Raw genomic sequence first — 57,671 nt, forward strand, 5'->3', positions numbered from 1 at the left:
AACTGAGATTCAACAGGAAATCAGAGACTATTATTATTATTCTCAAAATTGGGTAAAACCTTAAAGGAACTGCTCCGATCATCAATCCACTCAATTGGAATTTGCTATTTTAGAATTTTGTGTGTATTAATTTAATATCGTGATGCACCATTTTTTTCTCATCTTTCTAAAATATGTGAGGCATTCTATGCTTTTTAACCCTCTTGATAATAGTTATCTTTATAATATCTATGATTTCAATATGCGTTTACTTCAGCCTTACTCCGATTATTTTGACAATATGGCGAAACGTCTTCGCAGAGTTTCTGACAATATTAATTTGCCGGTTAAAATTCCATATATGTCCAATGAAGGACAAGAGGTGTTAAAAAGAATATTGGATTCATCTTCAGGTTATTTTCGTAGGCTATCCGGTTACTCCTATATATTTCACATTATTACGAATGTTTACGATAAACCCCAATTTGATATTAATGAAGTGAAAATCCATGATGAATACTACGATGTCCAAGAAGAAATTATAAATAAAAAAAGTTTTTGCAATCTGATTCGTTTTAAAAAAGTAAATGCGGAACACCTGAATTTACCCAAATTACTCGTCGTCGCACCGATGTCCGGACACTATGCTACGTTGCTACGAGATACCGTTAAAAATTTACTTCCAATGTACGATGTCTATATTACTGACTGGAAAAATGCTCGTGATGTGCCCTTAATTGAAGGATCGTTTGATTTGGATGATTTCATCGATTACATCATTTCTTATTTTAATTTACTTGCACCCAATTTAAACGTCATGGCGGTATGTCAGCCGACAGTACCGGTTTTAGCTGCCGTTGCTCTAATGTCCACCAATAATTCACCTAACCTTCCTCGCACAGCAATATTGCTAGGGGGGCCTATTGATACGAGTCAATCACCTACTTCGGTCAATGAATTAGCGTCTTCCAGAGGAGACGATTGGTTTCAGCAAAATGTCATCTCGATTGTGCCCTCCCGTTTTCCAGGTGCAATGCGTCTGGTTTATCCTGGATTTATGCAACTTGCAGGTTTTATGAGTATGAATTTTCAACGTCATGTGGAATCACTGCAAAAAGCAGTCGATCGATATGCAGATAATCAAAAAGAAGCAGCCTTTAAGATAATCAAGTTCTACCTTGAATATTTTTCAACGATGGATTTGACTGCCGAATTTTACATGCAAACAATCAATACAGTTTTTCAAGAAAAACTATTAACAACCGGGCGCTACAAATCGCGCGGACATAATGTGCGCTTACAGGACATAAAGAATACTTCTATTCTGGCAATAGAAGGGGAACGAGATGATATCACGGGCGTAGGACAAACAAAATCGGTGCTCAGTTTGTGCAAAAATCTACCTGATTCGATGAAAAAATATTTCCTGGCTGAAGGAGTAGGTCATTATGGATTATTCAACGGCAAAAAATTCCGCAACATCATTATCCCGGAAATTCATGCCTTTACAGAAGAACATACTGATTCTTAATAAACAGGCAAAATTTTCTTCGATAATTCAATATAATTGACTCCACCGACATTAAAAATAAGCTATATTAAAGTGAGACAATCAAAAGGAACTGATATGGCTACTACAAATAATGTTGTTCATCATCATGAAAAAGAAACGTTACAACATCATCGCGGATGGCTCTTTGGTTTCGGGGTACTCCTGTTAATCTTGGGTTTTATTGGTTTAGGCATGGAAATCGCGTTAACCATAGTGAGTATGTATTTTTTTGCTGTGCTCCTCATGGTTTCCGGGCTATCACACATTGCTGATGCATTCAAATATAGGAAATGGGATGGTGCCATATGGAAAGTCTGTATTGGCATATTGTACCTCATTGGAGCAGGTATCATCCTGTATGATCCCTTGTTAGCCTCTACAATCATTACTGCGTTATTGGCTTGGACGCTTATCGTTATCGGCGTTACTCGTATTACCATGTCCATTTCATTACGACATACGACAGGCTGGGGTTGGATTTTCCTTGCAGGAGTGTGCTCCTTAATCCTTGGTATCCTAATTTTATTACATTGGCCAATGAGTGGATTATGGGTAATCGGACTGTTTATTGCAATTGATATGATAGTGAGTGGTTGGACTTATATTCTCATTGCAATTGCTCTGCGCACCTCCAAAAGGTTGCCCAGCTAAGAATCGGCGTTTTTGTTACTCATTAGACAGTGAGCATAATCTTTAATCTGATGGGCATTTTGCCCCATCAGATTTGCTTAGTCTCTACGAGAAACTCGTCAATTGACCTATCTTAATCATTCACGTGAACGTGCCTGTCCCTAACCCTACTACGGATTTTCTAAACCTTTCTAATAAGCGAAGGATTGGAACTATCTCTTTTTATAGAGCTATTTATGTAAAAAAAATCTAGAATTATAGAAAATAGGAGTGAGATATGGACAAGATTCCCAAAGAAGGTTTTATTCTTTCTATCCGTAGCCGATTAGTTATTGGCTTTGCAACGCTTTGTTTGCCTTTATTGGTATCAATTATGCTCTTGCTCCCCAAAATAAATTGCATCATGCAATTGAGCCAATTAATTAATCGCGAAAGTTTACCTCAAATTCTTGATACCCAAATTTATCAGGCCCAAGATATTCTCGAACATTGGGCAATGACTGGAGATCCCAAGGATAAAGACTCTTTTGCGCATATATGGAGAGAAATTAATGAAACTCGAAGTCAATGGAATCAGATTATGCACTCCAGCGAGCTGGATAATACTGAGTTACAGAAAAAATGGGACAAACTTCAAAACTTGTATGAGCCTCTTTATGAAATCCAAGCAAAAATAATAAATGCCCCTAGAGATCCTAATAATCCCAATAATGTAGAAAATAGTAGAAATACTACAAAGGAAATTCAAAATGCAATGATTGATATTATTGATGGTCCCTACTCTTTTGAAGAAGGAAAAAGAATAGGAGGTTTTTTTAATGAAATATCATCAGAAATTGCCAAAAGTACAAATAGAATAAATGAAAGCTTAAGTTCTTTAAAAAAATCGGCTTATGGGTTACTTGCTTTCGCCATTGCCTTAACTCTTATTGTGCCTTATGTGACCCAAAAATCGATATTAGCCGCCGTGGATTTTGCTATTGATATTGCGAAACGAATTGCTGCGGGTGAGCGTAACATTCCAATTCAACTTCGCTCAACAGGTAGACTTGGGAACTTGTTTATAGCGCTCAAGGCCATGCAAGAGGCAATTGCAGCAAATGATGAGGCGCTACGTGCGAAAGAATGGGAAACTCGAGCATTATATGAACAGCTAGTCAATTCATCAAAAAAATTCAGCGAATTCAGCAGCAAAGTTGCAGCAGGAGATCTTCAAGAGCGACTTGAACTTGATAAAGAAGACATATTGCACGATTTAGGCCGTGATTTAAATTCCATGACCGATGGTTTGGCATCCATTACTAAAAATATTACCGAAGTGAGTACGAACATAGTCACTATGGTGAACACGGTGATCACTTCTGCAGAAGAACAAGCAGAAGGTATTACCTCCCAAGCATCCGCTATTAATGAAATCAGTGCTTCACTGGAAGAAATGGATAAAAGCTCAAAACAAACCATGGAAAAAGCTCAAACGCTGCGGGAAGTAGCTAAGAATACTTATGAACAAGGGAAATTAGGTACACAATCCGTAGAACAAAGCATTTTGGGTATTAGAGCTTCAGAAGAAAAAATGAAGCTCATTGCCCAAACCATACTTGATTTAAACAATCAAACCCAACAAATCGGTGACATCACCTCAGTGGTCAATACTTTAGCGCAACAATCAAAGATGTTGGCATTGAATGCTGCAATTGAAGCATCAAAAGCTGGAGAATCTGGAAAAGGCTTTGCAGCAGTAGCGAAAGAAGTAAGAAATCTCGCCGAACAATCTGAACAATCAACCGTACAAGTACAAAAAATTCTTGAGGACATTCGTCGCGCTACTGAAAAAGCGGTTATTGTTACTGAAGAAGGGACTAAAACATTGGATTCAGGAGCAAAATTGATTGAGAATGCAGGTAAAATCATTCAAACACTGAGCCAAATGATTAATGATGCCTCTATAGCAAGTCAACACATTGAGGTAGCTATTCGTCAAGAGGCAGTCGGAATCGAGCAAATCGTTGAAAGCATGAATGAAATTAACCGCACCACCTCCACTTTTTCCAGCGGCATCAAAGAAATGATGACATTTATTCATCATTTGGACGAGATTGCCAAGCAGCTCAAAGATGATGTGGATGTGTATAAAGTTTAAAAGGTTGGATCAAAAGGACCCAACCAGCTTGTTATAATTATCTATGCCAGGTCGATCCATATCTTGTGGTACCACAATGACCGTTAAAACAACCTTTATTCACACTCGTATGGTGACAATTGCCTCCACGACAGACGGTATAACTTCGGTGATATCCCCAGGCAAAAGAGTTAGATATAAAGCCGCTCATAACGATAATCAACATAATTTTTTTTGATAACATAACCACTCCTTCTAATTAATTATCCAAAATGATTAATAAATGTGCAATATGCATGGTAAGTATAGTTTAATTTAATGAGTTTTTGCTGATCTTTGACCATCAAGGTAAAGCTACAGGTAAGTTACGAGGTAAACGCTTTAACGGCCAAGAAAAATTAAGACGTGTACTTGAGTGCATCAATAACCCCAAAAAACTTTATGCTTATGGCGACAGTAATGGGGCTCAGGAAATCTTAAGTTATGCTACTCATCCTTACTATCGCACTTTAACTCGCTTTTTTTCCTGGCAAGCAGTTCTCTGACACCAACATGGGATTAAAAATTAATTCCAGAATGTCTCCTTGAGAACTGCTTCTTACCGTTAAATTACATCGCTCCGGATTCAAATAATTCTACAGAGCGACCTGTTTGGTTTCTTGAATTATTGTTTCAAATACATAATCTGCAGGACTAAATTTCAGGTAATCGACTAAAGAATAATGAAGCCTTCCATTTTGCTCTGGAGTCTTGGACAATATAGGTGATGAGATAAAAAACCACTCATTAAATCAATATACTCTTTGCTTTTTTATGAGCTAAAGTACATTTTATGGATCTAATCGATGTAAAGGAGTACCAATGAATCATATTCTTATTGTTTATGAGCAACAGATTGAAGCGTACAAAAAACATTTTATCAGCGTACTCGAAGGTTTTTTAAAGCAAAGAAATTATGAGCTCTCTGTATGTACTTCATTAAAAGATGCTTATGCTGTGAGCAGCTTAAATCCACGAATTGTTACGATTCTTTATGATTGGGATGATTTCGGCTTTGATGATTTACATCATTTTTCGAATCATAATAAATTGTTACCTATCTTTGCAATGGCGGATAAGCATGCCTCCATTGACATTAACCTGAGTGACTTTGATCTTACTCTGGACTTTTTGCAATATGATGCAAACTTAGCACATGATGATTTTAAACGCATATTACTTGCCATAGAAAAATATCAACAAGAAATTTTACCTCCATTCACCAAAGCGCTGATGCATTACGTGCACGAATTGAATTATGCGTTTTGTACCCCAGGGCATTTAGGAGGCACGGCGTTTCAAAAAAATCCTACCAGTGCCGCATTTTATGATTTTTTTGGCAAAAATATTTTTCGCGCTGATCTTTCAATTTCAATTGAAGAACTTGGAAGTTTACTGGACCATTCAGGACCTCAACGTGATGCAGAGGAGTTTATAGCGAATATCTTTAAAAGTGATCGCTCATTAATTGTAACCAATGGCACATCAACATCCAATAAAATAGTGGGAATGTATTCGGCAACTTCAGGGGATACTGTAGTGATTGATCGTAACTGTCATAAATCAATCGCCCATTTTCTGATGATGGTCGATGTTATCCCTATTTATCTAAAACCGACGCGAAATACTTATGGTATTCTTGGTGGGATCCCTAAATCAGAATACTCGGAACAAGCGATCCACGATAAAATTCTTGGGCATCCAGAAGCTACAGCGTGGCCTACTTACGCGGTCATTACTAACTCGACATATGACGGCATACTTTATAAAGTTGAAAACATTCAAAACGAACTCAAGGTAAAACACTTGCATTTTGATAGTGCATGGGTCCCCTATACGAATTTTCATCCCATTTACGCTGAAAAATTTGGACTTAGTTTAACGCCACAAAAGGATCAAGTGATCTTTGAAACGCAGTCAACCCACAAATTATTGGCAGCGTTCAGTCAATCATCGATGATCCACATTAAAGGTTCTTTCGATGCAGCCATCCTTGATGCCAATTACATGATGCATATGAGCACCTCTCCTTTTTACCCTCTTGTCGCCAGTTGTGAAGTCTCCGCGGCAATGATGGCCGGTAATCATGGATATGATTTAATCAACGAAGCGATTGAATTAGCATTGGACTTTCGCATGGAAGTAAAACGCTTAAAAAAACAAAGTACAGATTGGTATTTTGACGTGTGGCAACCGACATTAGAAAAAAAATCATCCTGTTTTCCCTTAAAACCCAATGAAAAATGGCATGGATTTCATAACGTAGATGAGGACCATCTGTTTTTAGATCCAGTGAAGGTAACCGTGCTTTTACCAGGAATCAAAAATGATGAGCTAGATGATTGGGGAATTCCAGCTGTCATTGTGGAAAAATTTCTTGCATCGCATGGAATTATTGTTGAAAAAACAGGCCCCTATTCCATGTTATTTTTATTCAGTTTGGGAATTACTCGCGCAAAATCAATGGCATTATTGGCTGCTTTAAATAAATTTAAACAACTTTATGATGAAAATGTACCGGTCAAAATCCTACTTCCTCAGTTGTATCAAGAACATCCTGAATTTTATGAAAAGATGTCCATTCAATCCTTGGCTAAGACCATCCACGGTTTAATGCAAAAACATAATTTGCCCCAAGTGATGTATCATGCTTTTGATACATTACCTAAAATCGTCATGACACCTCATCAGGCTTACCAAAAACTCATTCGGCAAGAAACACAATTGATCCCCCTATCCCAATTGAAAGATAAAATTTCTGCCGCAATGATCCTGCCCTACCCACCAGGGATTCCTTTAATTATGCCAGGAGAACAAATTACTGATGAGAGCGAACTGATTCTTGATTTTCTCCTCATGCTGGATGATATAGGAGCAGCACTACCAGGTTTTGCAACTGAAATTCATGGTGTTGTAACTGGAGATGATGGAAAGAGTTATGTACAGATAATTAAAAAAGCTTAGAGCCGTAATGAGGCTCCTGCACATGGACGTAAAATGGTTTAGGCAAGGGCAATAAGGCTTTTTTTTGAGCAGTTTATGATATAATTTATTATGTAACTAATGACCTTTGATGATGCGATATAAAATTACAGAGCAATTTGCACGCGGCGAAGAAAAATTCATTGCTGAGTTTGATGAATTAAAAAATATAAATTTATTTCTTACAAAAAAGGTCGCGAATTCAGATCAAGAAAAGCAAAAAATTATTTATAGAATCTACGATGATTCTGATTTATTGCAGGTGTTAAATAATGAAAATGTCTCTGTAGCCTATGCAAAATATGCAGAAGGCAATGGAGATCTTAATATCATCCAGCTTCCATTCATGGTGCTGATTAAGCCAGAAAACGTACAGGAAAAAAGTGAAATTGCTCGCTTTAGCGAGAAAATTGATGCCGATTCATTTATAGAGGATAAGTGCGAATTAGATGAAACAGTTCAAGATAACGATCTCTTTTTTCTATTTAAAAATCAGAATCTTATTGATACCTCAAACAGGGTTATCAATTCACATCGAAAAAAAGAAGCAATTCGCTTTACTGAAAATGAACAAGGAGCAAAATTTCATCCATCTCCATTACCAAACCGCCCAAAACCTCCAGGTGGTCCTAGTGACTGCTGGATTGAAGAAGATGAAAATAATTGAGTAAAACAGTAGCCACCAACAACATGAACTGAGACAACCGTTCTCAAGCCCTTGGTGCGGTTATTGAGCAAATTGTATCTTCATTAAATTCAGTGACAAAATTCCTCAGCATTTTTTCAACTTCAGAATGAATGGCTTCTTTGGCTTTTGGCTCCATATTTTTAATATATTGTTCTGGATGATGCAAAAGAGAATCTAGCGTAATCATTTCTGCCGAAGATACAGATTTATTGAGTTCTCCCTCGAGAATGAGATTAATCGCAGAAACGATATCGCTGGCATCATTTTGTTTTCTTAGACGATTTAGTATCGCTTGAACATGGATCTTGAATGTATTAACTTCTGTAAAAAATTTATAATTTTTAGTTTCACGCATAATAATGTTTTTCGATTCTTGCAACACATAACAAAAAGTTGCAATATTGTATAATAACTTATAACTTTATTCCATTTTCATGCAAAGCAAATCTGCATTTTTCCCTTCCAATCACTATTTTTCAATAGATAACTTTGATTACGTCTTTCGAAAAATGGTCTTAAGTGCCTATGCGAAGCGTTTTAATAGTGTGGCAGATGCTCGACTTTATTTAGCAATATGCGGAATAGACCTAGAATCCACTGTCAAAATACTCTTAACAATGGAAAAATCTGGATTGCTCACTACACCTATAGCCGAAGCTATTTTTGCTCCAGTGGGATGTGGTGATATTGCAAATGCATTTTGTAAGCTGATGACTGGCGATATCATGATAACTGGAAAAAAGGGAATTCAATCTCTTACCCCGCTCATAGAGGCACTCGAAAAAGATTTGCCCAAAATTATCCGCATTGATATTCCTGGGCATTCTTATGTCATGTTGGCTTGCGAAAAAAAAACGGAAGGGGTTTTGGGGTATATTTATCAATCCAACGTAGCGTATGACATGGAAGATAATGCTTTTTCCCTTGCTGCATGGCTAATGGATGCGAAGTCGTGTAAAACAAATCTTTCTGAACATGTACAAAAATTAGCGCGACTGATTAATCCTGCTGTTTCTAATTTAGAGAAAGAAAGCATCTATTTTGAGTTATATTCTGCCAAACCCATCGTCGATGTCAAAGTCCCCGCGAACATGAAAGAAATGGTCTCATACATTAATGAGAATATGAGTTTTCAATACACAATCAAATCAATAAACGCTAAAGACATGCTCCATGTTTCAAAACGAATACAGAAAATAATAAGTCAGCACCCTGAAGAACAATTCCAATCCTTGGAGAGCTATATTTCCAGGATGAGAATAGAAACAGAGTGTGATAAAGAATTTTATCCTCTAACAGAGCCCTCCTAAGACGCGTCAAATGCATCCCTACTAAGGATGTGGAGATAAAATGGGTGCGAGCATAACGCAGCACTAAAAAGGCTGCAGTATGTTGGGCATGGCTACGCATCATTTTGTGAACGATTATCTTTCATTAATGGCCAATTATGTTACAATATGGACAACAGTAGATTGGAATTAGCTCGTGTCTTCCTTAGTATCTCCAAAGAATTATCAATGGATAGCCAGTCTCTATTTTTTTCAAAGCATACCTTATGTGGTAGTCACGTTGATCGCAACCATCATGTTTCAACAATATGGGATGACCAATACCCAAGCTGCGTTTTTAACCAGTTTATTTATGATCCCTTGGACAATTAAACCGCTATTTACACCTTTTTTGGAAGATCGTGCTACCAAAAAAAAATTAACCCTTTATGCACAAGCCACCTTGAGCTTCCTTTTTATGTTCATGGCATTAGGCGTCGATACGCCCTATTTTCTTATATTGAGTTCATTAGGTTTTGCAAGTCTTGCCTTTATTTCTTCACTTCATGATATTGTTTCTGATGGTATTTACTTACTTTTAAATAATGAGGAACAAAAAAGATACGTTGCTTGGCGCAGTTTCTTTTATCAAATGGGAAGACTGCTTATTAAAGGAGGCCTATTGGCCCTCATTGGCGGCCTCGCGTTGCACTATCAATTTAATGTATGGCGAATATTTTTTCTCAGCTTATTTGTCATAGGGCTTCTGCTTACCTGTTACCATAAAGTTAAAATCCCAGAAAACGACTCACGAACCGAATCGATTCACTCCAACTATCACCAAATATTTAAAACGCTTTTCTTTAATAAAAAAATCTATCCTATATTACTCTTTATTTTTATATATAATTTTTCCGAAGCCCAAATGCAAAAAATCATTCCTTTATTTTTATTGGATCACGAGGGATTAGCGCTCAACTTATATCAAGTTGGAGAACTCTATGGGATTTTTGGAAGTACCTTATTGATGTTAGGTATTTTTATGTCGGGTTGGCTTCTTACTCATTATAAACTGGAGCTCTGTATCAAAAAGGTAACGGTACTCTTGCTTCTTGGTCATTCACTCTATCTTTTGTTTCCTCTTTTTAATGCAAACCATAACCTACTTTATCTGGTTATTTTATTGAATCAATTCACTGTAGGTTTGGCCAATGGAACCTATATGGGATATCTGTTGGAAGCAGCCAACAAAAGCGCCTACCCAATGTCCATGTACACTGTTTGTACCTCCATCATGGCCTCAAGCTATGTGTTTTTTGGTGCACTCAGTGGTTGGATGGAGCAACAACTGGGTTATTCTGTTTTTTTTCTTTATATTTTCGCAGCAAACATAATGCTTGTCATAATAACTTTTAGAATGATGAATAAGTATGACTGACTTACTGATAACCTTAGAGAATGAATTAGTACAGGCACGCTCGCTTGCTGATTGTGATCTTGCCTTGAGTTATTATTTAAATAAAAAAGGGATTACCACGTTCTCATTTACTTATTATGCCTATCATCCCAATTCAGCCAATCATTTAAAATATGATATGTGTTCCGCCAATTTCAAAGCCTGGCATCAACATTACCTTGCAGAACAATACCAAAATATTGATAGCACACTGAATTTTGTTTATAACAATCATTTACCGATTTATTGGAATTTAAAACAGCAATTGGCACAAGCGGCCAGTGAATCAGAACGTAAAATGCGCGAAGACTCTATCGCCTTTGGCGCAGAAGCAGGCTTATCAATCCCTATCCATGGTCCACATAATAATTTTGCCATTTTGTTATTGGTGCAAATGCAAAATCAGCACTGTAATTTACAGGATAACCGTGCACAATATGATTTTTTTGTTACTGCGCATCTCTACTATCACTACATCCAAACTCATCTTCTCGATCAAATTAGTGAGAAAGAAGCTTTTCATTTAACCCAGCGTGAAATTCAATGCTTGTTGCTGATCGCGGAACAACATTCCGTCAAAGAGATATCTCAACGGCTTGAAATCAGTGAACGAACGGTTAATTTCCATATCCAAAAAATCAATAAAAAATTAGGTACTAAGAATAAATATCAATCCTTGGCTAAGGCCTTAGAATATCAATTATTAACCTTATGATCCCCCTGTCACAATTGACAGTGGTTAATGACCAATTGACAGGATTAAAATTTAACTTCCTGTTCATTGGAGATACATAATGAATTTTTTTAAGAAAATTATTCAATTAACTACGATTGCTGCTTCCCTAATTCCTGTAGGAGCAAATGCAAGCTTAACTTTATACACGACCAATTGGTCTATGTATGGCCAAAATCCTTACGAGTATGATGGAGCTTACAAAATAGGTCGGCCATATGGACAATTAGCTTATGTGTACAATCCGGACATGGTCGCTCAATTCAATAAAGCGGATGTAGTCGCCTGGAGTTTTTTACAAGTATGGAACAGCAAAGATCCCAATCAAGCCCAATATCAAATCCCCTCCAGCTGGGATGGCTTAATGCATTTTGCAGATCTCTGGGGCGAGCTGCCTTTAGAAGGTTCCTGGATCTCACCTTTGCCACCAGAAACAAAAGATTTCCTCGATTTTTGTACCGCAAATCAAGGTTCATGTACTTCCATACAAATGAATGGCAACACCGGTCAAAAAGAATTATTTAATTACACGGATCAAAAAGGTGTGGGGCAACTCAACAGTTTTGGCGCCTTTATTCATTCCAATAAATATACAGCAAAACGCATCATTGCAATTGGTGGTGCCAACACAGTTGAAAATAAGGGAATCAGCACCGCTACATTTGCCGCCATCTTCGCCAATCAAGATAAATTTTTAAATCAATTTAAATCCTGGATGAATCATTTTAAAAATTTAAAGGGAATTGACTATGATTTTGAACCCCCTATTGATTTGCAAACAGGCGGCCAATTACCTCCCGATGCAAATACTCTGGCTGACTACAAACATCTTTTTGATTTAGTCAAAGCCAGCCGACAAACCTTAGGAAAAGATGCTTATATCTCGGTAACCATCACGGTGAACAAAGAGTATTTGGAGCAAATCAATCAATCAGTTGATGGAGGTTGGTTTAAACAAATTGCAAATTATGCCGACAGTGTTAATTTAATGACTTATGATTTACATGGTCCTTGGTCACAAAGCAGTGATCCCTATACAGCAGTGCATGCCTATTTAAAGCAACCAGAAACCAGTCATAAAGATGAGTTTGCCATTAACTATGCAACAGATTCAATTACTGAACAAGTTCTTGCATACGGTATGCCCAAAGAAAAATTACAAGTGGGTCTAGCGGCCTATGGCCGAGGATTTTCTGGGGTAGCACCTGGTGACAACCTTGACCTACCTGGTTTTGAACAACCCTGGACGGGGGCAAGCCATTTTGCTTCTGAATATTCCATACAAGATGGTCTGCTCCCTTATAAATCGGTAGATAAATTGGTAAATCAACTCAATTATAAGAGCTATCGAGTCAATGCCTTTGATGAGAACAATACCCCTTTGATTACGGGTTCTTATCTCTACAACGCAACCGCCAAACAATTTATTGGCTATCAATCTCCTGAGGTAGTTAAGGAGGTATGCCGGTTTATCAAGAACAAACAACTAAAAGGCGCCATTATGTGGAGTGCTGATACCGACTTACCGGTTTCGAATCCCAACAGTTTGGTTGCAGCTTATAAGAGCTTATGCAACTAATCTAGCGAGCTGTCCCCCTTCACCCCAACCCTGTCCCTTTAGGCAAAGGGTTAGGGTGAGAGGAAGCTTGCAATTTTTATTCCTTAACCTGAAATCCACGGATCCCAATCTCATACAAATCTTGTATCTCCATAACTCTTTGACTATTATTTAAAAAAGACCTCAACTCAAGACAATGAATCTATTCTCTTTCCCAATAGCATCGAAATGGAAAATGATATTGTTATTCCTATCAGTGATTGCTATTTTTTTATATCTCGTTATGCAAATAATGAATGTTCCATTCGCTGAAGTTCCTTTATTGATCATCATAGTCATTGGAGGCATCCCCTTATTTTTACAAATCGTAATTAAACTGTTTCAAGGTAATTTAGGGGCAGACTCCTTAGCAGCTATTGCATTAGTCACCGGTACCCTTCTCCACGAATACCTGGCTGTTGCGCTCATTATTCTCATGCTGGCAGGTGGACAAACGTTGGAGCAATACGCCATGCGTAAAGCATCCTCTGTTTTAATGGCCCTCGCCGCACGGATGCCCACCAAAGCCCATCGAAAAACAAAAGATCACATTGAAGACATCACATTAGATGATATTCGTATTGGTGATGACATTGTTGTCTATCCCTATGAAATTTGTCCGGTCGATGGCAACGTTGTGGAGGGACATGGGATGATGGATGAGTCCTATCTGACTGGTGAACCTTACATGATTTCCAAAGCGCCGGGAACTCCTGTAATTTCCGGCGCAATCAATGGTGAATCCCCATTAACGATTCAGGCAGTCAGACTCCCTTCCGATTCACGTTATGCAGCGATTGTCGAGGTACTTAAAGAAGCAGAACAACGAAAACCTTCATTACGACGATTAGGAGACCAAATCGGCGCCATTTTTGCTCCGTTAGCCTTGGTCTTTGCATGCGCAGCCTGGTACCTCACTGGGGATTCGATGCGCTTTCTCGCCGTAATCGTCATCGCAACACCTTGCCCTTTACTTATAGCCATTCCCATTACCTTGATTAGTGCAATTTCTATGGCAGCAAAACAAAGTATTATTATTCGTGATCCAACAGTTCTTGAGCGATTACCGACCTGTCGCACTGCAATTTTCGATAAAACAGGAACATTAACCTATGGCAAACCCGCATTATCAGAAATCCATGTTGCCAAAAACACATCCCTGAATTCAGATCACATTTTGCAATTTACAGCAAGCTTGGAACGTTATTCAAAGCATCCGCTTGCTCCTGCAATCCTGAAGGCTGCTGAAGAGCGTCATTTAAGATTGCTTGAAGCAGCTCAAGTTTCTGAAAAACCAGGACAAGGGCTAATTGGTACGATTGAGCGTCATCAGATTCATGTAACCAGTCGTAATAAATTTCTGCTTCATAAGCCAGAATCTGCCAGCGAACTTCCACCTGAATCTCCAGGGTTAGAATGTATTATTCTCTATGATGAACAATTTGTAGGTTCATTAGTTTTTCATGATGCGCCACGTAAAGAAGGAAAATCCTTTATCAGCCATTTATCTCCCTCCCACCAATTTAAAAAAATAATGCTTGTGTCAGGCGATCGTGAGTCTGAAGTAAGATATTTGGCTACCCAGTTAAATCTCAAAGAAATTCATGCATCACAAAGTCCCGAACAAAAGCTTGCCATTGTTCGCGAAGAAAGAAAAAAAGCACCCACAGTATTTATGGGGGATGGTATTAATGATGCTCCAGCACTCACCGCAGCAACTGTTGGAATTGCCTTTGGGCAATACAGCAATATAACTTCTGAAGCAGCCGGCGTGGTAATCATGGAAAATACTTTGAAAAAAGTAGATGAATTAATTCATCTGAGCTTGGATACCCGCAAGATTGCATTACAAAGCGCTGTTGGAGGAATGCTGCTCAGTGTCATTGGGATGAGCTTTGCATCACTCGGTTATATCACTCCGGTAACTGGTGCTATTCTTCAAGAAGTAATTGATGCACTTGCTATTGTTAATGCGCTCAGGCTTGCATGGGGCGGCAAAATTAAAATTGATTTACCCCCTATTTCTGCCAGCTAAATTGTGTCGATGGTCGAGAAACAATTTCCCTCCAATTGTCATTTATTTGTACTTGTTTAACTATACTGTATATAGGAACACGAAAATTGGAGGTATGGGATATGAACTCGCTCAAGCAGAATGATCCTTATGAGGCCAGAGTTACAATTGAAAAAAAAATTATCTCTAAAACCACAGGACAAAGTATCGACGCGTTAAAAGCACATCTAAGCGAACAATGTGATTTAGAACATTCCGGCGCGGAAGGAGAAATTATTGAACTGGCCACCGGCAAGATTATCTATAGATGTCATAAACAAACGATAATCGATCAATAAACTTTCCCTAATATCTCTGATCATGACACAGTATCTATGCTCCATATTAATCTTTCAACAAGATATCTAAATCGTTATAATAGGAATTCACCTAAAACCAAGGATTGGACATGCAAAATTCCTATGGGTTTGGCAAAACAGTCGACTACGCATTCGATCAAGCACTTGAGCATGTAACCAAGTAAAAACCCGGCTCCAACGTGTTTTACATCAAATTTAAGGAAATAACAAAAATGATTTGGAGATCTTGTCAAGTCAAGCTAATGATAATCAGTAAGTACTGGTAGCGCGATGATTCGAAGAGCCGTACAAAAAAAATTGATTGTATTGGGGCTATGTCAATTTCTAGCTTCTTCTTTAGCAAGCGCTGAGAACGTAAAACCAATTAGTTATATTGAAGCAGTGAGACTTTCACTCAGTAGCAATCCTCGTATTGGTGCAAGCCAAGCCCAAATTGAATCAGCTAGAGCAGCCATTATCGAAACCAGAGGAGCTGGCTTACCGAAGCTGGGTTTGGAAATGAATGCTGCTCGCAGTGACAATCCTTTAAACGTTTTTAGTTATAAATTAAGTCAGGGCAATGTTTCATTTGCTGATTTTGGTCTGGGGCAATTCACCGGGCCCGGTTCAATTAATGTAAGACCACAAGCATTGGATTCACCAGGGTATTACAGTAATTACAATGCAGGATTTAAATTAATCGTCCCCATTTATTCAGGGGGTGAAACCATCGCGAGATTAAGAAATACTAATGCCCTACTTCGTGCAGCGCAACATGGGGATCAAGCGGCACGCATGCAATTAGCTTATGATATTCTCCAAGCTTATGAAGGTGTTCTTGCTACCAACAAACTTGTCGTTCTTGCGAATGAAGAGGTCGATGCGGCTACCTCTTATCTCAAAACAACCAAAACCCTTTTTAAACAATCGCTGGTCATAGAAAGTGACTTGTTACTCGCGGATACTTATCTGAGGACAGTAAAAACATCTTTAATAGAAGCGCAAGCACAATTGCAAAACCATCTTGATGAGTTCCGCAGCTTAATTGGCCATCAAGATCGTTTGTATGTTCCAAAAAATTCCGTTCAGTTTCCAACAACAAAAAGATCAATTGCCGCTCTGACACAAAAGGCATTCATCCGGAACGCACAATTGCGTGCAATTAAATCAACTATAGAGGCGGGTCGCGCCAATGTTGATGCAGTCAATGCAACAAACAAACCGCAGGTAAACTTACAATTGCGGCAGGATTGGAATGGAAATAATGTTGGTGCTGGACTTCCATCAAATCTCATCGCCCTTGGTGTCAATTGGGAATTATTTAGCTCAGGCGAACATTCAGGAGCAGTTCAAAAAGCAGTTGCAGAGGTCAAACAAGCTACCTTTCAATTAGAAGATACTGCGAATGCACTGCGTCTTGCACTTATCCAGGCACGACGCGCTGAAGAAGTTGCAGCGATTCAATATCAAGCAAATCATGCTAATGCAATGCAAGCAAAAAAAGTTGTAGGTCATCTAAGCAAAAGATATGGGCGTGGATTAGTTCCACTTGGGCAATTGTTGGAAAGCCAAATCAAATGGGCTGAAGCAAAAAATAAGTGTATCCAATCACAATACAATCAAATTCTTGCGCGAGGACGATTGTTAATGCTAACGAATGAGTTAATTCCATCAGAGAAATAAAATAGTGTAATTTATTGGACAAATGAGAGTTGCTAATAAAGAGATGTTTTCACAACTCTTTCAACAAAAAATGCATCGGAGCACATGGATTTTGAATAAAAATATCTCACATAAACCACTATTAAACAGTGCTGGCCAAATGGCTAGAGCCTTTATTCACTCAAAACTCACCCTGCTCATTATTCTTAGTTCCCTGCTGTTTGGTGCGCTTGCATTAGAGTTCACACCACGAACTTATAATCCTGAAATTGTAGTGCCTGTTGTTGCAATTTCCGTGAGTCGCCCAGGAAGTGATGCTCAGGAAATGTTGCATCAAATCGTAAGGCCATTGGAAGGACTTATGGCATCTATACCGGGAGTGGATCATACCTATGGCATGGCAATGAATGACAATGCATTAGTCACAGTACGATTTAAAGTAAACGAGAACGAAGAAAACAGCCTGGTTAAAGTGTACAATCAAATCAACAGCAATATGGATAAAATGCCTTCGGGCACATTAATGCCGTTGATACAATCAATCAGTCTATATGATGTCCCTCTGTTGACAATTACACTTAGCTCCTCTCAATACAGCTCAACTCAACTGCAGAACATGGCAACCACAGTACTCGAGCAATTACGCGGGGTACCTCAAGTAGGTAAAAGCTGGGTGATGGGTGCATCACCTTCTGCACTGCGAGTATGGTTAGATCCAGATAAAATGGCTGCACATTTCATTCCATTGCAAAAAATCAAGCAAGCATTGGAGATAAATAATATCAGCCTGAATGCGGGAAAATTGGAGCCTGACCTGCGTGAAGTTCCTTTACGTATCGAAGGAAATCTCATCTCAGCGGAGGATCTAAATCAAATCATTATTGGAGTAGATAATGGTAAGCCTGTCTTGTTAAAAGATGTTGCTCGAGTTGAGTTAGCACCCGCAGAGGAACAAATTCGTTCCTATTTAGCCTTCGGCCCAAGCGCCTCGAATCAGCCCACAGGGGTGCTCAAACCTGCAGTGACGCTTGCGCTGGCACGCCAAAAAGGAAGCAATGGGGTAGTTGTCGCCAATGCCATACTTGAGCGATTAAAACTCGTTAAGGAAAGTCATATAATACCCAGCGATGTAACAACTACTGTAACCCGCAATTATGGTGATGATGCTAATGATGCCGTCAATACATTGATCGAGCATTTAGGAATTGCAATCACTTCTGTAGTGCTTCTTTTAATGCTGTTTTTAGGTTGGCGTGAAGCATCCATAGTGATTTTTTCCATACCCCTGATACTCTGTATTGTACTAGGGATAGGATGGATATCAGGTCAAACAATTAACCGAATCACCTTATTTGCATTAATTCTTTCGTTGGGTCTATTGGTAGATGACAGTATCGTTGTCATTGAAAATATCCATCGTCATATGATGCAAAAAGCGCAACATAACCTCACTCGTTTGATTGTTTATGCAGCAAATGAAATAGGCAAACCAACCATCATTGCTACCTTTACTGTCATTCTTGCATTGATTCCCATGGCTTTTGTTTCAGGCATGATGGGCCCTTTTATGGCGCCTATCCCTTTTAATGCTCCTCTAGCCATGCTTACTTCACTGATTATTGCCTATACCGTTGTTCCTTACTTGGCTTATCAATGGCTAAAAACAAAACACCGCGCTTATTTGCACTCAGGGAATCAAGCAACCATCTCTGAAGAAAAACACCACTTAAGCTTGATACATAAAATTTATATTTATCTTTTTACTGGGCTTTTAAAATCTCGATGGATAAGATATTCATTTTACGTGTTTATTTTTGCTCTTTTATTTCTGGTGCTGTTGCAACCTTTATGGCAGTTCATCCGGCCATCAGGAACTAATGGCCCGTTGAGTCCCTTAGGCGTTGAATTGAAAATGCTTCCTGATGATAACGTGAATACCTTTTTACTCGAAGTGAACTCTGGAGCAGGTTCCGCGTTAGAGCAGACCCGAAAGATTGCAGATGATATTTCTAACGTTCTTGCCCAAAATCATTTTATAACCAATTATCAGCTCTTTTTGGGTCAAGCAGCCCCCGAAGATTTTGCAGCTATGGTTCGAGGGGATGCCATGAATACTGGCCCCCATTATGCACAAATTCGCGTCAACTTAATCAACAAACACGAACGAACTATTGGATCTCATGAAATCGCCCAACAGGTTTATGATTCATTGTCTGAAGTGCGTCATACTTATCCCTTGGCCCATATCAAACTTTTTGAAAGTCCTCCAGGACCTCCGGTTCGTTCACAAATGGAAGCTGGATTGTATGGACCCAATTACAATCAGCTAAGAGAACTAGGACAATACATCAGCAACACTCTCTACCCTCAAATTTATGGGATGATTAATATTGATAATTCAGTCACTGAGGATTTAACCGAATACAAACTATTGATTAATCGAAATGCTGCTGTTTTTTCAGGTCTACTTCCTAATGCACTGGCTAACGAGATACGCAGTTATTTTAAAGGGGTTAATGTAGGTAGTGGCCATAGACCAGGCCTTCTTGAACCAGAAAATATCATACTTCGCTTGCCCAGAATCACGCGGAATAATATTACATCTCTAAAAAAATTGTATTTATTAAATCAGCAAAATCAACTTATCCCCTTATCAAGGATAGTTGATTTCAAAAATGTAATCCAAGAAAAACCCCTTTTCACCCGCGATCAACATCAAGTTGTTTATGTCACAGGCGAGATGCTACGCTCCAGCCCAGCCTACGCGGTAGCAACCATCACTCAGATGCTGCACCATGAAAAACTGCCTCATGACATCCATTTAACCGTTGGGAATCTTGGATTTACAGAGGAGCAACCGCAGAATATTACTAAAAATCAATTACTTTGGCTTGGCGAAATGCGTTTAACATTAGACGTATTTCGTGATTTAGGCTCTGCATTTATAGTAGCAATTGTACTTATTTATATATTACTGACGGGATTTTATCGGTCCTTTTTCATCCCTCTAATTATTATGGGAGCTATTCCACTCACAATTATTGGCGTATTCCCCGGTCACTGGATTATGCATCAACCGTTTACAGCCACCTCCATGATCGGGGTGATTGCTCTGGCAGGAATTGTTGTACGAAACTCTTTATTACTTATCGATTTTATTTTAGAGAAACAGCGAGCCGGGTATTCAATCGAATCTGCAGTCACAGAATCCGGTGTGGTTCGGCTCTTGCCTATTCTGTTAACCGCTTTTGCAATTATTTTAGGATCCGCAGTGATGTTATCTGATCCTGTATTTGGCGGGCTTGCCATTTCATTAATTTTTGGGGCCTTTGCTTCAACTATACTTACATTATTCCTCATTCCTTTAATTTATTTGGGTTGGTGGAAATGGCGTAATTCTTAGCATGCTGACGAGGAGCCTCTCATGAACACTGAACGTATTGTTCGCATTGTTGCGGGAACATTTATTTTACTTTCGCTGGCAGTTGGTGTTCCACAAAGCCCCCTTTATCTCAGTAACTATTTTCTTTGGGTTACTGTATTTGTAGGTGCCAATTTATTTCAAAGTGGATTTACTCAGTTTTGTCCTCTAGAAAAAATCTTGAATCGATTTGGCGTCGGTTGCAAATAGACAACATTGAATCAGGGAGGATATGAGTATGGCTCACATCATCGTTAAAGGGGCTGGAATTGCGGATGTCTCAACTGCCTATGCATGAGGGGGAAACTTGAAACAACCCATAAAATCACGGTAGTCCATGAAGTTGACTATGTCCAATTTCTTCCATCCAACATTTGGGTCCGGATAGGTTGGCCCTCGGGTTAAGCAATTACTTTTGAAAATGCTTGGAATTAATCGGTTAGAATAGACTCAGTTTGCTTTCATTAGGCTATAATTTCAGTTAGGAAGGAACCACCATGAAAATATATCTCATTCAGCATGGAGAAAGTCTGGGAAAAGAAATTGATCCCCAGCAATCACTGAGCAAGCAAGGAATAGCTGACATTGAGCATTTAGGGCATTTTCTGAGTCATAAAAAAATAAAAATCGCTCGGATAATTCACAGTGGAAAACGTAGAGCCGAGCAAACTGCGTCAATACTCGCATCCAATTTGCCATTCTCCGGGGAAATCGAATTTCATCAAGGGTTGGAGCCTTTAGATGATGTGAACCCCGTTTCATCTGAAATAAATCAGCAACACCACAATATCATGCTTGTGGGGCATATGCCATTTATGGGCAAATTGGTTGGCAAACTTGTTGTTCACGATGAAGACAGAGCTCTTGTTGCTTTTGTTCCGGGAACTATCACCTGCCTTGAGCGAACGGATGAAGGTAAATGGATTATCAATTGGATTAAACGCCCAGATATATATAGAATTTGATATTGCAAGCAAGCTAATGGATTATTAAATAAATAATTTCTAATCGCCAGGAGGTCTCATCTATGTACAAACAAATTATGGTCGCTGTGGATGATACTAAAGCCTCCACTTTAGCGTTAAAGGAGGCCATTAAACTTGCAAAAAATCAAAACTCCAAACTTCGAGTGATTCATATAATTGATACTTTATATGAAGGTGATGTCGATCGCGAATCATTTGTTGAGTTAACCAGAAAGCAAGGACAGGAAGTTTTAAATTCAATGAAAAAAATGCTGAGTCGTGCAAAAGTAGAGTTTGAAATGAAACTTTCTGAGTTAATCCCTTCCAAGGCTCAAATTGCTGAAAAACTCGTTGATGAAGCAACAAGCTTTTCTGCTGACTTAATTGTTATAGGGACCCATGGTCGTCGCGGAATCCATCATATATTGACAGGAAGTGTAGCCGAGGAGGTCATTCGAATTTCCAAGACTCCTGTATTGTTAATTAGAGGTTAGAAAGATAAAGATGTAATATCAATTAAAAATTACTCTTGATTTGATAAATTGACTTTATTCTGCTTCACTTAATTCATTCGAATTCATTCTTCAAACCTATGTTTGGAGAAACTGCTGCCTCATGCGGTCAATTAATGCTCCTTTTAATAAAATCTTAATAATCTTATGCTATAAATTAATAGCCGGCAATTACACATATTGATACAAATATGCCCAAAACATACTCCAAGCAGCGTATAAATTTCGATTTGTTGACTGATATGGATCTGCCTCGCTATGAGTATCATCGAACCTTACGTCAGGCAATTGATTTATCTGCTACGAGCTATTCACAACAACAAACGAGTGATGGGGTAATTTATCAATGGGATAATATCGCACCAGAAATCGCACTGGTTATTCTTCAAGATGCTCAAAAACAAAAAATTAATATCCAAGATGAAGTGATTCAAAGCATGGGAATTCAAGCTTTTAATGAAGCACGCATGCAACGAGCGATAGAAAAATTACAAAACAATCCAAATTATTCTTTATTTATTCAAAAACTGGCCTTACATATTACTGCGAACAAATCAACAGAGCTCACTCTAGAACATTTAAAATCGGCAGGAATTCTCAGCCTCGAGCAATTCGATGAAGTATTTACTAAATTTTTATACACACAAAAAAAATTAACCAAGAGCTTTCCTAATTTCAAAAAAATAACTGAGGAAGATGATTTTTATCAATTCATTACTTTTATGGCCAATGAACCGCTATATGAATCGTTCCTTTTGGCGTTTACCCAATATCTTGCTGCCGAATTTAATCAAAATAGAATAAAAAATAATCAGGTTGAAGCTCCTAAAGAAATGGATAGCAAAACTCTATTAAAATTTTTTCAATCCATTAGTTATGATTTCAGTTTCCAATTTCCAAAATCCAGCCCCCTACAAAAGAATACCTTGTACCTTGAAGTACTTCATGACAAGCTAAACTATGCAGTCATTGATCTCTCTGGGAATGAAATCAGCGCCACAATCAATTTCAGTGAACTTGATTTTACCCTAGACGAAAAAACTACCGAAGAAGAGTTAAGAAGTCATTTACCTAAACTGTTGAAAATCACCTCGCAAAGAGGCCATACCGGGGACATCGCCGTTAATAGCACTGCAGCGTTAAGAGATAAAGGGATTGATTTTTTGGAAAGCGATGTGGGTACTAGTTTATTTTTATCCCATTTACCAGCAGTCGATCTCGTCAAAGATGAAGGATATCAATTTATACTGTATCAGTGGTTAAATCAGGGAAATTTGAAGCGTTTAAACGATCTATTGGTTTTGGGGGCTTGTCAACGTTATAACCAGGAACTTGACGCCTGGATAAAGCAGATGAAAGCCCCCACTGAAATAAATGAAGAATTTCAACACGAGATCGATGCAGTCGGTGACTTAATGAAAGAAATTACCGCAATAATCGCTACTCTTGATGATGATCCGCATGCACAAGATAAAGAATTAGATAATAAAATAACTTCACTGCTCCTCCATTTAAAATCCCTAAAACAACGCTATAGCGACACCCCTTTTATAAATCCTGGAGATACATTCCCCTCCACAACAGGTCATTTTGAACAGTTCATCAAAAGAATTCTATTCAACTCATCAGGTGATAAATTAATTCAATATATGCCAGACAGTCACGAGAAAGACCGAACCTGGAAATTAAATTTGGTGAGTTTAGTTAATGGACTAGTGAACAACAGAAATTTTGTTTCGGTTCGTGACGTAAAGAATAAAAACGAGCAGTCATTTTTAACCGATGAATCAGGATTTGTTGTAAACCCTTCTATTGTTTTTAGAGAACAGCTAAAACAGAGACTTACAGCTTATCTCAAAAACGATGTTCATCATTATCATACCGTACAGAGTTATCAAAATGATAAATTAAACTTGACCCCAGCCCCTGTTGTTTTTAGAGGAGGACATTTTACTGACTCTGTGGGTGAAACAATGCAGTTTGCAAAAAAAATGACGCGAACTGGTGAGTATTCTGCGGACAGTCATTTATTAGCTGGGCAAGAAAATAATGTTAAAAAGCATGAAATTCGTTCCGGAACAGCATCTACCTTAGCCGCTACCGGGGTTGATGGAACACGATCTGTTACGGATAAATTTGATGTGGCAATCAAATTTGGTGGAATGAACGAGGTAAAGATTCTCTATATCGTTCGGGGTAAGGAATCATTTCATTCACAACCTTTTGCAGAAATTTTAGGCAAAACAAAATTAGGTGAAATAGCTTATACCCACGTGAATCCTCATGATTATATCATGACCATCCTTTATAACCGCCATAATGAAATTCTTGATGTAATCTCTGGAAATTTGAGCGGAGAAATTCAGGGAGTAAGTGAATTTACCAGAGAAATCATTACTTCAGGCATTGAGTTTTATAATAAAAAGCAAGTTAACTCGTTGACTTCCAAACCTGTAGTGAAGCTCCCCTCTCCCGGTCAAAAACAGATGGCAACAATTCATTTGCCTGAAAAAAAACCCTTAATTGATATTCTTCACTCTCATAAAAAAGAATCAGCTCCAGCAGTTGATACACAGCCTGCTCCAAAAAAATTAGACAGCATCAGGATCACACGAGGCATTCATCAAGGTCATAAAATGCTGTCATTAGAAACCCTACGCTCGGAAGTAGAAGTCATCGAGCCAATGAGCGAAAAATTAGATCTTCCAGAGGGAACTTTCAAATTAGTTCCTGGAAGATTAAGTGAGGTAAGAGAAGCAGCAGTAGCTCATTTCAACATGCGGCATGTTTTGACGCTTAAAGATTTTAACCGATGGAGTGTTCAAGAAAGAAAATTGCAGGAAACTTATAATCGAATTTTACAGCCTAATTTTATGGAAGGTGACATCCAAGAGCAGCTAACACATGCCAATATAGCTCATGAAGAATGGTTAACTGATGTACTGGTGCCCAAATTGCAAACGGCGTTGATGCTTCATATCGCAGCACGCTTAATAACCGATTATCGAGTTGACACTGAAGAGGTGAATGAGCTCGCTCAAAAATTATTCCATGACATTCTGGGATTACAGGAGAGCGGTTTGATACAAATAACTTTTTGGTCAAAAATTCAGGAATCCCTGAATAAAGAAGATGTACATCACTTTTGCATGCAAAGGGCGCATGAGCGGATGGAACAATTGTACCCCTCCTTGAGCAAGGACAGTAGCGAGTATGCATTCAAATTTAATTCATGCTGGGTTATGGAAAAGAATAAAATCCACAGACAATTAGTCAACAAAACGATGTCCGAGTTTTTGGATAAAAATCTGGATGCTTTTACTCAAAAATATAAGCTGGAGAAAAAAACAGTTTATCCTTTCGCTGATAATCATGATTTTGTTTTTTTAGGCCCGGCAGCAAGTGGCAAGAGCACCATTTCGAGTCAATATATTAAAAAAGAAGATAAAAAAGATTATGTTTCATTGGCCACCGATGATTATCGAGGCATTTATATGCCATTTACAGAAGAATTTGAAAAACAAGAAACCGATCAGGCATTTATTCGCACCCAAGACAGTGCCTATTTAATCAGTGAGCTCGTTGAAGAACGAATGAATGCTCAGAAAGATAAAAGGCCTAATGTAATCGTTGATGGGGTAACCTATAAACCATCGCAAAAAGCTTTGGTCGAAAAAAATAATAATTCTATTGTAGTCTGTGCGTGTTTGGATGATATGTCCCAAGTGGTTAAGCGTTGCTATGATAGAGCAAGACAAGAGGAAAGTGGATCTGCCGATAAAGGACGATATGTCAATACAACCAGCTTACTCCACATGCATAAAACGGCAAGCCTCAGCTTATTAGTTCATTGTGCACCGAATACAAAAATTGATTTTTACAATACGAATGTGCCACGAGGTGTCACTCCACCTTTAATTGCTACGGTCGATACTCATGGAGAAAAAACACTCACAATTAATCATAATAAAGGCTCCTTAATGTATTTAGCTTCTTTTTTCAATAAAGCTCGCGTTAATGTAGGGGCTAAAAGTGATCAACATCTCTTTTTAGAAAAATTAAAACACCCCGAATTCCAAATTGATTCATTATTCTCAGTAATGGAGTATGGATTTAAAATTGTCTTATTGGGCGAAAAGAACAGTACCTGTTTAACTATTAAAAAGAAAGGCGATGGAATTATTATGGAGATTCACGATCCTGAACAGGTGAAAAATAAAATTCAAGAGAATCAAGCTGAAAAACCTCTATTGCAAATGCTTTTCTTGTATGGACACCTGGGTAGTTTGAAAGCAGTTCAAAAGGCATGTTTGATGCATGAAGATATTGATTTAATTGTAGAGCAAATAATTGATACCCAGCCTCAAACAAAAAAAACTGCTGTAAGCAATGGAGAAATGTCCCTTTAACAATCAGTTTGTAGCTACAATATATAGAATATGAAATTAATAGATATAATGCATTCCTAAATCGAAAGGAAGATACAATGAAGCACTTACTAAAAAAAATTGACAGAGAGAAAAATAAAATAGAACATTTTATTGATTCTATGCGTGATTTTTTTTCGAAAACTCATGATCAATCTGAGAGAAATAATCGTCTTGAAGTGTTTGATACTTTATTGCTTTTAGCAACCTATGCTCAAGCCGACGAACTCGAAAATGAGTTTCAAAGTGTATTACCACTTCAAGAACGAGGAGAGGCAATCAATTATTTATGTCAGGAACTTCGAGAAATCAATGGCTTTTGTAAAGGTTCATTTAGCGATGAGCATGACGTATATAAAGATTTATTCTCTGAAATAAAGTTTCCTACTGCAGAAAAAAAACAAGCCGTGCGCAATCTTTTGAGTGCAACGATTACTGAATTAATTTTTGAAAAGACCAATACCCCGTCAAAGGGTTTGGGAGCATCATAATACTACCTCCTTCTTCTTTTTTCTCATTTTCTCACCTCTTCAAATAAAATTATGCTCCAATTTTTTATGATAAATACCTGTTTCAATTAATAAAAATTTACGTTTGAATCCGAAAACCAGATGAGCTATGATAGCGTTTTGTTGTTTCTGTCTTTTTTGAAAACAACCATATGCTCAATAGTAGCCATTGATTCTCAGGAGGGTTATTCTGAGTACTTTTTTTAATGCAACACGCATCGCAGCCTTCGCGATTTACGCTGAGCTCAAACTTTATCCTTATTATAATTTTGGTTTTCATCTCGATGCTATCACCAGTTTTTTTTGTCATATACTGCGTGCTCTATATGATTTGAGTGCATTTCTATTGCGCGTATTAATTACCCCATTTTATCTTTTAAATCCTTTTTCTTGGCCCAGTGTACCAGGTCATACCTTAAATCTTATCGATGATTTAGTGGGTTTTGCGCTCAGTGCGGTCAGTATTACCCTTCACCCTGTGATTTTTGTTCTCCGTACCTTAAGTTCCATGATTCGAGGTTATGATCAAGGAACAGATTACGATTGGGGTGGGGATAACGAAGAAGAGGATCTGGAAACGGCAATGACCATTTGCTAGATCTAAAGCACAACATCATACTCATGATGTGAGCGTGCCCGAAAATTCATTGTGATCCTATAAAATAGCGCTCGCTTTTCCGGCAAACATTCACAAACTACTGCTCTACGACCTGAGTAAATGATCCTGTTCTGAGAAAACTCATAATCAATTGTCTGGTTTTTGCATTATTCATAATAAATGTATGATTGGAGTTAACAATAATTGGATCATTTTGTCCTTGTAAACGAGCTGATTCAGGAGGAACTTTCGCATCATAGCGTCCTGCTATAATTCCAATTTTAATGTTTGGCACGGGGACGCGATGTACATACGACGTTTGCTCAGAACTCAGTTCAGCCAAGGGTTTTATTGGGGAAGTAAACATAGGAAATATTTTGGAAGACAGTTGTGCCAGTTTTGAACCTTGATTTGGGGGAGCCAACATGATGAGACAACCGATTTGTTTTAATTGTTCTTGCGACCAGGTAGATAATGCCTGACGAGTAATAATTCCGCCAAGACTATGAGTTATAAAACTAACCTTCACCCCTGGGTTTTTTTTCTAATAAATTTTTAATAAATTGATTTAAAATAATTCCGTGCTCTTGAATACTGTATTTTGGAGATGGATAACTGTAGGAATAAACCTCATAGCCTTGTCTTTTCAAATAATTTTTTAATGGCCACATGCTAAGGGATGTGCGCATTAAACCATGGATTAGCACGATGATTTCCCGATTTTGTGCCGGTTTAACTTGTGCTGCAGAAGGCGATGCATGAAGTTGCTTGCTGGTATTGGGTAATGCATATGCTTGAACCATAGCGATCATTCCAATGACCATCATTAGAATGTATCGCACAAATGGGTTGTTTTTAAAAATGGTTGTGGTAGCCATTATTTCCCTGTCTTTAATTTTATAGGGGTCTGTCCCGATTATCCCTTATTATTTTAAGTGAATTAATATAGCAGGTTCAAAAAACTTTCCTATTAGAATAAGTACGTATTCATTTCAAAATCAAATTGCTCGACGGATTATCCTTCTCTCCCTGCTAATTTTGTGGATTTATTGTTCATATTATGGTACATGATAACAGTTCACTGTAACGTGAATAAATCATTTTAAAAGATCTAGGTGTAAATAGTATCATTGTTCGATTCAATTAAATCCAAACCGATGAGGAGTTTATTATGTTGAAAAAAGTGATTGTCGCTACACTGTCTATTATCAATTTCTCTGTTTTTCTTCCTGCCTATGCCAATGAAGATCTGAGCTGTAAAGTTGAGGTTGCTGTTGCTACCCCACCGGTGCAATTTGATCAAAATGTAGCATTTAATGTCACTAATGAATTCGGACTCAGCAAATCACTTACCCTGCTCGGAGGCAAAGCACCTCAATTTATCGATAAACTACCTTGTTCTCCGGCGCCTTTAACCATCAGTGCCACCTTATACTCAACTCCAACTCATTCTTTGTTACAAGGACCGATAATTGGTCAATGTGTTTTAAAAGCAGGACAAGTCATGTTAAATGGTTCAGATAATAGTGTTTCTGTAGTATTTCCTTATGATTTTAATTGCAATTAAGGTAGGGAATTTTCCTTCTCCCCTGTTCTCGTCATTCCGAAGAAAGCGAGAGAGACTCATACTGGTGACACAATGAGAAGAGCGCTCGTTGGTTCGGGGATTGATGGCAGCTGATGAGCCCTCACCCCTGCCCCTCTTCCACAAGCAGGAGAGGGGATTTTAACTTCAGGGCAAGAGTTAAGAATTTATAATGTGTTATCATCTCTCTTACAACGCATTCCCCAACGCGCTCCTACACAAGTAAAGATAGCTCCTAAGAAAAAGAGCGTGAACATAATAAATGCCCCGGAGGTCATATTAGCGGGAGTCACATTAACCTCTACCACCGCTTCATTTTGACCATTTTTCATTGCAGAGGAAATTTTGGTAGTACCCATCGGAGTTGAAATTTGATTTACTGTAACTGGAACTGCGACGACAGTACGGGAAATAGAATTGGTATAGGTTGCTACGGATTGGCTTAACAGTCCTATCAATACAGCGCCTAAAATTAATGCCATAACCCAGGTAATAAAGCCATAAATCATTCCCAGATTACGTTCAGGACAATACAAGCGGCCCAAATAACCAGCAGTATATCCTGCAACAAGCGAAGAAATCACAACACCTATGATAATTCCCAACATTCCGCCAACGACGACTATAATTGAGCCATTACTCATAGTTTTAAAGGCACTTAGTCCTATAGCAATTCCGAAGAGATTCAATAAAAAACTGAGACCTAATGCAGTTAATGCGCCAGCAACAACTGCTGTCCAAGAAATGCGTTTATTGGGATGTATGTGGCAATGTTCTCGAACCGATGAATTTTCACTTACCATTTGAATCTCCTTATTTCATGATGAATATGCGGTTGGGGGAATTATATTTGAAGTTTGCTCTTTCGGCTGTTGCTTCAACTAATATGAATTTTATAGGCTCAGTTTGCATTTCTACCCTCTTGGCCAAACCGACCCCTAGTACAGGTAATTATTTTTACTAAAAAATTAACCCATATATTTATATTTTTCAAGAGCATAACCTCTCTTCTAGAGAGGGTGGTAAGCCCTTAACCTCATCTAAGGCTCAGCGATTTGATCTATATTTCGTGCAATATTTTTTGCGATAGCAGTTAAGGGTAAATCGTTATCTTCCTTACCAAAAGGTTCTTCCAAGTCCTCAGATAAAATTTCCAAACCCAATAAAATATATACAATCATAACCATCATCGGGATAATCATAAATCCGAATGTATCTACCCAACCAAAGGGGAACATAATGGCATAAAAAAGTAATGCCTGTTTTACAAAAAAGGCAAAGGCAGGCGGGACATGGGTATTTGCGATTCGTTCACACCCCCCAGCCATATCAATCAAATTGGCCATATGACTGTCCAAAACCAGATATTGTTCCAGAGTTAATTTATTTTCTTGGCGGAGCTGATTCAGCATACGATACATTTTTTTAGTGACTAACAGGACCGGATGCTTTCCCTCAAATTCATGAATGCACAAGGAAAGCAACTCTGTTTGAACCTCTCTACTGTCTTTTCGTAAATGGGCTTTAATAATAGCCGGTAATTTTTTCAACAACTCATAAAACTCAGGATATTCCTGCAAACCCAGATAAGTATCGAATTTTAGACCTAAATTTCGACAATTATTTACAATTGAACCCCATAAAACTCTTCCCTCCCACCAACGTGAATAACTGGTGTTTACTCGAAAACCAATGACGATAGTCAGGATAAAGCTAAAAATCAGATGAAATTGACCTAAATTATAACGAGTGGCATTTTCAAAAAAATAAGCAATTATTACCGCATAGATAACAATAATGATGGTTATGGGTAATAATTTTCGAAAAACTTTTTCTTTGTAAAACAAGAAAAGATGAGGAATCCACGTTAAAAGATTATATGTTCTCAGTTTCATCAATGCTTCCCTACATAAAAAATACAGTGTAACGTGACTGTTATCTCGAAGCAAAGTCTTAGATCGTGACATGAATTATTAAAAGAGTTTAATATGCTCATCCGATTTAAATAAAAGGATGTATCATTATGTTGACTTATATTACTCAACTCTTAAGCAGTGGGCTTGAAGGATTTGATGAAACGTTTAAAGACACTCCAGCCCATCAGCTCGTTTTTGCTACTGCAGCGCTTTTTTTTCTTTGGCAACAATACCCCGCAATAGCTCAAGCTTATCGCTCCCGAAATAATACAACTTACAAACAACGTGTGATTGATGTCGTCTATAGTTTGGGTAAAAATTTACCACAAGTAAAAGCCTATCTCGATAAAGAACTGAACAAGGATCTCCAAAGCACCAAAGACAAATTAAAGGAATTACGTGCTCAGATGGCGTTACAGGATAAGATTCCTGAAGAAAGCACTTCACCAGGTTTGATTTTAAAAGAATTTGGCATCAATCCAGAGGAATGTCTTTTTAATTTTGCTGACGTGAAAGATAACGATAAGGCAAGACAATTTACGGTCCAACAAGGAGATGGTCAGGATTCAGGTGCACTTTATGCAGTTCATCCTCAAGAACTTACAGAATTACTCAAGGAAGTGTATGCTAAAACCGCTTTAACCAATCCTTTACATGACAAATGGCCACGCATTATTGCCATGCAGGCTGAGATTATTCGCTGGTGCCAGGAATTATTTGGTGGTTCTAAAGAAGGTTATGGACTCATCACACATGGCGGTTCGACAAGCATTATTGAAGCAATGGCTGCCTATGTCATTCACGCTCGAGCCAAAGGAATTAAACAACCTGAGATCGTAGTACCTGAAACCGCGCATGCCGCTTTTAAAAAAGCAGCAGATTTGACCGGAGCCCGACTGATTATAGTTCCAGTCGATCCTAAAACCGGCGCAGTTACTGCAAATGAAATGAGAAAATACATTTCCAGCAATACGGCCGTACTAGTTGGCTCAGCACCATCCTTTATGAATGGAATTAATGATCCTATCGAGGAATTAGGACAATTAGCTCAAGAAAAAGGAGTTCCATTTCACGTCGATGCCTGCTTAGGCGGGTTTTTAACCGCATTTCTAGATACTTCAAAAAAGCCTATGGATTTTCGCGTTAAGGGAGTAACTTCCATTTCAGCAGATTTACATAAGTATGGTTGCTGTCCGAAAGGAACCTCTGTATGTCTATTTAGCGAAGACTCTCCAGCTTTATCCGTATACGCTGCCTTGAACTGGTCTGGCGGGCTTTATACTACTCCGGGTATTTTAGATGGCTCAACCAGTGGTGCCCGCGTTGCAGAAATATATGCCACATTGTCATACTACGGCCGTCAAAAGTATCAGGAAATTTCGGAAAATATTGTAGCCCTGCGCCAACGACTGCAAAATAAAATTGAAGAATTATACACACCTAATGAATCAGGAATGCGAGACGTCACTATTTTTGGAAATCCTCAATGGTCCATATTGGGTTTCCGTAGTGATACATTAAATCCCCATTTTATTGCAGATGAGTTAGAAAAGCGGGGTTGGAAACTTAATCTATTACAAAAACCCGATGGTTTTCATTTATGTTTAACCCATGTGCATACACTGGTTGAGCACTTTGAGGAGAAATTTATTAGCGATCTTGGTGAAGCGATAACTGCAGTAAAGCAATATCCTGCTGATAAAAAACCTACCGGAAATGTTAAAGTGTATGGCACCATCGGAATGCTACCCACCGCCGTACAAGAAATGGTATGCAGGCAATATCAAAGAGCTCGCCTTTATTATGAAGCGACATGTACTAAGTTAGGATTTTTTGCCTCCAGCAGTAAACAAGAAATTAAAGAGGATGGGCAGGAAGTTAAGAACGAGCTCGTTTTATAATTAGTGTTTGGGATAAATGGAGGAGTCCCTCATCCGCCCTAGCGGGCACCTTCTCCCCTATGGGGAGAAAGGATTCAAAAACAGATTCCCCTCTCCCAGCGATGGGAGAGGGGCCAGGGGTGAGGGTTAAGTTATGCCCATTGTCGGATTTTATTTTCCACTTCCAACGATAATGCTCGGTGAGCCATATCAGTAGGATGAACTGAATCGGCAAAAAGATAATTGTTTGAAGTTTGCTGACATAAAATAGCCAATGGAGCAGTACAAACTGGATCTGTAACATTCTGAAATAAGAAAGGTACACCACTTACGACTGTTGGCTCTCCTGCTTCCGCATTTAGGATTAGATTGTCCAAAGCCATATAAGTATCAAAATATAAAATCTTGACTTCATGACGCTTATAACGCTTCACAATAGCACCCAGCTTTTGATTTAACAGTGAATCAAACATATAGCTGAGATTTTTTATATTTCCAGGAAGCGATGGATCCCCTATTGTTACAGCCAGTCGAGTGATAAATGGGGTAACACCGATGTTAGGCAAAGATAGGACTACAATTCTTTTTGCACCCCTTGCTGCAAGTGCTTCAACCTGTTGGACAATCTGGGTTGTGGTCACGTCGATCAACTGCATAAACGCAATGGGATTAAGTTGTGACGAAATACCAAAAAGCATGTCATTTGCACCGGACCAAATGAAGTACATTGCTTTAGGATCCAGTACTTTTGGTGCGGTAGATAAATAATTTTGAACTTGTCGTTGAACGGATGGAGCCCAATAAAAATTAATGCCAGGTTCCGCTACAGTTCTAGCTCCCCCACATGCATAATTAAACCCATTAAGCGGCACAACTGGTGGTGCTGGAGGACGGGTTGGATCAACAAAGATAGGCGTTGTATTGTTGGTCATCTTATCATCAAGTGATGGGAATAAAGTACCAGGGGGAAGAAGAGGAACACCCAAGATATCATGAGCAACATACTGAGACCAGGTATAGCCGTCAAAGGTTGTGAAGGTAGGTGCTTTATCAGGAATTCCATTTATAAGCGTAAATGTATTATTAAAGCCGCTATCCGTTAAACTATCACCAAAAAACACCATTTGGCTAATTTCATTAAATGGAACTGCCTGCGCGATATTGGACAAAGTACAGCATAACGAAAACATACCAACCAGCACCGTCAATTTTGTTTTGGCATGTAATATCATTTTTCTAATTTTGGCTAACATTAAATTATCTCCTTATATGGCCTTAGCAACTGTAACGTAGTCCCAGTGATACGATATTATTGGTTCCTTTATAATCAGCGCTGACCTGATTAATTTCTAATGGTGCGACCAAGCCAGGAACACCTTCATTAACCTGAGTGATGTTCACAGATTGCTTGTGAATAAAAATGTGCGAATAAGCTCCATCAATAGAGAAATGGTCATTTACCAAATAACTCAATCCAAAATTTAACCAATATTGATCGGAGTCAGGCATAAGTGGAGTACGGTTTTGAGAATCTATCGGCGACTGATCCCAGGCAAATCCGCCACGCAGCGTCAAAGCAGAGTTGTAACGATAATCAGCACCTAACGATCCGAAAAAGGTATTGTGCCATTTCATCGGAACAACATAAACGGTCTCAAAGGCATCTGGGGTTGAAACAACAATATCACCTAAATAATCCCAGAAGTTCACTTGTGCTGTTGCTTTAAGCGTCCACTCATTGATATCACGAGCAAGACCAATGATTAATACACCGGGAGTTCTCAGCGTATTGCTCACAGAGGTTTCAGTATTAAACAAAAAAGTCGTTGCAGGCGAAGGAACAATATCACCAATAATCGTATATTGTTCGCCATGACCACTCAGTTTGGTAGAGATTTCTGAACGATAGCTCAACCCGATACGAGTAAATTGGTCCATCTGATATAAGGCACCCACGGTATAGCCATAACCCCAGCCATCACTCTTCAAATGAGTTGGTTCTGTGGCTGCAATCAACGCATCAATGGGAGGAACTCCAGTGTTAATTCCATCAAAGTGAGAAAAAATTGTTTTTAAATACTGAGCTTGAAAACCAGCGCCCACAGACAGTTTTTCATTAAGTTGGTAAGACAGAGAAGGATTAATATCAACAGAATTAATCTCAGTCTTGACCGATGCATAGCGTAAAACGGAGTCTTCCGAATATTTGTTATAGAGGTAGAATGGTTCAACAACTGCTAAACCTAAGGTTAACTTATCGATAGGAGTTCGCCAACCAACATAACCTTGAGGAATAAACACCGCATTACTAATGTTATGTTCTGATGCATCTCCTTGTACGCCGCCAACAATGCTTGATGGTGGCGTGCCGGGCACATTAAATGTATGAGTAGCGGCTCCATCATACATACTAATTTGAGGAATAAATTCGCTCGCTCCAACATATATCTGGTTTTGCTGTAATGTAGATAATGTTGCAGGGTTGTTAAATAATGCAGAAACATCATTATTAGCCGCAGCAGAACCGGCCATTGCCGAACCCTGCAAGCTAGGGCTAGTCTCATTTAACTGAAAGCCACCTGCAAATACGGGCAAGCCAACAAAAAATTGACCCATTACAAGAGCAACCGCAAATTCCTTATTTAATAAACGTGAATTACTCACCTTAGACTCCTTTCTTCATTTCAGTGCGCTTCATTTTTAAAACTCAGCAATTACCTTGTCAGATTTATGCGAAAAGTTCAAATTTATTTTTATTTTTCTTGCCCAAAATTAAATGCTTTCTATGATCTATTGCCAAAACGCTCCGCCTTGTCATTTCGATATAGAGAAGAATTTTTTGTGATAAGGGGCATCAATAACACTGGATTGCTGACTGTCTTTAGTCCGGTTACTATAGATAGAATGTAACAATCTAAAGGACTGGATTGATGAGTGATTTTTTCCAAACTCCCCCCCGTTTGGGTAATCAATATGATGAAGATCGGGTTTTAAAAACATACCTAGAGTGGAAGCTTCCTTCCTCCATGCTGACCGAAATTCAACCTGAATTGCATCACCTCGGCCAACGAGTCATTGAAGATATCTATAAATTAGGACAAGAAGCGGAAGCATATCCACCTCGACATATACCCTATGATCCATGGGGAAAGCGCATTGATCACATAGAGGTTTCTCAAGCATGGAAAGAACTCGACCGAATTTCGGCGGAAGAAAAATTAATTGCCCTAGGTTATGAGCGCCAACATGGCGCTTTATCGCGTATACATCAATTTGCCAAATTGTATTTATTTCATCCTTCATCAGCAATTTATACATGTCCTCTCGCTATGACCGATGGCGCTGCGCGGGCATTGGAACTGTATGCTGATGAATCTTTAAAAAAACACGCGCTTTCCCATTTAATTTCTGCAGATCCGAACTACTTCTGGACTTCCGGTCAATGGATGACTGAACGTACAGGCGGCTCTGATGTCAGTGGCACATCAACCATTGCCAGACCAGATGGCAACCAGTTTCGTCTTAGCGGGGTCAAATGGTTTACTTCTGCCACCACCTCCCAAATCGCCATGACCCTTGCCCGTATTGAGGGCGATCCTGAAGGAAGTAAAGGTTTAAGTTTGTTTTACGTGGAGCTTAGGGATCAAATGGGTAGACTGAATGGAATTCGTATCAATCGCTTAAAAGACAAGTTAGGTACTCGTGCCCTACCTACTGCAGAATTAACTCTGGAAAATGCGCCTGCCTTACTGGTTGGTACAGCGGGTGATGGAGTTAAAAAAATTTCATCCTTATTTAATATTACACGCATTTACAATGCCTGTTGTGCTGTTGGTTATATGAGACGCGCTATCGCACTGGCCCGTGATTATGCAACAAAACGTGTCGCATTTGGCCACACCTTGTCAAACCATGTGCTCCATCTAGAAACATTGGCGAATATGCAAATAGAATTTACTGCATCGTTCCATCTGGTTTTTCATGCCATTGAACTATTGGGAAAAGACGAGTTAGGTCAAGCAACAAAGGCCGAACAGGCTGTGTTGAGGCTTTTGACCCCTCTTGCAAAACTTTATACAGCAAAACAGGCAATCGCCCTGACAAGCGAAGCCTTGGAAGCTTTTGGTGGAGCAGGTTATATCGAAGATACTGGTCTACCTCAATTACTAAGAAATGCGCAAGTACTCTCTATCTGGGAAGGAACAACAAATATTCTAAGTCTTGATGCCTTGCGAGCAATACATAAAGAGAATGCAGCAGAATTTTTTCTTGACGACATGCAACAACGACTGAGTCATATCCATCACAAGGAGCTCATACAATCTAAAGTGAAAACTCAGAACACCACACAAAAAATAAAAAACTACATTGATTCTATGCCTAAGATGAGTATTGAGGAACAACAAACTGGTGCACGACAACTTGCGTATGCATTAACACAAACTTATGCAGCCAGCCTATTGTTGGAACATGCTCAATGGTCTTTGCAAAACAATAAGGATACTTTACCTGCAATTACAGCGATTCGCTGGTGTGAAAAAAATCTATCTGAACTGATTTCATTTTCGCAAAACTACAACAAAGAATCACAATTACTGGCTATGGATTACAATGAGTTCCACTAGAACACTTGCTCTTTTGGTTCTGACTGTATTTTCAGATAATTCAATACAAGGAGTTATAAAATATGAACCTTTTACATTCGCGCATTTTCCCTTTTTTCTTTTTATTTTTTTTATTACCCTTTTCTGCAAAAGCTGCGACAGATAGTTCAATCAGCCTGGTTGGGGATCAAGGCTATGACCTTGTCTCCTATCAACAAAAAAATGGGCCTGTACGAGGAAGTGGAAATCATGTCGTCATGTATCATGGTATTGCTTACATTTTTGCAACCCAGGAAAATAAAAAAGCATTTGCAGCAAATCCTGAAAAATATTTACCTGCCTATGGTGGTTATTGTGCTTATGGAGTTGCCTCGGGACATAAAGTAATCAGCGATCCTTTAGCATGGAAAATTGTTGAGGGGAAACTCTATCTTAATCTGAATAAGCAAATTCAGGCTATTTGGGTAAAAGATATTCCTGGCAACATTAAAAAAGCAGATGAACAATGGTCTCAAATAAAAGATAAAGACGCTTCCATTTAAATCAGTAACAACTGTTTTTTTAGAATGAAATGATGAGAAAAGCACAGCCTTAGCTGTGCTTTTTTATTACCAAAAAATTCTTGCATTAAATCTTAAAGCTCTTTATTGTTTAAACCCCAAATCACTAATTTTATGAAAATTAAGGGAATTTATGAAAAAAATAGGACTATTAGTTGGTTTCTTGTTTTTCTTAAATGATGGTTTTGCCAAAACGCCCATTATTGCCCCACAACCCACTTCTTGTATTACAGGCAGCTTCAGCTCAACTGGTACAAGTAGCTGGCAAACCGTTTCATTGAAAATAACCAACAATTGCAATCAAACTGTAGACTTTCAAAACTCGACCATAACTTTTTCTAATGGCAGTAATTTGAATACCTCTTTTTGGGGAAATTTTTCGCCATTATCTTATCCAGTCAATACGTTGCAAATCACGTCACAACCTCAAAGCGGCACCTATTTATCCTCGCTCTCATTACAATTTCCCACCTATCAAGGAGCCAACAGTAAACTTCCCAAAGGAAGTTCTTTTACCATTATTTACGGGGAACCAACCGCAGATTATATAGCCAATAGCGTCTCTGTTTATTTAAATTCTCCAGTATCTACTGGCACTATCAATTTAATTAACGCTACAGCAAAACCTGCTAATGTAACACAAACTTATGCACTGGTTAATTTAACTTTAAACGGTCAAACAGTGAGTGCACAGGTGCCTTGGTCAGGACAACAACAGATATCTGGCCTTGCTGCGGGAACTTATACCGTTTCGCCTACTAATATAACGGATAGTAATGGAGTCGTGTATCAAGGAGTAGCAAATCCTGCAAGCTTAACCGTTTCAGCAGGCACTAATGTTTCTTCTACAATTAACTATGCTGCAATGCAAACAACAGGAAACATCAACATCAATTTAGCTGCATTGCCTTCTCAATTATCGGGTTATACAGGCAATCCAACCGTAACCTTAACCCGCATGGACACTCAAAGTTCAACCAATGCTCAAGTGAGTTGGAGCACAATTAACGTAATCAGCCAGTTATCCAACGGGGTCAGCTATGCATTCTCTACTCCAGTAATTACCTATAATGGATACAACTGTACTCCGACCTTTACACCGACATCAGCTGTTGCTGCAGTGACTGCTCCCACAGTACAACTCAGTTATAATTGCGTTCAAGTAGCCCAAGACAGTATTCCCGTTACCATAACAGGAGCACCTGCGGCTCTTTCCTCCATTAATGTAACCTTTACTCCGAGCGGCAATGGCACACCAGTTAATGAAACCATTTCATTAAGCAACGGAACTGGAACAGCTCATGTGAGCCTGACGGATGGAATGGTTTACACGGTAAGCGCAACATCAGTAAATGGTTATGCGGTAACTTATGCTCCCCAACCTTTAACTGCATCATCCTCTGCTACTGAAACCATTACTTATACTCAAAACACAACTACCGGAGGCAGAATTATAGGTTACTTGCCTGGTTGGGAGACTCCACCATCTGCTACTGCTTTGGCAAATGCGGGTTATACTCACATCCTCGTAGCATTTGGAGTCTTTAGTACCACCAATCCTGGCCAAATCACTTCTGCATTCGATACCGTCTCAGCAAGTTACATTCAGTCATTGCACAATGCGGGCATTAAAGTGTTACTGTCCTTAGGTGGAGCATCATCCAGTATTGCGAATACTACGGTAGATTTTCATCAAGTATTATCAGCAGCCTCTTCACCTGCAGCATTTGAACAAACTTTTATTAGTTCCTTAGAAAACCTACTCACTCAGTATAATTTTGATGGATTTGATTTTGATATTGAAAGTGGATTAAATGCGAGTGGAACTTTTAGCAATCCTACCGGTGATATCGCTGTTCTAGCGAATATTATCAATACAATGCATGCGAATCATCCTAATTTGCTTCTTACTTTAGTACCACAAACTGCGAATATCGCCGCTACCTCAGGTTTTGATGCAACGTGGGGTAATTATGCTTCTTTGGTGATGCAAACCCATCAATCTTTAGCATGGGTCGGTATTCAAATGTATAATGCCGGCTGTACGTATGGCATTGACCTGATTTGTTATGATCCGAACAATACAAGCAGTCCAAATGCTTCAGTAGCTATGGCCACCGATTTACTTGAAAATTGGCCTGCGGTCACCAGTTCTGGACAGCAAACTGGGTTCCAACCTTACATTAGTTATCTAACCCCTTCTCAAGTGGTATTAGGCTATCCTGCACCTAATGCATCAGGACAAAGCGATGGCTCACCTGCAGCAGTTATTGGTACAATCAAACGAGCCATACAATGTTTACGTACTGGAGTTGCCGGCGCATCCAGTTGTGATACCTACATTCCACCACGGACTTATCCAGGATTTGGAGGGGTGTTTGACTGGGAAGTTATTCATGACGAAAGCAACAATTATCACTTTGCCACCAGTTTGGTAAACTGTGTAATTAATGGGAATTGTAATTAAATTAAATGTAACATCTCCCTTATAGTGAGATGGTGCCCGTAAGGGCGGATGAGGGTAACTGACTAAAACCCTCACCCCTACCCCTCTCCCATTCGTGGGAAAGGGGATTTTTTTTATTTCGAAGTAGCAAAACTAGAGAATACACCATGGAAAATACCGGATTATTTTTAATCGCAATGGCCTTTTTGCTAGGTATCCGCCATGGTTTTGATTTGGATCATCTGGCAACCATAGATTCCGTCGCACGAATAGTCAGTGGACGTCGAACTCTAGCAAAACTTGTAGGATTTTTATTTTCCCTCGGACATGGTTTAGTAGTCATTTTAATCAGCTTAATTATTGGCAATGGGGTTAAGCCAGTACTCGTTCCCCAATGGCTCGATGGGCTTGGCAATGGTATATCCATTACATTTTTATTGATTTTTGGATTACTCAATTTTTGGAATATTTTCCGAGATCCAGCCCAATCTCCTTTTCCAACCAGTTTCAAAAACTATTTCTCAAAAAAATTAATCCGCGGTCAGGCTAACCCTTTTATTATCGTATTGATTGGCGCCCTCTTTGCCCTGTCCTTTGATACAGTAAGCCAAGTGGTCTTATTTTCCCTTTCTGCTCGGGCGATGGCAGGATGGCTATTCTCAGGGATGCTTGGCCTCATTTTTATGTTTGGGATGATGGTTTCAGACGGATTAAATGGATTACTTGTTTCAACTTTAATCCAACGTGCCGATTCAGTATCTCTTATATTTTCCCGGCTGGCCGGCTTTATGATTGCATCATTTAGTCTGATTATTGGTATGATTAATTTTATCAAAATGTATAATTAGAGTCGTTTGATGCATGAATTATGGGTATGTAAAAGTATTCTCGAGATTATTAAGCAGAAAGCAGCTGCAACACAGTGTACTCGTGTAAAAAAAATCATTTTAGAGATTGGCCAGCTTGCAGCAATTGAGAAAGACGCCCTGACTTTTGGTTTCAAAGTGATTACAGAAGGAACCATCGCGGAGAATGCAGAACTTTACATCATCGATATTCCAGGTGAAGGACTTTGCGAATCGTGCCAAAACCGAAGCCCTTTACAGCAATATTACGATGCATGCCAGGTCTGTGGAGGTCATCAATTAAAGGTCATTCAAGGTGAAGAATTACAAATTAAATCAATGGTGGTTGAATAAAAATGTGTGGAATATGCGGTTGTACTGAAGAACATAATGAAATGGAGCATCATGAACATCATCATGAGTCGATGCATCACAGCCATGATGAACATCTAATCCAGGTGGAGCAAAATATTTTAGCCAAGAACCAACAATTTGCTCGCGCCAATAAAAATTTTTTAACCGGTAAAACTATTTTGGCCTTGAATATCATGTCAAGCCCAGGTTCTGGTAAAACAACCCTTTTAGCAAAAACCATTCTGGATTTAAAAAATGAAGTGGAAATTGCCGTTGTGGTTGGCGATCAACAAACAAATCATGATGCAGAATTAATTAAAGCCAGTGGGGGTAATGCCTTACAAATCAATACAGGAAAAGTGTGTCATTTGGATGCGCATATGGTGGGGCATGCCTTAGAAGATCTCCCTTTAAAAGAAAATTCACTCTTGTTTATTGAAAATATAGGCAATCTTGTTTGTCCTGCTTTATTCGACTTAGGAGAACAATTTAAAGTGGTTATTCTTTCAGTGACCGAAGGGGACAATAAACCACTAAAATATCCCGATATGTTCCGTTGTGCGGACTTAATGCTCATCACCAAAATGGACCTACTGCCTTATGTGAATTTTGATCTGGACCAATGTATTGAATACGCACGTCGAATTAAGCCCTCCATTGAGACACTGACCCTCTCAACGGTGAATGGCAATGGTTTAGAAGCTTGGTACGAATGGCTCAGGAAAAAACAAATGGACACCCGTGTGAATCAATGGACCGTTTAAGAATAATCATTCAAGGACAAGTCCAAGGTGTTGGCTTTAGACCTTGTGTGTACCGAATCGCCAAACATCTTGCGCTCACAGGTTGGATCCAAAATAATGCTGAGGGGGTATTGATTGAAGTACAAGGGGTTTTGGCCTATCAATTTATTGCTCATTTACAAGAACATCTACCCCCGCTTGCCAAAGTATATCAAATTCAATCTGAAACGATTCCCTTAAAACACAATGAAAAAGTCTTTGAAATTATTGAAAGTCAAAAAGGTAAAGTAAATACCCTTATTACCCCTGATGCGAGCATTTGCACCCAATGCTTAGACGAACTGTTTGATCCTCAAAGCCGCTATTTCCGCTACCCTTTCTTGAATTGTACGCATTGCGGCCCCCGGTTCACAATCACCCGAAGTCTTCCCTATGATCGCCATCAAACCTCGATGGATTTGTTTCCTTTATGTCTGGATTGCCAAGCAGATTACAACGACCCTGAAAACCGACGCTACCATGCCCAACCGACAGCCTGTATGCATTGTGGTCCTCAACTTTCATTACCCGTGGAGGAAATTGCCCAATCTATTACACAAGGCGAAATCATTGCGCTCAAAGGTTTGGGCGGATATCAACTCATTTGTGATGCGCGTAATGAAGAAGCGGTAGCCAAGTTGCGCATAAGAAAGAACCGAGACGAGAAACCTTTTGCCCTTATGGTCGCCAACAGCTTCAGTGCGGAACGGCTTGTCACAATGAATCAGCAAGAACGTGATTTATTAGAGAGTATTGCGCGTCCCATTGTATTGCTCAAAAAAAATGATGTATTGAATACGTACAGTCCTGCAATTGCTCCAGGATTAAATACCTTGGGTATTATGCTTCCATATACTCCATTACATTATTTACTGTTCAATGCTCTTGCTGGAAATAAAAACGGTTGTGCGTGGTTAAATGAGTATCAAAATACCTTATTAGTAATCACCAGTGCCAACTTAGGCGGCGACCCCCTAATTATTGAAGACCATAGTGCCGAACAGCAACTCAATCACATCGCCGATAAAATAATTTCCTATAACCGCCAAATTATCACTCGTGTCGATGATTCGGTCATTCGCGTAGTAAGTCATGGTCCTCAATTTATTCGCCGCTCTCGAGGTTTTGTACCAACTCCCATCCAGCTCTCGCATGAAATTCCACCCACTTTGGCAGTAGGCGGACATTTAAAAAATACCTTCTGTATTACTCGTGGTGATGAAGCATTTGTTTCTCAACATATTGGCAGTTTAAACAATAAAGCAACTATTGAGTTCTTTCATGAATCATTAAAGCATTTGCTGCGTTTTCTCGATCTAACCCCAGAACGAATTGCTCATGATTTGCACCCTGATTTTTACACCACCCATTTTGCCCAACATTATGGAATTCCTGCTTTTGCCATTCAACACCATCATGCCCATTTAGCTTCAGTTATTGCGGAGCACGGGATTAAACAAAAGGCCTTAGGACTTGCGCTTGATGGGTATGGATACGGTATCCATGGTGAAGCTTGGGGGGGAGAACTTTTTCTATTAGAACATTCAACCTGTACTCGGTTAGGATCTTTTTTACCTCTTTTACAACCCGGTGGAGAAATTGCAGCACGGGAGCCCTGGCGAATGGCAGCCAGCGTTTTGCATCATTTGGGCCGTAGCAATGAAATTAGCGAACGATTTTCAAATCATCCCCAAGCGCACATTATCCATCAACTGCTGAATAGAAGAATAAATAGCCCGAGCACAAGCAGTTGTGGTCGCTTGTTTGATGCAGTAAGTGCCTTATTGGGAATTCAATTGATTTCGCACTATGAAGGTCAGGCTGCAATGCGTTTAGAAAGCATGGTCACTCAAGTACAAATACTCCCCAATGGATGGCAAATAAAAGAGGGTTTTTTTGATATGATGCCTACCCTAAACGTATTAGCTAATCGATGTGAGCCGATAACTGGTGCGAATCTTTTTCATGGAACACTCATTGCTGGTCTTGCAGCATGGATTACGGGAATCTGTCGAGAAAGAAAAATTGATGTGGTAATATTAAGCGGAGGTTGTTTTTTAAATCCAATATTAGCCGAAGGATTAATCACCACGTTAAGTGAATCAGATATCACCTCTTTTTTACCACGTGCTCTTCCACCCAATGATGGAGGAATTTCCCTCGGACAAGCGTGGATTGCTGGGAATTTATAACCATAACAGGGCTCTATGAGCTTTTCCCTTCTCCTTTATCCTCGTCATCCCGAGCGTAGCCAGGGATCTCCTTCGGAAACACTGTGCCAAAGCAAGGGATCCCTGGCTACGCTCGGGATGACGAAGATTGAGGAGTAGCTGCCCGCCGGGCAGATGAAGGTTAAGATATTATAAAAAAAAGGATAACTTATGTGTTTGGCGTTACCTGCACGAATTACTCAAATTCTTGATGATGACAAAGTCCTGGTGAATATAGGTGGCATCACTAAAGAAATCTCAACTGCATTATTAGACAAAGTCGTTCTGGGAGATTATGTCATTATTCATGTTGGCTACGCTTTAACACGACTCGATGAGCATGAAGCTCAGAACACTTTAAATTTATTTGCGCAAATGGCGAAGGATGAATCCTTATGAAATATATCGAAGAATTCAGGAATGCCGATTTTGCAAAAGCACTAGCCAGAGAAATTGCTGCACACGTTGCTCCGGATCGACATTATCAGTTTATGGAGTTTTGCGGGGGGCATACCCACGCCATTCATCGGTATGGAATACCCAGTTTGTTACCAAAAAATGTGGAACTGATCCATGGCCCAGGATGTCCAGTCTGCATATTACCAATGGCAATCACAGACAAAGCCATGGCATTGGCATCATTACCCCATGTTATTCTCTGCAGTTATGCAGACATGTTGCGAGTCCCGGGTTCAGGACAAAAAAATCTATTACACGCCAAGGCAACGGGAGCTGATGTGCGGATGATTTATTCGGCAAGTGATGCACTTAAAATTGCCAAAGAAAATCCGCAAAAAGAAATCATATTTTTTGCTATTGGCTTTGAAACCACAACGCCCCCCACTGCCGTAATTATCCAGCAGGCGCGTAAACTGAACCTCAAAAATTTTAGCGTTTTTTGTAATCATGTTTTAACACCGGTCCCCATGGACCACTTGCTGCAATCGAATGACGTCACACTCGATGGATTTGTTGGCCCAGCTCATGTCAGCATTATCATTGGCAGTCAATCTTATGAATCAGTGTGCAAAAAATACAATAAGCCCATCGTGATTTCCGGCTTTGAACCTCTGGATTTACTGCACTCCATTTTAATGTTAATTCAACAAATCAATGAAAAAAGGTGTGAGGTAGAAATTCAATATACTCGTGCCGTAAATCGCGAAGGAAATTTACTTTCGCAACAAATAATGGCTGACGTATTTGAATTACGTGATCAATTTGAGTGGCGTGGTTTAGGATTTATTCCTCAAAGTGCTTTAAAAATCAGAGCAGAATATGCTGAATTCGATGCGGAGCAACGTTTTGATATCCCTGATTTTGTCTCTCAAGAACACAAACAGTGTATTTGTGGTGACGTACTTCGCGGTGTAAAGAAACCCATGGAATGTAAATTATTTGCCAAAGTATGTGCCCCTGAGAATCCACTGGGCTCCTGTATGGTGTCTTCGGAAGGTGCATGTGCCGCAGTATATGCTTATGGACGGATGAATGGATGACTGAAGCAATCATAACGAATATACCAAAAACACCGAAACTTAATGTTCGAGAAGGAGTTATTAATTTAACTCATGGTAGCGGTGGACGTGCTATGACTCAATTAATCGAGCAAATGTTTTTAGCTGCTTTCGATAATCAGTGGCTTGCTGCAAGAAATGATCAAGCCTGTTTTTCAATATCTGCAGGTCGAATGGTCATGACTACAGATGCCCATGTCATTTCTCCTTTATTTTTTCCAGGCGGCAATATTGGCTCTTTATCGGTGCATGGAACAGTGAACGACGTTGTGATGTCCGGTGCCAAACCCTTATACTTATCTGCCAGTTTTATCCTCGAAGAAGGATTTCCATTAGCGGATTTACAAAAGATCGTCGAAGCGATGGCTGTGGCAGCACAACAAGCGAATGTTGCCATCATTACAGGCGATACAAAAGTAGTCGAACGAGGGAAAGGAGACGGTGTATTTATAACCACTACGGGAATAGGCATAGTTCCTGAGGGAGTTCATATTTCCGGAGACAAGGCCAAACCAGGTGATCGGGTCTTGATTAGCGGGTTCATGGGCGATCATGGAGTTGCGATTATGGCCCATCGAAATAACTTGCAATTTCAAACCGAAATTCAATCGGATACTGCGTCACTTCATGATTTGGTCTCTTGCATGGTGGATGCAGTACCTGACATTCATTGTTTACGTGATCCTACACGCGGGGGTCTGGCAACCACATTAAATGAATTGGCGATACAATCCAAAGTTGGATTTATGATTGAAGAAAATAAAATCCCTATTCGCACTGAAGTTGCCGGTGCATGCGAGTTATTAGGGCTTGATGCGTTATATGTCGCAAATGAAGGGAAATTAGTTGCCGTGTGCGCTGCTCATGATGCCGATAGATTATTGGCTGTAATGCGAGCACATCCTTTGGGAGTACATGCAGAAATCATAGGGGAAGTGATTGAAGATCCACACCATTTTGTGCAGCTTAAAACAAAACTTGGAGGCATGAGAATTGTCGATTGGTTGGCGGGTGAACAATTACCACGAATTTGTTAATGTTAACTAATTTAGGGAATATCCCTTCTCCCCAAGGGAAAAGGTGCCCTTTAGGGCGGATGAGGACATTAATTGCGATTAAATGAACCCTCACCCCCGCCCCTCTCCCACAAGCGGGAGAGGGGATCTCTTCAACTTAATGGCAGTGACATGGTGCTGCACCCAGGTTAAAGGAATTTTATGACAGCAAATAAAATAAGCTATTTCATGCCTTATTTGACATTGCAGAAGTTATTGGACTCACTGCACGATGCAGGATACTCCTGTGTAGGCCCTCAAGTACGCGATGGAGCGATTGTTTATGATGTGTTACAACATGTCGATCAATTACCTTGGGGCATCCGTGAACACCAAAACCCTGGAAGTTATCAATTAGAAAAAATTAAGGAACATAAAGCATTTGCCTTTGCAAATGGTCCGCAAGCAATTAAACCACTTCTATTCAAGCCCCAAGAAACCGTATGGAAAGTAGAACGTAACCAGGAAGGAAAATTAATTTTTCAACCCCATCAAGCAGAAGAACAACCGATTGCGATTATTGGCGCTCGTTCTTGTGATTTAGCGGCAATGAGTATTCAAGATAAAGTGTTTATTGAGAGTGCGCATCCCGATCCTCGTTATAAAAAGCGTCGTGAGCAGTTATTGGTTATTGCGGTCAATTGTTCTTATTCTTCAAATAATTGTTTTTGTGTTTCCGCAGGAACTGGACCCGAAGTCAGAAATCCTTTTGATATTCTGCTGACTGAAATCGATGATGGATTCGTGATCCAAACTGGCAGCGAACGGGGTCAAGCAATCATTTCCAATTTACATTTACCCAAAGCGAAAGCCGAACAAAGTAAAAAAGCCAGTCACAATGTGGAACAGGCGGCAGCAATGCAAACTAAAAGAATTCCCTTAGATAATAAGCAGGGTTTACGGGATTTATTATTTGCCAATTTAAATCACTCAAGATGGGACGATGTAGCACAAAGATGTTTATCATGTGGTAATTGCACCTCTGTGTGTCCTACCTGTTTTTGTCATAGTGAGGTAGAAAAGCCCAGTTTAGATGGTACAAGCAGCGAACATCAGCGCGAATGGGATTCTTGTTTTACCGCAGGCCATAGCTATTTAAGCGGTAAAGTCATTCGTGACGATACCCATAAACGCTACAGACAATGGTTGACTCATAAGGTAGGTAGTTGGTTTGATCAGTTTGATACGAGTGGTTGTGTAGGCTGTGGCCGTTGTGTTACCTGGTGTCCTGTCGGTATTGATATTACCGAAGAACTCGCAGCGATTTCTGGTGAATCCAATATAAGGATTAAAGAAAGTGACTAAACTCATTCCCGATCCCTATGTTCCACTTGAAGCGATCATTGTAGAAAAAACGGAGGAATCTTCTTCAATTTTTACCCTGCATTTGCGTTTTCTTGACCCAGTCCATCAGGAACGATTTCTGTTTTACCCAGGTCAATTTAATATGCTCTATCTGTATGGCGTCGGGGAAGTCGCAATTTCCATTGTCTCTGATCCGGAAAAAAAGAATATTTTAACGCATACCATTCGTGCTATAGGCAGAGTGACCAAAGCATTACAAAAACTTCAACCCGGAGATCGAATAGGAATTCGAGGACCCTATGGACGAGGTTGGCCACTTGCTCAAGCAGAAGGCAAAGATGTTGTGGTACTTACAGGGGGGCTAGGTTGTGCTCCCTCTGTTTCCATTATTGAATTCATTCTGGCTCGCCGAGAACAATACGGCCATTTAAGCATCCTGCAAGGCGTGAAGCACAGCGATGATTTTATTTTTAGAAAACAGTATGCAATTTGGCAAAAATCACCTAATACTGTAATTCATATCGCTGCAGATCAGGCCGGACCTAAATGGCCATGGGCTATAGGTTATGTTACGGATATGATTAATCAACTTAATCTAAATCCAGTAAATACCCTCGTGATGATGTGTGGGCCGGAAATGATGATGAATAATGCAGTCAAGATACTCACACAACGAGGAATTTCAGAACATGACATTTATCTAAGCATGGAACGAAATATGGAGTGTGGTATCGGGCAATGCGGCCATTGCCAATATGGAGGGTTTTTTATTTGTAAAGATGGCCCTGTATTTGCCTATTCAGAAATCAAAGAATTATTTAATGAACCAGGGTTTTAGCGATGATGAAACCACGATTGGCGGTACATAAATTTACATCCTGCGATGGATGCCAATTGGCCTTTTTAAATGCCGGAGAGGCCTTACTCACTCTATCTGAATTAGTGGATATGGTGCATTTTTCGGAAGCTGGAGCCGTTGATCTTGAAGCAAAAGTAGATATTGCCTTCGTTGAAGGCAGCATTTCCACTCCAGATGAAGAACTACGTATTAAAAAAATTCGTGAACAGAGCCAATTCATCATTACCATTGGTGCTTGTGCTACCGCAGGAGGCATTCAGGCTTTACGTCATTTTGCGGATTCCAAAGAATGGGTCAGTAGTATTTATGCATCTCCCGAATACATTCAAAGCTTAAGCACTTCCACACCCATTTCACATCATGTGAAAGTGGATTGGGAGTTATGGGGCTGCCCGGTAAATAGCAATCAAGTATTAGAAGCAATTCGTTTTTTATTATCCAATACGACACCACGCATCAAACAAGATTCTGAATGTATGGAATGCAAACGCAAAGGGAATGTTTGTGTTTTGGTTACCCAAAAACAACCCTGTATGGGCCCTGTAACCCAATTAGGCTGCGGTTCTCTTTGTCCCTCAGTAGGACGAGGCTGTTATGCGTGCTATGGCCCAAAAGAAAATCCAAATCCCCACTCCTTGGGTAACTGGTTTGAACAGCTTGGTTTAATCCAAGGAAGCCATTGCGCAAAAATTTTTGCATATTAATAATCAAGCCCCTGCATTTAACAAAGCAGGAGCTTATTTTAAGGGAATTAAAATCAGCAATGAGTAACACCATTTCCATTAATGTTCCTATTTTGGCGGCGCGTTGAAGGTGAAGGAGCACTTGAACTGCACATTCGTAACAGTAAAATCAGCAAACTCCAATTAAAAATTTATGAACCGCCAAGATTGTTTGAAAAATTTCTCGAAGGTAGAAGTTATGCTGAGGTTCTGGATCTTGTAGCACGGATCTGTGGTATATGTCCTGTTGCTTATCAAATGAGCGCAACCCAAGCAATCGAACAGTGTTTTGGTCTACAACCCTCCCTTGGGTACGGGAGATGCGCCGCCTCTTTTACTGCGGTGAATGGCTGGAAAGCCATAGCATGCACATTCATTTTTTAGCATTACCCGATTTTTTGGGGTTTAAATCAGCACCTGAAATGGCAAAAAGTTATCCTGAAGAGGTACGACGGGGAATTCGTTTGCAATCATTTGGTAATGATTTGATCAAATTATTTGGTGGTCGTTCGGTTCATCCAGTGGGAGCTTGTGTAGGCGGATTTTATAAAGCACCCTCTCCGATGCAAATCAATGCTCTATTGGAAAAAGCAAAAGCACGCATTGAAGATTGGCGACGCATTAATTCGCTGGCTGGCAGAACGTTCCTTTCCAGATAATTCTCATGAGTTTACCTATGTCTCACTTTATCATCCTACAGAATATCCATTCAACGAGGGCAGACTAGTCTCCAATCATGGCTTAAATATCAGCATCGAGGAATTTGATGCCTACTTCAAGGAAAGCCAAGTCCCCTACTCTACCGCCTTGCATTGTTTATTACAAAATAAGCCTTACTTGGTAGGACCTCTAGCACGAGTGAACAATTGTTTTGGTCACCTGCCTGCTCCTATTCATCTTCTTTTACAGGAATTAAAAATAAACTTCCCTTCCCGTAATATGTACCACAGTATTTTTGCTCGCGCCGTTGAAATCTATTTTTGTGTTTTAGAATCCATACGCATTATGGAACAGTATGAGCTCCCCAAAGAATCACATCCTGAAATTAAACCGCGTGCCGGAACAGGATTTGGGTGTACTGAAGCGCCTAGAGGTACTTTGTGGCAACATATTCAATTAGATGCCCAGGGACAAGTAAAATCTGCGCGTATCGTGCCACCAACCAGCCAAAATCAGGCACGGATTGAAGAGGATTTACATCGTTCCCTGGTACAATATGGCCTTGACCAAAATGAAGAGTCATTACGTGCTTACAGTGAAATGATCATTCGCAATTATGATCCTTGTATTTCCTGTTCCACTCATTTTTTAACGATTAAAGTGAATCGAGAATGAAGGTCATCAAAGTACTAGGAATTGGTTCCCCTTTTGGTGATGATCAGGCAGGTTGGAAGGTAGCAAATGCTTTAAAACACCAGCTATCAAAACATCCTCATCTTGCTCCCTTTTTACTCATTGAAAACCATGATCGGCCAGGTGTGCGACTCATTGAGCTAATGAGTGGATTCAATACTGTTTTTATCATTGATGCAGTCAAATCAGGGAGTGCCATTGGCTCCATTCATCGATTTAAAAATGAATCGATCCTCGATTCAGAAAATAGGTTCTCAACCCATGGTATCAGCATCCTCCAAACACTTCATTTAGCCCGTGCTCTTGATGAGTTACCTGCAGACCTTTTATTTTATGGAATCGAAATTGATGCAATTACGCTGGATGAAACACTTTCCCCTCAGATAGAAAAAGCAATTGCCGAGGTGACGCGCCGATTGATAAATGACCTAGTTACTGCTTATGAAGCCTAGCATGAAACCCTTATCAAGCTCGATACGGGATCTTTTTTAATCTGTTTATTTAGTGCTTTGTTTTTTCTTTAGCAGCGTCGCCAAACAGCCAATCCGTGCTCACCTCAAGTTCATCAGCAATTCTTTGCATCGTGTTGTCATCGAATGCCACAACACCATGCAGGAGCGCTTCAATTTTAAACTTGGGTAACTGAAACATCTTTGAACATGCTTGAACACGCTCTGTCATTAATTCAGGAACACCCAATTCATCAAGCTCATAGTTCAAACGTTCAGTTAATTTTTTGTTTGACATGGTCGTCTCCTTTTTCGCTTTTTATCAGTGTAAAACAAGCAAGCTTAAGGATTGATTAACAAAAAGATTTTTTTAAAAATTATTTTCCTGACAAGCTGGATGAGGCTAATAGACAAATATTTGGAACAAGAGGATAGCTCAAATATGGAGCTAATGTGCGGAAATGCTGATGGTATATGGCCACCGCCCCCTTAATGTATTCTTAATATTCATTGAGTATAATTTATGGATATTGCCTTCATTGGAGACAGCATGTTGCCACTTAATTTTAAAACTCGTGGAAGTCTTGTGGTTCCAGCCAACATTGCCGTTCCTTTAGTTTTCCCTGGAGTTCGAGGAAAAATCAAAAAAACAATTCAATTACCTAATGATAAATCATTAGAAGAGAATAGCTTGGCAATAATACAGCCACTGAATTTAGATAAGCCAGAAGAAGTGCAGAGATTTAGATTAACTCCTTATCTACCAATCGGTGCGAGTCGTGATGACTTACCTGAAAATCAAAGAAACATTACCATTGATGAGAAAGCTAGTTGTGAAGTTGAACTTGATAATCCAGAGCAGTATTTAGGATATAACATCGAACAATATCAGCAATCCAACGCTCCTTTATTTGGTGAGGGCTCACCCTCCATAGAAGATGTTAAGCAATACAAGGTTCCTGATTGCTTTTTTTTAGCCTCACTGGCAGCTATTTTAAGTCAACCTGATGGAGCAAGCTACATTCGTAGTATGCTGAGACAAAATGATGATGGCACAACAACCGTTCGTTTATTCAATCCTAAAACGTTAGAACCAGTTTATGTTCGAGTACAAAATTCCTATATTGTTGACCAGCAAGGTAGCTTAAATAAGCATACGGGCTTATGGGTCGATATACTCGAAAAAGCAGCAGCGTCTGTTCCTGAGCTCTTTGGAAACACTAATCCCTCCATGAGTGGTGCTCTGAAAGGCGGTTCAGAGTCTACTGCGTTGAAAATATTAACGGGTTGTAATGCTAAAGAAGAATATATTAATTATGATAAATTTTTTGCTTGGGATATAGGTAACTTTTTTGCTGATGAGCTTGAACAACTAACCGTGTTAAATCAACAGAAAAAAATCATGCAAGAGGAATTAGGGGCAGAGCACCAATCAGGAACGGATGAAATTATTACAGAAATGTTATCAACAAGAATTCGAGCATTTGAAGAAATTTTTGGTCAGGAGGACGCACAGGAAAACTGCCTGAAATTAATCGATTTTTATTCAGAAAACAAGGAAGAGTGGGAAAGAATATACTCTCAATATGCTAATGGTCAACAGCGCCTTGAACACCTAATAGCGCATTTTTCACAAGATGAGAAAAACATCCAAATAATTGATATCTTACAAAAATTATTTATTTATTATCATGAAGATGTAGAAAAAGGGGTAAGGCGCGATAATCAAGAAATATTTAGTGGAATTTATTCACCTGAAGAGCTGAGTATTTTTAACGACATAAAATTGAAAATCGCCAAGGGTGAATCTTTAACAGCCGGCACGCCCCAAAGATACGATGAAAAAGTACCAGGCTTAAGAGCGATGCATGCTTATACCATTGTTGATGTTGTTGAAACAATCCGTCCTGTAGATCAGGATACTGATGAAAGGCGTCCAATTAAAATGATACGCATTAGAAACCCATGGGGTTTCACTGGACGGCTTTATTTACCAAATATGGAGAATCCTAATCAAATTGACATCAAAGAAGAACGTGTTGCGGGTACTTTTGATTTAGAACTCAAAGATTTTTGCCGTTATTACGAAAGTTATACCAGCACACAACAACTCTCTAAAGTTCGAGAACTGACTACCAAAAGGGAGCGCTTGGCATTAAAAATGCAAGATCTCTTAAAAGGAGATGATGCTATAGCAGGTAAGGATTCTCAGCATGATTTATTGCCAAAAATAGATGCTTATTTTGAATGTAAGGCTGATTTAATTAATATCCAAATCACTGCTGTTCAACTATTAGATGATAATATTCATGAACAAATCAAAGAAGCATTAAGCCATGAGGATAAAGATTCATTAAATAGAATTATTGAAGCAAACAAAGTAACAATGATGAATATTTTTCAAACTTCAGATTGCGAATTAATTGCTGCATCCATTAACTATTGGTGGAAAGATTCGAACCAACAGCTTTCCAAAGAGGATGAAAAAACTTATCAACACCAATTGATTCAGTCTTTTAGTAAAAATGATTTGCTGTGGAGTAAATTTATTGAAAATTATCAGATCAATGCTTCTCTAGCTCTTAGACCATTCAATAAATCGCAAAAATTAATTGATGAGTTATTAGAAAGTATTGAGGAATCAAAACAAACACTACAATCATTACTTCCAAATGATGAAGGTTATGAACAACTTCTAAAAGCCCTATTTCTCCAAACAGATTTGCTAAAGCAACATTTTAGTTATCTAGAAAAAAATGAAAAACTTCTACAGCGATGGGGTATTGAATTAGATTCATATCGTGAAAAATTAGCAAACCTTAAGGCTTATATTGAAGATTTGGTAGAACAAAATCCAATTGCCGAGCGGGTTAAAACGGAACTAGAAAAAGAGTTACCTCAGCAAAGTTCATCAATAGATGATTTTACACGTGATACTGAAAGCCTTTTACGGAATATGGCTGGAATGGAATTGATTTTAAATAAATATAAAGAAATAAAATCAAGCCAACCTGCATCAAGTCAACAAAATGAAATTGAACAACACAAATCAAAACACTTTCCTCAATGGCTAATTTCTTTAGGAAGAATATTAGATCGAGTTCTTGAGGCAATAACGAGATGGAAAAGCCCCAATAATACGAATCAAGAACAACTGCCTGGGTATAATCGAAGACCGGCATCTGATTCAAAATATCCCGGTCTGGATACATTTGGCTTTTTTGAGCGCGTCAATCCTGAAGAATCTGTTCCTTCTGGTCCTCAAGACAAACCCACAAATAAATGGTAATAGGTAAAAAGGGTTGAGTCACAAGCGGCTAAAATTTAAAGATTTGCCGCTTTATTTATTGATTGATTAACTCATTCGTTCAAAATGAATCAAACTCAATAAACCCCTTACCATTAAAGTGAAAATTACATTCAGCAATGTTATGATTTGCGCCACACGTTGAACCAATGGATTGATAAAAATTATGCCCAACTCAAGAGAAATGTTATTAAAAATTTTAAATAAAACAAAAAATTCACTCCAAAATAAAGTTCCGCCCTTTCAAATAGAGTGTCTTGATATGTTTCAAAAAAAGATTCAAGCCATTCAAGTGGATGAAATTTCTGAAATGGATCTGCAAGTTTGTGATGTGCTTCTAGATAAGTGTTTTTGTGACTTAGATGATATGGTCCCAAGAGAACATAGGATTATCGGTCTTATAAATAAAGCAAATCTTACGAATGATGATTTTTATACTAAAGTTGCTAAGATTTTTGATAATGAAATTAAAAGAATAAATAACTTATCGAGAAATGGCTTTTACGACCAGACAGTTACACATGTAAAAAAGATAGTCATTGATATGAAAACCGAATTGACCAATATAAAAAATGAATTAAATCCACAATATCATAATATGAAAACTCACCATGGTTTCTTATGTTAAGAATTAAGGATTTTTTTAATTTAATTCAAGTGATGGAGCATTAAATGTCACCAATTGCTGTGATTACTGGAGCGAGCAGTGGTATCGGGCATGCATTAACTTTAGAATTGGCCTCTCAGGGCATCACCGTAATTGCGATTGCCAGAAATAATACGGAGTTGCTTAAATTAAAAGAGAAACACCCGGATACAATCAAGACCTTACCTGCAGATATTACTACTGATGAAGGGTTAAAAAGAATTGCCAATGAAATTAAATCATTGCATATCAATTATTTGATTCATAATGCAGGCATTATTTCCCCTCTGGGCCTTTTACATGAAGCGACAGCTGCTGATATAAAAAAAATAATTGAAACCAATCTTATTGCGCCCATATTACTCACCCAAAGTGTGCTTCCCTTTTTCTCAAAGCAAGGTGGCCGCATTTTAAATATCACTTCCGTAGCGGGAGAAAAAGCGGTTACCGGAGCCGGCGCTTACTGTATTTCCAAATCAGCATTCAACATGTGGACGAACGTCTTACGGGCTGAATTACCCCAGGGAATAGTAGCGACTGATGTTATTCCAGGTGAAGTAGATACGGGCATGCAAAAAAATTTACGGGAATGTCCTGTAGAATTATTTCCATTAGCTGACGAATTTAAGAAAGCATATCAAGAAAAAACCTTGCTACCACCTAAAGTCTGCGCTGAATTTTTAGCGTTCCTCTTATTAAAAACGACTCCAAAAGAGTTTTCGGAGAAAAGGTGGAACATTTATAAACACTATACCAAGCCAATTCCTCTTCCCTTAAATAAAGACAAACTCGATGATTAGACTCACATCATTGCGAGCCTAGCGAGGGATGACTTGGTAGTGAGTAGCACTGTACGTCAAATTACAGCATTGAGGCTTGCGACCTGTAACTGACACTCATTAAATAGCAATCGTTATTCAAAGAGTAATGCCATAAAAATATGATTTTCATATACTCCATCAATACGGACCGCATTTTTATGGACTCCTTCTTTGACGAAACCATATTTTTCATACAATGAGATTGCCGCTTTATTATGTTCGCGCACTGTAAGCTCTATACGTGTTAACCCCTTTAATTTTGCCATTTGCAATGCCGTGCTTAATAATTTCTCTCCTATTCCCTGTCCTCTATAGGGTGCAAGCACACCAATCCCTAAAGCACCCACATGCGCAAAAACAGGTCGATCAAGCGGGCTGATATCACACCAACCAATCACCTGTTCCTCATGCATCGCGACCACTTGAGGCCACCCCTCTTTAATGTGCTCTAAAACAAAATCTCGTGTTAATTTGATGGGAGGCCCTTCTAAAAAAGCTAGAAATTTACGTTCACGAGCCACGCTGTCCACAGCGCTCCAAAAAGCTTCAATATGTTTTTCTTGGATGGGAACAATAGTAAATTGCATAAGAATCGATTCAATAATTAACCTTGAGCTAAGTAAAAAGGAGATTCTTTCCTGAGTCAATAAACAATTGCCCTAGGTCTGTAAAGCGGACAGCCAAATCTAAAGATAAAGTACTAAGAACATGTTATAGTGCACAATCGAATCTCAGTAACAATGAGAAAAAAATATGCAAGAAATGACTATTTATCATAATCCTCGATGTTCCAAATCACGACAAACTTTGGCACTTCTGGAAAGTAAAGGTTTTAAACCGGTTATCATTGAATACCTTAAAACTCCTCTTATTTTGAAGCAGTTAAACGCATTAAAGAGCCACTTTGCTCTTAAGGATTTTGTTCGTACCGATGAGCACGTTTTTAAAGAACTGGGATTATCTCTA

Annotated in this window: 48 protein-coding genes and 3 pseudogenes (2 of these 51 running past the window's edge); 42 read left to right on the top strand and 9 right to left on the bottom strand. The window is 39.1% G+C overall.

Going from position 1 to position 57,671, the window contains the following annotated elements; all coding sequences use genetic code 11:
- The 4 genes from EL022_RS14020 to EL022_RS14035 all read left to right on the top strand — a co-directional run.
- A protein-coding gene (locus EL022_RS14020; RefSeq protein ID WP_028379983.1) for a hypothetical protein crosses the window boundary here: on the top strand, positions 1-64 show its end. 1,115 nt of this gene lie to the left of the window's left edge; only the last 64 of its 1,179 coding nucleotides appear in the window; its start codon lies off the left edge, out of view; it ends in the stop codon at positions 62-64.
- 123 nt (positions 65-187) lie between these two features.
- On the top strand, positions 188-1,510 hold the full coding sequence (phaZ, locus tag EL022_RS14025) for a polyhydroxyalkanoate depolymerase (RefSeq protein ID WP_028379982.1): 1,323 nt from the start codon (positions 188-190) through the stop codon (positions 1,508-1,510).
- 96 nt (positions 1,511-1,606) lie between these two features.
- Positions 1,607-2,182: an HdeD family acid-resistance protein gene (locus EL022_RS14030; protein ID WP_028379981.1), complete on the top strand. Its 576-nt coding sequence runs from the start codon at positions 1,607-1,609 to the stop codon at positions 2,180-2,182.
- Positions 2,183-2,438: 256 nt separating this feature from the next.
- Complete coding sequence (locus tag EL022_RS14035; protein ID WP_028379980.1) at positions 2,439-4,301, top strand: methyl-accepting chemotaxis protein; 1,863 nt, start codon at positions 2,439-2,441, stop codon at positions 4,299-4,301.
- Positions 4,302-4,338: 37 nt separating this feature from the next.
- On the opposite strand, the gene EL022_RS14040 is transcribed toward EL022_RS14035, so the two are convergent.
- Positions 4,339-4,524 carry a hypothetical protein gene (locus tag EL022_RS14040; RefSeq protein WP_081776842.1) on the bottom strand — a complete coding sequence of 62 codons (186 nt, stop codon included), beginning with the start codon at positions 4,522-4,524 and terminating at the stop codon, positions 4,339-4,341.
- 82 nt (positions 4,525-4,606) lie between these two features.
- On the opposite strand from EL022_RS14040, the gene EL022_RS14045 reads away from it, so the two are divergent.
- The 3 genes from EL022_RS14045 (at position 4,607) to EL022_RS14055 (ending at position 7,968) form a co-directional block, all read left to right on the top strand.
- Positions 4,607-4,825, top strand: a complete 219-nt coding sequence (locus tag EL022_RS14045; protein WP_028379979.1) for an HAD family hydrolase — start codon at positions 4,607-4,609, stop codon at positions 4,823-4,825.
- A gap of 316 nt (positions 4,826-5,141) precedes the next feature.
- A complete protein-coding gene (gene ldcC / locus EL022_RS14050) occupies positions 5,142-7,283 on the top strand; it encodes a lysine decarboxylase LdcC (RefSeq protein WP_028379978.1) in 2,142 nt (713 codons plus the stop codon).
- Between the two features lie 109 nt (positions 7,284-7,392).
- The gene (locus EL022_RS14055) at positions 7,393-7,968 is read left to right on the top strand and encodes a hypothetical protein (RefSeq protein WP_241972190.1); all 576 of its coding nucleotides are present in this window, start codon (positions 7,393-7,395) and stop codon (positions 7,966-7,968) included.
- A 43-nt stretch (positions 7,969-8,011) separates the two neighbouring features.
- Here the strand turns inward: EL022_RS14055 and EL022_RS14060 are convergent, their stop codons facing one another.
- Positions 8,012-8,344 carry a hypothetical protein gene (locus tag EL022_RS14060; protein WP_051544391.1) on the bottom strand — a complete coding sequence of 111 codons (333 nt, stop codon included), beginning with the start codon at positions 8,342-8,344 and terminating at the stop codon, positions 8,012-8,014.
- Positions 8,345-8,423: 79 nt separating this feature from the next.
- Between EL022_RS14060 and EL022_RS14065 the strand changes: the two genes are divergently transcribed.
- The 14 genes from EL022_RS14065 to EL022_RS14130 all read left to right on the top strand — a co-directional run bounded on the left by EL022_RS14065 (position 8,424) and on the right by EL022_RS14130 (position 27,489).
- Positions 8,424-9,299, top strand: coding sequence for a hypothetical protein (locus EL022_RS14065; protein ID WP_028379976.1), 876 nt, complete (start codon positions 8,424-8,426; stop codon positions 9,297-9,299).
- A gap of 175 nt (positions 9,300-9,474) precedes the next feature.
- Entirely contained in the window at positions 9,475-10,695 is a 1,221-nt protein-coding gene (locus tag EL022_RS14070; RefSeq protein ID WP_028379975.1) for an MFS transporter, read from the top strand.
- Complete coding sequence (locus EL022_RS14075) at positions 10,688-11,428, top strand: helix-turn-helix transcriptional regulator (RefSeq protein ID WP_028379974.1); 741 nt, start codon at positions 10,688-10,690, stop codon at positions 11,426-11,428. Before EL022_RS14070 ends, EL022_RS14075 begins: the two co-directional genes overlap by 8 nt.
- 79 nt (positions 11,429-11,507) lie before the next feature.
- Positions 11,508-13,025, top strand: a complete 1,518-nt coding sequence (locus EL022_RS14080) for a glycosyl hydrolase family 18 protein (protein ID WP_028379973.1) — start codon at positions 11,508-11,510, stop codon at positions 13,023-13,025.
- A gap of 175 nt (positions 13,026-13,200) precedes the next feature.
- A complete protein-coding gene (locus tag EL022_RS14085) occupies positions 13,201-15,078 on the top strand; it encodes a heavy metal translocating P-type ATPase (protein ID WP_028379972.1) in 1,878 nt (625 codons plus the stop codon).
- A gap of 101 nt (positions 15,079-15,179) precedes the next feature.
- Positions 15,180-15,395 carry a ubiquitin family protein gene (locus EL022_RS14090; protein WP_028379971.1) on the top strand — a complete coding sequence of 72 codons (216 nt, stop codon included), beginning with the start codon at positions 15,180-15,182 and terminating at the stop codon, positions 15,393-15,395.
- 291 nt (positions 15,396-15,686) lie between these two features.
- Positions 15,687-17,078 (top strand): TolC family protein, encoded by a 1,392-nt coding sequence (locus EL022_RS14095; RefSeq protein ID WP_051544390.1) that lies wholly within the window; start codon positions 15,687-15,689, stop codon positions 17,076-17,078.
- Between the two features lie 91 nt (positions 17,079-17,169).
- Entirely contained in the window at positions 17,170-20,460 is a 3,291-nt protein-coding gene (locus EL022_RS14100) for an efflux RND transporter permease subunit (RefSeq protein ID WP_028379969.1), read from the top strand.
- A 21-nt stretch (positions 20,461-20,481) separates the two neighbouring features.
- Positions 20,482-20,688 (top strand): YgaP family membrane protein, encoded by a 207-nt coding sequence (locus EL022_RS14105; protein ID WP_028379968.1) that lies wholly within the window; start codon positions 20,482-20,484, stop codon positions 20,686-20,688.
- Positions 20,689-20,975: 287 nt separating this feature from the next.
- Positions 20,976-21,443 carry a phosphohistidine phosphatase SixA gene (gene sixA, locus EL022_RS14110; RefSeq protein ID WP_028379967.1) on the top strand — a complete coding sequence of 156 codons (468 nt, stop codon included), beginning with the start codon at positions 20,976-20,978 and terminating at the stop codon, positions 21,441-21,443.
- A gap of 62 nt (positions 21,444-21,505) precedes the next feature.
- Entirely contained in the window at positions 21,506-21,937 is a 432-nt protein-coding gene (locus EL022_RS14115) for a universal stress protein (protein ID WP_028379966.1), read from the top strand.
- A gap of 209 nt (positions 21,938-22,146) precedes the next feature.
- Positions 22,147-26,364, top strand: coding sequence for a zeta toxin family protein (locus tag EL022_RS14120; RefSeq protein WP_028379965.1), 4,218 nt, complete (start codon positions 22,147-22,149; stop codon positions 26,362-26,364).
- A gap of 77 nt (positions 26,365-26,441) precedes the next feature.
- A complete protein-coding gene (locus EL022_RS14125; protein WP_051544389.1) occupies positions 26,442-26,873 on the top strand; it encodes a hypothetical protein in 432 nt (143 codons plus the stop codon).
- A 187-nt stretch (positions 26,874-27,060) separates the two neighbouring features.
- Complete coding sequence (locus EL022_RS14130) at positions 27,061-27,489, top strand: hypothetical protein (protein WP_028379963.1); 429 nt, start codon at positions 27,061-27,063, stop codon at positions 27,487-27,489.
- A 97-nt stretch (positions 27,490-27,586) separates the two neighbouring features.
- Here the strand turns inward: EL022_RS14130 and EL022_RS16720 are convergent.
- Positions 27,587-28,367: pseudogene (locus tag EL022_RS16720) on the bottom strand (esterase/lipase family protein).
- Between the two features lie 293 nt (positions 28,368-28,660).
- Here EL022_RS16720 and EL022_RS14140 point away from each other — a divergent pair.
- Positions 28,661-29,056, top strand: a complete 396-nt coding sequence (locus tag EL022_RS14140) for a hypothetical protein (RefSeq protein ID WP_028379961.1) — start codon at positions 28,661-28,663, stop codon at positions 29,054-29,056.
- Positions 29,057-29,241: 185 nt separating this feature from the next.
- Here EL022_RS14140 and EL022_RS14145 read toward each other — a convergent pair whose 3' ends face one another.
- Positions 29,242-29,877: a hypothetical protein gene (locus tag EL022_RS14145; protein ID WP_028379960.1), complete on the bottom strand. Its 636-nt coding sequence runs from the start codon at positions 29,875-29,877 to the stop codon at positions 29,242-29,244.
- Between the two features lie 237 nt (positions 29,878-30,114).
- Positions 30,115-30,969 carry a bestrophin family protein gene (locus EL022_RS14150; protein ID WP_028379959.1) on the bottom strand — a complete coding sequence of 285 codons (855 nt, stop codon included), beginning with the start codon at positions 30,967-30,969 and terminating at the stop codon, positions 30,115-30,117.
- Between the two features lie 128 nt (positions 30,970-31,097).
- On the opposite strand from EL022_RS14150, the gene EL022_RS14155 reads away from it, so the two are divergent.
- Positions 31,098-32,891, top strand: coding sequence for a pyridoxal phosphate-dependent decarboxylase family protein (locus tag EL022_RS14155; protein WP_028379958.1), 1,794 nt, complete (start codon positions 31,098-31,100; stop codon positions 32,889-32,891).
- A 131-nt stretch (positions 32,892-33,022) separates the two neighbouring features.
- Here EL022_RS14155 and EL022_RS14160 read toward each other — a convergent pair whose 3' ends face one another.
- Entirely contained in the window at positions 33,023-34,123 is a 1,101-nt protein-coding gene (locus tag EL022_RS14160) for an SGNH/GDSL hydrolase family protein (protein ID WP_028379957.1), read from the bottom strand.
- Between the two features lie 22 nt (positions 34,124-34,145).
- Positions 34,146-35,534: an OmpP1/FadL family transporter gene (locus tag EL022_RS14165; RefSeq protein ID WP_028379956.1), complete on the bottom strand. Its 1,389-nt coding sequence runs from the start codon at positions 35,532-35,534 to the stop codon at positions 34,146-34,148.
- Between the two features lie 266 nt (positions 35,535-35,800).
- On the opposite strand from EL022_RS14165, the gene EL022_RS14170 reads away from it, so the two are divergent.
- The 15 genes and pseudogenes from EL022_RS14170 (at position 35,801) to EL022_RS14240 (ending at position 51,934) form a co-directional block, all read left to right on the top strand.
- On the top strand, positions 35,801-37,495 hold the full coding sequence (locus tag EL022_RS14170) for an acyl-CoA dehydrogenase family protein (protein ID WP_028379955.1): 1,695 nt from the start codon (positions 35,801-35,803) through the stop codon (positions 37,493-37,495).
- 62 nt (positions 37,496-37,557) lie between these two features.
- Positions 37,558-38,016 carry a YHS domain-containing (seleno)protein gene (locus tag EL022_RS14175; protein WP_051544388.1) on the top strand — a complete coding sequence of 153 codons (459 nt, stop codon included), beginning with the start codon at positions 37,558-37,560 and terminating at the stop codon, positions 38,014-38,016.
- A 151-nt stretch (positions 38,017-38,167) separates the two neighbouring features.
- A complete protein-coding gene (locus EL022_RS14180; protein ID WP_028379953.1) occupies positions 38,168-40,501 on the top strand; it encodes a glycosyl hydrolase family 18 protein in 2,334 nt (777 codons plus the stop codon).
- A 146-nt stretch (positions 40,502-40,647) separates the two neighbouring features.
- On the top strand, positions 40,648-41,328 hold the full coding sequence (locus EL022_RS14185; protein ID WP_028379952.1) for a HoxN/HupN/NixA family nickel/cobalt transporter: 681 nt from the start codon (positions 40,648-40,650) through the stop codon (positions 41,326-41,328).
- Between the two features lie 9 nt (positions 41,329-41,337).
- Positions 41,338-41,679 carry a hydrogenase maturation nickel metallochaperone HypA gene (hypA, locus tag EL022_RS14190; protein ID WP_028379951.1) on the top strand — a complete coding sequence of 114 codons (342 nt, stop codon included), beginning with the start codon at positions 41,338-41,340 and terminating at the stop codon, positions 41,677-41,679.
- 2 nt (positions 41,680-41,681) lie between these two features.
- Entirely contained in the window at positions 41,682-42,443 is a 762-nt protein-coding gene (hypB, locus tag EL022_RS14195) for a hydrogenase nickel incorporation protein HypB (protein ID WP_051544387.1), read from the top strand.
- Complete coding sequence (hypF, locus tag EL022_RS14200) at positions 42,431-44,653, top strand: carbamoyltransferase HypF (RefSeq protein WP_028379950.1); 2,223 nt, start codon at positions 42,431-42,433, stop codon at positions 44,651-44,653. Before hypB ends, hypF begins: the two co-directional genes overlap by 13 nt.
- Before the next feature lie 189 nt (positions 44,654-44,842).
- Entirely contained in the window at positions 44,843-45,070 is a 228-nt protein-coding gene (locus EL022_RS14205) for a HypC/HybG/HupF family hydrogenase formation chaperone (RefSeq protein WP_028379949.1), read from the top strand.
- Entirely contained in the window at positions 45,067-46,170 is a 1,104-nt protein-coding gene (gene hypD / locus EL022_RS14210; protein WP_028379948.1) for a hydrogenase formation protein HypD, read from the top strand. The genes EL022_RS14205 and hypD overlap by 4 nt, the downstream gene beginning before the upstream one ends.
- Complete coding sequence (gene hypE / locus EL022_RS14215) at positions 46,167-47,225, top strand: hydrogenase expression/formation protein HypE (RefSeq protein ID WP_028379947.1); 1,059 nt, start codon at positions 46,167-46,169, stop codon at positions 47,223-47,225. Before hypD ends, hypE begins: the two co-directional genes overlap by 4 nt.
- Positions 47,226-47,405: 180 nt before the next feature.
- Positions 47,406-48,548 carry a 4Fe-4S dicluster domain-containing protein gene (locus EL022_RS14220; RefSeq protein ID WP_028379946.1) on the top strand — a complete coding sequence of 381 codons (1,143 nt, stop codon included), beginning with the start codon at positions 47,406-47,408 and terminating at the stop codon, positions 48,546-48,548.
- On the top strand, positions 48,541-49,386 hold the full coding sequence (locus EL022_RS14225) for an FAD/NAD(P)-binding protein (RefSeq protein ID WP_028379945.1): 846 nt from the start codon (positions 48,541-48,543) through the stop codon (positions 49,384-49,386). Before EL022_RS14220 ends, EL022_RS14225 begins: the two co-directional genes overlap by 8 nt.
- Positions 49,387-49,391: 5 nt before the next feature.
- Positions 49,392-50,178: pseudogene (locus tag EL022_RS14230) on the top strand (NADH-quinone oxidoreductase subunit B family protein).
- A pseudogene (locus tag EL022_RS16725) lies at positions 50,171-51,464 on the top strand (Ni/Fe hydrogenase subunit alpha). The pseudogenes EL022_RS14230 and EL022_RS16725 overlap by 8 nt, the downstream one beginning before the upstream one ends.
- Complete coding sequence (locus EL022_RS14240; protein ID WP_028379942.1) at positions 51,461-51,934, top strand: hydrogenase maturation protease; 474 nt, start codon at positions 51,461-51,463, stop codon at positions 51,932-51,934. Before EL022_RS16725 ends, EL022_RS14240 begins: the two are co-directional and overlap by 4 nt.
- 49 nt (positions 51,935-51,983) lie before the next feature.
- Here EL022_RS14240 and EL022_RS14245 read toward each other — a convergent pair whose 3' ends face one another.
- Complete coding sequence (locus EL022_RS14245; RefSeq protein WP_028379941.1) at positions 51,984-52,229, bottom strand: hypothetical protein; 246 nt, start codon at positions 52,227-52,229, stop codon at positions 51,984-51,986.
- A gap of 225 nt (positions 52,230-52,454) precedes the next feature.
- On the opposite strand from EL022_RS14245, the gene EL022_RS14250 reads away from it, so the two are divergent.
- The 3 genes from EL022_RS14250 to EL022_RS14260 all read left to right on the top strand — a co-directional run bounded on the left by EL022_RS14250 (position 52,455) and on the right by EL022_RS14260 (position 56,684).
- Positions 52,455-55,220 (top strand): C2 family cysteine protease, encoded by a 2,766-nt coding sequence (locus tag EL022_RS14250; protein WP_028379940.1) that lies wholly within the window; start codon positions 52,455-52,457, stop codon positions 55,218-55,220.
- Between the two features lie 184 nt (positions 55,221-55,404).
- A complete protein-coding gene (locus tag EL022_RS14255; RefSeq protein WP_028379939.1) occupies positions 55,405-55,866 on the top strand; it encodes a hypothetical protein in 462 nt (153 codons plus the stop codon).
- Between the two features lie 44 nt (positions 55,867-55,910).
- Positions 55,911-56,684 carry an SDR family NAD(P)-dependent oxidoreductase gene (locus tag EL022_RS14260; RefSeq protein ID WP_028379938.1) on the top strand — a complete coding sequence of 258 codons (774 nt, stop codon included), beginning with the start codon at positions 55,911-55,913 and terminating at the stop codon, positions 56,682-56,684.
- Between the two features lie 113 nt (positions 56,685-56,797).
- Here EL022_RS14260 and EL022_RS14265 read toward each other — a convergent pair whose 3' ends face one another.
- The gene (locus tag EL022_RS14265; RefSeq protein ID WP_028379937.1) at positions 56,798-57,292 is read right to left on the bottom strand and encodes a GNAT family N-acetyltransferase; all 495 of its coding nucleotides are present in this window, start codon (positions 57,290-57,292) and stop codon (positions 56,798-56,800) included.
- Positions 57,293-57,458: 166 nt separating this feature from the next.
- Between EL022_RS14265 and arsC the strand changes: the two genes are divergently transcribed.
- On the top strand, positions 57,459-57,671 hold the 5' portion of the coding sequence (gene arsC, locus EL022_RS14270) for an arsenate reductase (glutaredoxin) (RefSeq protein ID WP_028379936.1). 129 nt of this gene lie beyond the right edge of the window; the window shows 213 of its 342 coding nt (coding positions 1-213); it begins with the start codon at positions 57,459-57,461; its stop codon lies off the right edge, out of view.

It is taken from the genome of Legionella cherrii (genome assembly GCF_900635815.1).
GTDB classification, from domain to species: domain Bacteria; phylum Pseudomonadota; class Gammaproteobacteria; order Legionellales; family Legionellaceae; genus Legionella; species Legionella cherrii.

Coding starts and splice junctions, on each gene's coding strand:
- EL022_RS14240 (WP_028379942.1), top strand. CDS start 51,461: ATGAAGGTCATCAAAGTACTAGGAATTGGTTCCCCTTTTGGTGATGAT.
- EL022_RS14080 (WP_028379973.1), top strand. CDS start 11,508: ATGAATTTTTTTAAGAAAATTATTCAATTAACTACGATTGCTGCTTCC.
- EL022_RS14085 (WP_028379972.1), top strand. CDS start 13,201: ATGAATCTATTCTCTTTCCCAATAGCATCGAAATGGAAAATGATATTG.
- EL022_RS14125 (WP_051544389.1), top strand. CDS start 26,442: ATGAAGCACTTACTAAAAAAAATTGACAGAGAGAAAAATAAAATAGAA.
- EL022_RS14180 (WP_028379953.1), top strand. CDS start 38,168: ATGAAAAAAATAGGACTATTAGTTGGTTTCTTGTTTTTCTTAAATGAT.
- phaZ (WP_028379982.1), top strand. CDS start 188: ATGCTTTTTAACCCTCTTGATAATAGTTATCTTTATAATATCTATGAT.
- EL022_RS14120 (WP_028379965.1), top strand. CDS start 22,147: ATGCCCAAAACATACTCCAAGCAGCGTATAAATTTCGATTTGTTGACT.
- hypE (WP_028379947.1), top strand. CDS start 46,167: ATGACTGAAGCAATCATAACGAATATACCAAAAACACCGAAACTTAAT.
- EL022_RS14145 (WP_028379960.1), bottom strand. CDS start 29,877: ATGGTAAGTGAAAATTCATCGGTTCGAGAACATTGCCACATACATCCC.
- hypB (WP_051544387.1), top strand. CDS start 41,682: ATGTGTGGAATATGCGGTTGTACTGAAGAACATAATGAAATGGAGCAT.
- EL022_RS14040 (WP_081776842.1), bottom strand. CDS start 4,524: ATGTTATCAAAAAAAATTATGTTGATTATCGTTATGAGCGGCTTTATA.
- EL022_RS14075 (WP_028379974.1), top strand. CDS start 10,688: ATGACTGACTTACTGATAACCTTAGAGAATGAATTAGTACAGGCACGC.
- EL022_RS14060 (WP_051544391.1), bottom strand. CDS start 8,344: ATGCGTGAAACTAAAAATTATAAATTTTTTACAGAAGTTAATACATTC.
- EL022_RS14265 (WP_028379937.1), bottom strand. CDS start 57,292: ATGCAATTTACTATTGTTCCCATCCAAGAAAAACATATTGAAGCTTTT.
- EL022_RS14150 (WP_028379959.1), bottom strand. CDS start 30,969: ATGAAACTGAGAACATATAATCTTTTAACGTGGATTCCTCATCTTTTC.
- EL022_RS14065 (WP_028379976.1), top strand. CDS start 8,424: ATGCAAAGCAAATCTGCATTTTTCCCTTCCAATCACTATTTTTCAATA.
- EL022_RS14250 (WP_028379940.1), top strand. CDS start 52,455: ATGGATATTGCCTTCATTGGAGACAGCATGTTGCCACTTAATTTTAAA.
- EL022_RS14255 (WP_028379939.1), top strand. CDS start 55,405: ATGCCCAACTCAAGAGAAATGTTATTAAAAATTTTAAATAAAACAAAA.
- EL022_RS14175 (WP_051544388.1), top strand. CDS start 37,558: ATGAACCTTTTACATTCGCGCATTTTCCCTTTTTTCTTTTTATTTTTT.
- EL022_RS14160 (WP_028379957.1), bottom strand. CDS start 34,123: ATGTTAGCCAAAATTAGAAAAATGATATTACATGCCAAAACAAAATTG.
- EL022_RS14090 (WP_028379971.1), top strand. CDS start 15,180: ATGAACTCGCTCAAGCAGAATGATCCTTATGAGGCCAGAGTTACAATT.
- hypF (WP_028379950.1), top strand. CDS start 42,431: ATGGACCGTTTAAGAATAATCATTCAAGGACAAGTCCAAGGTGTTGGC.
- hypD (WP_028379948.1), top strand. CDS start 45,067: ATGAAATATATCGAAGAATTCAGGAATGCCGATTTTGCAAAAGCACTA.
- EL022_RS14155 (WP_028379958.1), top strand. CDS start 31,098: ATGTTGACTTATATTACTCAACTCTTAAGCAGTGGGCTTGAAGGATTT.
- hypA (WP_028379951.1), top strand. CDS start 41,338: ATGCATGAATTATGGGTATGTAAAAGTATTCTCGAGATTATTAAGCAG.
- EL022_RS14115 (WP_028379966.1), top strand. CDS start 21,506: ATGTACAAACAAATTATGGTCGCTGTGGATGATACTAAAGCCTCCACT.
- EL022_RS14170 (WP_028379955.1), top strand. CDS start 35,801: ATGAGTGATTTTTTCCAAACTCCCCCCCGTTTGGGTAATCAATATGAT.
- EL022_RS14205 (WP_028379949.1), top strand. CDS start 44,843: ATGTGTTTGGCGTTACCTGCACGAATTACTCAAATTCTTGATGATGAC.
- EL022_RS14055 (WP_241972190.1), top strand. CDS start 7,393: ATGATGCGATATAAAATTACAGAGCAATTTGCACGCGGCGAAGAAAAA.
- EL022_RS14185 (WP_028379952.1), top strand. CDS start 40,648: ATGGAAAATACCGGATTATTTTTAATCGCAATGGCCTTTTTGCTAGGT.
- EL022_RS14140 (WP_028379961.1), top strand. CDS start 28,661: ATGTTGAAAAAAGTGATTGTCGCTACACTGTCTATTATCAATTTCTCT.
- EL022_RS14030 (WP_028379981.1), top strand. CDS start 1,607: ATGGCTACTACAAATAATGTTGTTCATCATCATGAAAAAGAAACGTTA.
- EL022_RS14105 (WP_028379968.1), top strand. CDS start 20,482: ATGAACACTGAACGTATTGTTCGCATTGTTGCGGGAACATTTATTTTA.
- EL022_RS14220 (WP_028379946.1), top strand. CDS start 47,406: ATGACAGCAAATAAAATAAGCTATTTCATGCCTTATTTGACATTGCAG.
- ldcC (WP_028379978.1), top strand. CDS start 5,142: ATGAATCATATTCTTATTGTTTATGAGCAACAGATTGAAGCGTACAAA.
- EL022_RS14245 (WP_028379941.1), bottom strand. CDS start 52,229: ATGTCAAACAAAAAATTAACTGAACGTTTGAACTATGAGCTTGATGAA.
- sixA (WP_028379967.1), top strand. CDS start 20,976: ATGAAAATATATCTCATTCAGCATGGAGAAAGTCTGGGAAAAGAAATT.
- EL022_RS14035 (WP_028379980.1), top strand. CDS start 2,439: ATGGACAAGATTCCCAAAGAAGGTTTTATTCTTTCTATCCGTAGCCGA.
- EL022_RS14095 (WP_051544390.1), top strand. CDS start 15,687: ATGATTCGAAGAGCCGTACAAAAAAAATTGATTGTATTGGGGCTATGT.
- EL022_RS14260 (WP_028379938.1), top strand. CDS start 55,911: ATGTCACCAATTGCTGTGATTACTGGAGCGAGCAGTGGTATCGGGCAT.